The sequence below is a fragment of the Streptomyces sp. NPDC097619 genome (genome assembly GCF_040302735.1).
Taxonomy (GTDB): domain Bacteria; phylum Actinomycetota; class Actinomycetes; order Streptomycetales; family Streptomycetaceae; genus Streptomyces.
The window spans coordinates 57,672-99,221 of record NZ_JBEOSD010000009.1 but is presented as its reverse complement, the minus strand read 5'-3'; the positions used below and the strand labels follow the sequence as shown (position 1 = coordinate 99,221).

At 72.6% G+C, this 41,550-nt stretch carries 30 protein-coding genes, 1 tRNA gene, 2 rRNA genes and 1 pseudogene (1 of these 34 cut by a window edge); 19 read left to right on the top strand and 15 right to left on the bottom strand.

The features are described 5' to 3' along the window. The 3 genes from ABTZ17_RS04645 to ABTZ17_RS04635 all read left to right on the top strand — a co-directional run. Positions 1-993: ribosomal RNA gene (locus ABTZ17_RS04645) — 23S ribosomal RNA — on the top strand; the annotation flags it as partial. A 77-nt stretch (positions 994-1,070) separates the two neighbouring features. Next, positions 1,071-1,187 (top strand): 5S ribosomal RNA (gene rrf / locus ABTZ17_RS04640). A gap of 5 nt (positions 1,188-1,192) precedes the next feature. Further along, positions 1,193-1,265, top strand: a tRNA-Thr gene (locus ABTZ17_RS04635). A gap of 123 nt (positions 1,266-1,388) precedes the next feature. Here the strand turns inward: ABTZ17_RS04635 and ABTZ17_RS04630 are convergent. Then, entirely contained in the window at positions 1,389-4,025 is a 2,637-nt protein-coding gene (locus ABTZ17_RS04630; protein ID WP_352194016.1) for a SpoIIE family protein phosphatase, read from the bottom strand. Positions 4,026-4,279: 254 nt separating this feature from the next. Here ABTZ17_RS04630 and ABTZ17_RS04625 point away from each other — a divergent pair, with 254 nt between their 5' ends. The 8 genes from ABTZ17_RS04625 (at position 4,280) to ABTZ17_RS04590 (ending at position 18,081) form a co-directional block, all read left to right on the top strand. Further along, complete coding sequence (locus ABTZ17_RS04625; protein ID WP_352194015.1) at positions 4,280-9,799, top strand: HAMP domain-containing protein; 5,520 nt, start codon at positions 4,280-4,282, stop codon at positions 9,797-9,799. Between the two features lie 207 nt (positions 9,800-10,006). Next, on the top strand, positions 10,007-10,687 hold the full coding sequence (locus ABTZ17_RS04620) for a response regulator (protein ID WP_352194014.1): 681 nt from the start codon (positions 10,007-10,009) through the stop codon (positions 10,685-10,687). Between the two features lie 153 nt (positions 10,688-10,840). After that, the gene (locus ABTZ17_RS04615) at positions 10,841-13,609 is read left to right on the top strand and encodes a DNA translocase FtsK (protein ID WP_352194013.1); all 2,769 of its coding nucleotides are present in this window, start codon (positions 10,841-10,843) and stop codon (positions 13,607-13,609) included. Between the two features lie 282 nt (positions 13,610-13,891). Continuing rightward, on the top strand, positions 13,892-14,746 hold the full coding sequence (locus ABTZ17_RS04610; protein ID WP_352194012.1) for a helix-turn-helix domain-containing protein: 855 nt from the start codon (positions 13,892-13,894) through the stop codon (positions 14,744-14,746). Between the two features lie 124 nt (positions 14,747-14,870). Further along, positions 14,871-16,355, top strand: coding sequence for a 30S ribosomal protein S12 methylthiotransferase RimO (rimO, locus tag ABTZ17_RS04605; protein ID WP_352194011.1), 1,485 nt, complete (start codon positions 14,871-14,873; stop codon positions 16,353-16,355). After that, positions 16,352-17,020: a CDP-diacylglycerol--glycerol-3-phosphate 3-phosphatidyltransferase gene (gene pgsA, locus ABTZ17_RS04600; RefSeq protein WP_352194010.1), complete on the top strand. Its 669-nt coding sequence runs from the start codon at positions 16,352-16,354 to the stop codon at positions 17,018-17,020. Before rimO ends, pgsA begins: the two co-directional genes overlap by 4 nt. A gap of 94 nt (positions 17,021-17,114) precedes the next feature. Continuing rightward, on the top strand, positions 17,115-17,594 hold the full coding sequence (locus ABTZ17_RS04595; RefSeq protein ID WP_352194009.1) for a CinA family protein: 480 nt from the start codon (positions 17,115-17,117) through the stop codon (positions 17,592-17,594). Between the two features lie 109 nt (positions 17,595-17,703). Beyond that, on the top strand, positions 17,704-18,081 hold the full coding sequence (locus ABTZ17_RS04590; RefSeq protein WP_352194008.1) for a helix-turn-helix domain-containing protein: 378 nt from the start codon (positions 17,704-17,706) through the stop codon (positions 18,079-18,081). Positions 18,082-18,624: 543 nt separating this feature from the next. Here the strand turns inward: ABTZ17_RS04590 and ABTZ17_RS04585 are convergent. From ABTZ17_RS04585 to ABTZ17_RS04570, 4 genes are all read right to left on the bottom strand, one after another. Then, positions 18,625-19,419: an SDR family NAD(P)-dependent oxidoreductase gene (locus ABTZ17_RS04585; protein WP_352194007.1), complete on the bottom strand. Its 795-nt coding sequence runs from the start codon at positions 19,417-19,419 to the stop codon at positions 18,625-18,627. Positions 19,420-19,454: 35 nt separating this feature from the next. Beyond that, positions 19,455-20,246: an Fpg/Nei family DNA glycosylase gene (locus ABTZ17_RS04580; RefSeq protein ID WP_352194006.1), complete on the bottom strand. Its 792-nt coding sequence runs from the start codon at positions 20,244-20,246 to the stop codon at positions 19,455-19,457. A 306-nt stretch (positions 20,247-20,552) separates the two neighbouring features. Then, positions 20,553-25,190 (bottom strand): ATP-dependent helicase, encoded by a 4,638-nt coding sequence (locus tag ABTZ17_RS04575; RefSeq protein ID WP_352194005.1) that lies wholly within the window; start codon positions 25,188-25,190, stop codon positions 20,553-20,555. 36 nt (positions 25,191-25,226) lie between these two features. Further along, complete coding sequence (locus ABTZ17_RS04570) at positions 25,227-26,105, bottom strand: AraC family transcriptional regulator (protein ID WP_352194004.1); 879 nt, start codon at positions 26,103-26,105, stop codon at positions 25,227-25,229. 115 nt (positions 26,106-26,220) lie between these two features. On the opposite strand from ABTZ17_RS04570, the gene ABTZ17_RS04565 reads away from it, so the two are divergent. Both ABTZ17_RS04565 and ABTZ17_RS04560 read left to right on the top strand, forming a co-directional pair. Beyond that, a complete protein-coding gene (locus ABTZ17_RS04565) occupies positions 26,221-27,048 on the top strand; it encodes an AzlC family ABC transporter permease (protein ID WP_352194003.1) in 828 nt (275 codons plus the stop codon). Next, positions 27,045-27,353 (top strand): AzlD domain-containing protein, encoded by a 309-nt coding sequence (locus ABTZ17_RS04560; RefSeq protein WP_352194002.1) that lies wholly within the window; start codon positions 27,045-27,047, stop codon positions 27,351-27,353. The genes ABTZ17_RS04565 and ABTZ17_RS04560 overlap by 4 nt, the downstream gene beginning before the upstream one ends. Here the strand turns inward: ABTZ17_RS04560 and ABTZ17_RS04555 are convergent. Then, complete coding sequence (locus tag ABTZ17_RS04555) at positions 27,322-28,254, bottom strand: amino acid adenylation domain-containing protein (protein WP_352194001.1); 933 nt, start codon at positions 28,252-28,254, stop codon at positions 27,322-27,324. The two genes, ABTZ17_RS04560 and ABTZ17_RS04555, sit on opposite strands and share 32 nt — an antisense overlap. A 194-nt stretch (positions 28,255-28,448) precedes the next feature. Here ABTZ17_RS04555 and ABTZ17_RS04550 point away from each other — a divergent pair, with 194 nt between their 5' ends. Together ABTZ17_RS04550 and ABTZ17_RS04545 are read left to right on the top strand one after the other, a co-directional pair. Further along, complete coding sequence (locus ABTZ17_RS04550) at positions 28,449-28,643, top strand: DUF3046 domain-containing protein (RefSeq protein WP_352194000.1); 195 nt, start codon at positions 28,449-28,451, stop codon at positions 28,641-28,643. Between the two features lie 367 nt (positions 28,644-29,010). Further along, positions 29,011-30,102 (top strand): AI-2E family transporter, encoded by a 1,092-nt coding sequence (locus tag ABTZ17_RS04545; protein ID WP_352194020.1) that lies wholly within the window; start codon positions 29,011-29,013, stop codon positions 30,100-30,102. On the opposite strand, the gene ABTZ17_RS04540 is transcribed toward ABTZ17_RS04545, so the two are convergent. Next, positions 30,053-30,805, bottom strand: a complete 753-nt coding sequence (locus ABTZ17_RS04540) for a Clp protease N-terminal domain-containing protein (RefSeq protein WP_352193999.1) — start codon at positions 30,803-30,805, stop codon at positions 30,053-30,055. The genes ABTZ17_RS04545 and ABTZ17_RS04540 overlap by 50 nt on opposite strands. 226 nt (positions 30,806-31,031) lie before the next feature. Between ABTZ17_RS04540 and recA the strand changes: the two genes are divergently transcribed. Together recA and recX are read left to right on the top strand one after the other, a co-directional pair. Beyond that, entirely contained in the window at positions 31,032-32,156 is a 1,125-nt protein-coding gene (recA, locus tag ABTZ17_RS04535; protein WP_352193998.1) for a recombinase RecA, read from the top strand. After that, positions 32,045-32,719, top strand: a pseudogene (recX, locus tag ABTZ17_RS04530) (recombination regulator RecX); the annotation flags it as partial. The gene recA and the pseudogene recX, both read left to right, overlap by 112 nt. A 41-nt stretch (positions 32,720-32,760) precedes the next feature. On the opposite strand, the gene ABTZ17_RS04525 reads toward recX, so the two are convergent. From ABTZ17_RS04525 to ABTZ17_RS04490, 8 genes are all read right to left on the bottom strand, one after another. Further along, positions 32,761-33,174, bottom strand: coding sequence for a rhodanese-like domain-containing protein (locus tag ABTZ17_RS04525; protein WP_352193997.1), 414 nt, complete (start codon positions 33,172-33,174; stop codon positions 32,761-32,763). Further along, positions 33,171-33,731 carry a cupin domain-containing protein gene (locus tag ABTZ17_RS04520; protein WP_352193996.1) on the bottom strand — a complete coding sequence of 187 codons (561 nt, stop codon included), beginning with the start codon at positions 33,729-33,731 and terminating at the stop codon, positions 33,171-33,173. Before ABTZ17_RS04520 ends, ABTZ17_RS04525 begins: the two co-directional genes overlap by 4 nt. Positions 33,732-33,816: 85 nt before the next feature. Further along, entirely contained in the window at positions 33,817-33,903 is an 87-nt protein-coding gene (locus tag ABTZ17_RS04515; protein ID WP_352194019.1) for a putative leader peptide, read from the bottom strand. Between the two features lie 40 nt (positions 33,904-33,943). Further along, the gene (locus ABTZ17_RS04510; RefSeq protein WP_352193995.1) at positions 33,944-35,614 is read right to left on the bottom strand and encodes an FAD-dependent monooxygenase; all 1,671 of its coding nucleotides are present in this window, start codon (positions 35,612-35,614) and stop codon (positions 33,944-33,946) included. A gap of 189 nt (positions 35,615-35,803) precedes the next feature. After that, positions 35,804-36,694: an amino acid ABC transporter permease gene (locus ABTZ17_RS04505; RefSeq protein ID WP_352193994.1), complete on the bottom strand. Its 891-nt coding sequence runs from the start codon at positions 36,692-36,694 to the stop codon at positions 35,804-35,806. Continuing rightward, positions 36,691-37,365, bottom strand: coding sequence for an amino acid ABC transporter permease (locus ABTZ17_RS04500; protein WP_352193993.1), 675 nt, complete (start codon positions 37,363-37,365; stop codon positions 36,691-36,693). Before ABTZ17_RS04500 ends, ABTZ17_RS04505 begins: the two co-directional genes overlap by 4 nt. Positions 37,366-37,443: 78 nt before the next feature. Beyond that, positions 37,444-38,265 carry a glutamate ABC transporter substrate-binding protein gene (locus ABTZ17_RS04495; RefSeq protein WP_352193992.1) on the bottom strand — a complete coding sequence of 274 codons (822 nt, stop codon included), beginning with the start codon at positions 38,263-38,265 and terminating at the stop codon, positions 37,444-37,446. Between the two features lie 68 nt (positions 38,266-38,333). Continuing rightward, the gene (locus ABTZ17_RS04490; protein ID WP_352193991.1) at positions 38,334-39,119 is read right to left on the bottom strand and encodes an amino acid ABC transporter ATP-binding protein; all 786 of its coding nucleotides are present in this window, start codon (positions 39,117-39,119) and stop codon (positions 38,334-38,336) included. A 396-nt stretch (positions 39,120-39,515) separates the two neighbouring features. On the opposite strand from ABTZ17_RS04490, the gene ABTZ17_RS04485 reads away from it, so the two are divergent. Continuing rightward, positions 39,516-40,208 (top strand): response regulator transcription factor, encoded by a 693-nt coding sequence (locus ABTZ17_RS04485; protein WP_352193990.1) that lies wholly within the window; start codon positions 39,516-39,518, stop codon positions 40,206-40,208. Positions 40,209-40,220: 12 nt separating this feature from the next. Then, positions 40,221-41,550: the 5' portion of a sensor histidine kinase gene (locus ABTZ17_RS04480; protein WP_352193989.1), read on the top strand. Its footprint extends 107 nt past the window's final position; only the first 1,330 of its 1,437 coding nucleotides appear in the window; the start codon lies at positions 40,221-40,223; its stop codon lies off the right edge, out of view.

Genomic DNA, 41,550 nt, shown 5'->3' with positions numbered 1-41,550 from the left:
GTGGTAACTATAACCATCCTAAGGTAGCGAAATTCCTTGTCGGGTAAGTTCCGACCTGCACGAATGGCGTAACGACTTCTCGACTGTCTCAACCATAGGCCCGGTGAAATTGCACTACGAGTAAAGATGCTCGTTTCGCGCAGCAGGACGGAAAGACCCCGGGACCTTTACTACAGTTTGATATTGGTGTTCGGTTCGGCTTGTGTAGGATAGGTGGGAGACTTTGAAGCGGCCACGCCAGTGGTTGTGGAGTCGTCGTTGAAATACCACTCTGGTCGTGCTGGATGTCTAACCTCGGTCCGTGATCCGGATCAGGGACAGTGTCTGATGGGTAGTTTAACTGGGGCGGTTGCCTCCCAAAGGGTAACGGAGGCGCCCAAAGGTTCCCTCAGCCTGGTTGGCAATCAGGTGTTGAGTGTAAGTGCACAAGGGAGCTTGACTGTGAGACCGACGGGTCGAGCAGGGACGAAAGTCGGGACTAGTGATCCGGCGGTGGCTTGTGGAAGCGCCGTCGCTCAACGGATAAAAGGTACCCCGGGGATAACAGGCTGATCTTCCCCAAGAGTCCATATCGACGGGATGGTTTGGCACCTCGATGTCGGCTCGTCGCATCCTGGGGCTGGAGTCGGTCCCAAGGGTTGGGCTGTTCGCCCATTAAAGCGGTACGCGAGCTGGGTTTAGAACGTCGTGAGACAGTTCGGTCCCTATCCGCTGTGCGCGTAGGAATATTGAGAAGGGCTGTCCCTAGTACGAGAGGACCGGGACGGACGAACCTCTGGTGTGCCAGTTGTCCTGCCAAGGGCATGGCTGGTTGGCTACGTTCGGGAGGGATAACCGCTGAAAGCATCTAAGCGGGAAGCCTGCTTCGAGATGAGTATTCCCACCTCCTTGAGAGGGTAAGGCTCCCAGTAGACGACTGGGTTGATAGGCCAGATGTGGAAGCCCGGTAACGGGTGGAGCTGACTGGTACTAATAGGCCGAGGGCTTGTCCTCAGTTGCTCGCGTCCACTGTGTTAGTTCTGAAGTAACGAACTCGCCTGTTCCGGCTTGAGTTCACATCTTCATAGTGTTTCGGTGGTCATAGCGTTAGGGAAACGCCCGGTTACATTTCGAACCCGGAAGCTAAGCCTTTCAGCGCCGATGGTACTGCAGGGGGGACCCTGTGGGAGAGTAGGACGCCGCCGAACAACCCGCCCTTTTAGCTCAGTCGGTAGAGCGTCTCCATGGTAAGGAGAAGGTCAACGGTTCGATTCCGTTAAAGGGCTCAGAGAAAAGGCCCCCACCATTCGGTGGGGGCCTTTTTGCGTTTCCGGACCGGTTTCAGGACCACGTGACGGCGGCCGGGAACGGGTCCCGCCTCGCGGCGAGGACCCGTTCCCGGTGGGCTGTCAGTCCCCGGAGCGGGGCTCCGGAATACGGAAGGCCAGGATGGCCATGTCGTCGGAGGCCGGCTCCGCCGCGAAACGCTCCACGGCACGCAGCACGCGGGCCGCCACCGCACCCGCCGTCAGGCCCGTACAGCCCGCCAGGACCTCCGCGAGGCCGTCGTCGCCCAGCATGCGGGTGCCCTCGCGGCGCTCGGTGATCCCGTCCGTCACGCACAACAGGACGTCGCCCGGATCCAGGGTGAGAGTCTGCTCGTGCAGTTCCAGCTCGTCCAGGACGCCCAGCAGCGGCTGCGGGTCCGCTGCGGGTTCCACCCGGCCGTCCGGCCGCAGGCGGAGCGGCAGCGGATGGCCGGCGCACACCACCTTCAGGTCCGCCCCGCCATCGGCACGGCGGCGGAGCTCGCCGTACAGGAGGGTCAGGAAACGGCTGCGTTCGCCCTCGTCGAGGATGGCGGCGTTCAGGCGCTCCAGGACCGCCGGGCCGCCGAAGCCCTCCCGGGCCAGCAGGCGCAGCGCGTGCCGGGCCAGCCCGGTGACGGCCGCGGCCTCCGGGCCCGTACCGCACACGTCGCCGATGGCGAAGCCGTACGAGCCGTCACCGATCGGGAAGACGTCGTAGAAGTCGCCACCGACCTCGTTGCCCTCGCCGGCGGCGCGGTAGATCACCTCGACCTCGACGCCGGGGATCGCGGGCGCGCTCGGCGGCAGCAGGCTGCGCTGGAGCGAGCGGCTGATGGACATGCGCTCCGAATACAGCCGGGCGTTGTCCAGGGCCAGGGCGGCCCGGCGGGACAGGTCCTCGGCCAGCTCCACGATCTCCTGGCGGAAGTGCTCCTCGGCGGGCTTGCCGAGGGTCAGCATGCCGATCACCCGGTTCCGGGCCATCAGGGGCAGCACCACGGTCTCCCCGGCCACCGCGGCGGCCGTGGCCGCCGAAGCGGTCAGGGAGGCGCCCGCGGGCATCTGACCCGGCGGGGTCGTCCTCCGGGCCTCCAGCGCCGGAGCGGGCCACGGGCGGGCGCCCATCGTGTGGAGCGGCTCCGGCGGGCTGATCCGGTTCAGGAGGGCCTTCAGGCCGTCGATGCGGTCCTCGTCCTCGTGGAGGACGTACGCCAGGTGCGGTTCGGAGGTCGGATCGGCGATCGTGTACACCGCGCACCAGGTGGCGAGCGTCGGAACGGTCATCTGGGCCATCAGCGCCAGGGTCTGGTCCCGGTCCAGCGTGCCGGCCAGCAGGTCGGAAGCCTCCACCAGGAAGGACAGGGAGCCGCGGCGGAGCCGTTCCAACTCGCCGAGGCGGGCCGATTCCACGGCCAGCGCGATCCGGTCGGCGGCGAACTGCAGGCGCAGGGCCTCCTCGTTGGAATAGCGGTCCGGCAACTCCGCGGCGATGCCCAGGGAGCCCGTCAGGCGGCCCTCCACCTTCAGGGGGACCGTCACCGCCGAGCGCATGCCCGTACCGTCCAGGAGCGGCACCGCGCCGGGAACGGCCGTCAGGTCCTCGTGGACGGCGGGCATCCGGGCCGAGCCGTAGCGGCCGGTCGCGGCTTCCACCGGGACCCGGGCGAAACGCTGCCGGGTGAAGGGCAGGCCGGTCGTGGCGCGGACCTCCAACTCGGTCTCGTCGTCCGTGGCCAGCAGCAGGAAGGCGGCGTCCGCGTCCAACATGTCGCGGGCCCGTTCCACGGTCCGCTGGAGGAGGCCGTCCAGGTCCTCCGGGGGCGGGGAACCGATGAACACCTCGAAGGGGTCCACGGCCCGGGCCTCCGCGCCGGGCCCGACCTCGGCGCCCGTCGCCCGCACCGGGGACTGGAGCACGGCCCGCTCGCTCTCGTGGACGAGCAGACAGACGGTGGAGGCGGCCCCGAGGGCATCGCGGACCCGTAGGTGGGAGCCGTACACGGGGACGACGCGGCCGTCGGCGCAGCGGATGCCGTAACTGCCCTCCCAGCGGGACAGCAGCAGGGCCTCGGCCAGGCCGGTCCCGGTGCCCGGGGTCTGGGGCCAGGCCGCGATGTCCGCGAGGGGCCTCCCGATCACCTTGCCCGGCGGATAGCCGAACATGTGCTCGGCGTCGTCGTTCCAGGAGGCGAGGGTGCCGTCGGCGTCGGCCTGGAGGACCGCGACGCGGACCCGGGTGTCGGCCGCGGGGAGCTGCTGCTCGGGGACGGCCGGCCCGGCGAAGCGGGTGCCCACCGGGCGGGCCGGTAGGTCCAGCTGGAACCAGACGTGCTTGCGGGCCGCGGCGTAGTCCACGCCCCAGCGGGTGGCGAGGGCCGCGCAGAGCATCAGCCCGCGGCCGCTCTCCTGCTCCGCGGGCGGATAGGACGGCTCGGGCCGTTGGAGAGGGATCTCACGTTCGGGGTAGCGGTCGGCGACCTCGACGCGGACGCGGTCCGCGGAGCGCAGGCACAGGACCTCGGCGGCGGTGCCCGCGTGGATCACCGCGTTGGTGACGAGTTCGCTGGTCAGGACCACGGCGTCGTCGACGACATCGGAGAATCCCCAGCCGTGGAGCGTGTCGCGCACGAAGGCGCGGGCATGGGCGACCGAGCGCGGTACTGGTTCGAAACTGGCAGCCGCCCGGGCCGTGATCACAGGACTCCTCGGTCGTGTTCCGTCGCCCGGCTCCGCCATGGGACCGCCCTTCCGGTGCCCGGGGGTGGCTCGCGGCCGCCCCTGCCGGGCGGACGGGGCGGGTGGACACTCGGAGGCCAGGTTACTTACCTTCACGGTCGGCGCGGGCCCGGTCGCCGGGGATTCCACTCAGGGGAGCGGGTCGTTGTAGGAAGGTGCCGAAGTGTTATGGCCGGGTTCGGTCATGGTGAAACACTGGGAAGGCTTGGCGGATGAGCCCGGGCAGAGCGGTCGACCCTTTCGGGAGGGACACGGTGGAGGCTGGCGTGGCGGCGCGGCGGGCAGGTGCGCGCGCGAAGGGCGGACGGCCCCGGCGGAACGGGACCACGGAGGTGGACACGGCCGCCCTGGACCGGCTGCTGACGGCGCTGGTCTCCATGCGGGACGGGAACTTCCGCAAGCGGCTGACGGTGTCCGGCGACGGGGTGATGGCGGAGATCGCCGCCGTCTACAACGAGGTCGCCGACCGCAACCTGCACCTGACGGGTGAGCTGTCCCGGGTGCGGCGGATGGTCGGGCGGGAGGGCAAGCTCAGCGAGCGGCTGGAGACGGCGGCCTGCGAGGGCTCCTGGGCGGCCGCCATCGACGCGTCGAACGCGTTGGTGGAGGACCTGACGCGGCCGGTGTCCGAGGTGGGTCGGGTGCTGTCGGCGGTGGCCGAGGGCGATCTGGACCAGCGGATGGACCTGCGGACGCAGACCGCGGACGGGGTGGGGCACCCGCTGCGCGGGGAGTTCCTGAGGGTCGGGCGCACCGTCAACAACCTCGTGGACCAGCTGTCCGCGTTCACCGACGAGGTGACGCGGGTGGCGCTGGAGGTCGGCACCGAGGGCAAGCTCGGCGGTCAGGCGCAGGTCCGGGGGATGTCCGGGTCCTGGAAGGACCTGACCGACTCCGTGAACACCATGGCGTACCGGCTGACGGCGCAGGTGCGCGACATCGCGCTGGTGACGACGGCGGTGGCCAAGGGGGACCTGTCCCGCAAGGTCACGGTGCACGTGGCGGGCGAGATGCTCCAGCTGAAGAACACCGTGAACACCATGGTGGACCAGCTGTCCTCGTTCTCCTCCGAGGTGACCCGGGTGGCCCGCGAGGTGGGCACCGAGGGCGAGCTCGGCGGTCAGGCGCAGGTGCCCGGAGTGGCGGGGGTGTGGAAGGACCTCACCGACTCCGTGAACACCATGGCCGGCAACCTGACGGCCCAGGTGCGGGGGATCGCGCAGGTCACGACGGCCGTGGCCAACGGTGACCTGTCGCAGAAGGTGCGGGTCAGCGCGCGCGGCGAGGTCGCGCAGCTGGCCGAGACGATCAACCAGATGACCGAGACCCTGCGGACCTTCGCCGACGAGGTCACCCGGGTGGCGAGCGAGGTCGGGGCCAAGGGCCTGCTGGGTGGTCAGGCGCAGGTGCCGGGCGCGGCGGGCACGTGGAAGGACCTCACCGACTCGGTGAACACGGTGTTCCGGAACCTGACCACGCAGGTACGGGACATCGCGCAGGTGACGACGGCGGTGGCCAACGGCGACCTGTCGCAGAAGGTCACCGTGGACGTGGCCGGCGAGATGCTGGAGCTGAAGAACACCGTCAACACGATGGTGGACCAGCTCCAGTCCTTCGGTGCCGAGGTCACGCGGGTGGCCCGGGAGATCGGTGTCGAGGGCGAGCTGGGTGGTCAGGCGCAGGTGCCGGGCGCGGCGGGGACCTGGAAGGACCTCACCGACTCGGTGAACACGGCCTTCCGGAACCTGACGGGTCAGGTACGGAACATCGCGCAGGTGACGACGGCGGTGGCCAACGGCGACCTGTCGCAGAAGGTCACCGTGGACGTGTCCGGTGAGATGCTCCAGCTGAAGATCACCGTGAACACGATGGTGGACCAGCTGTCGAGCTTCGCGGACCAGGTCACGCGGATGGCGCGGGACGTGGGCACCGAGGGCCGGCTGGGCGGTCAGGCCCGGGTGGAGGGCGTCTCGGGCACCTGGAAGGAACTGACGGACTCCGTCAATTTCATGGCGGGGAACCTGACCTCGCAGGTGCGGCAGATCGCGCAGGTGACCACGGCGGTGGCGCGGGGCGACCTGTCGCAGAAGATCGACGTGGACGCGCGCGGGGAGATCCTGGAGCTGAAGAACACCATCAACACGATGGTGGACCAGCTCTCGGCCTTCGCGGACCAGGTGACCCGGGTGGCCCGTGAGGTGGGCACCGACGGTCGGCTGGGCGGTCAGGCGCAGGTGCCGGGCGTGGCCGGGGTGTGGCGGGACCTGACGGACTCGGTGAACGGCATGGCCGGGAACCTGACCTCGCAGGTCCGCAACATCGCGCAGGTGGCGACGGCGGTGGCGCGCGGTGACCTGTCGCAGAAGATCGACGTGGACGCGCGGGGCGAGATCCTGGAGCTGAAGAACACCCTCAACACGATGGTGGACCAGCTGTCCTCGTTCGCGGAGCAGGTGACGCGGGTGGCCCGTGAGGTGGGTACCGAGGGCATCCTGGGCGGTCAGGCCGAGGTGAAGGGGGTCTCCGGTACCTGGAAGGACCTCACCCAGTCCGTCAACTTCATGGCGAACAACCTGACCTCGCAGGTGCGCAACATCGCGGAGGTCACCACGGCGGTGGCCATGGGCGACCTGTCGAAGAAGATCACGGTGGACGCCAAGGGCGAGATCCTCGAACTGGTCACCACCGTGAACACGATGGTGGACCAGCTGTCGAGCTTCGCCGAGCAGGTGACGCGGGTGGCCCGCGAGGTGGGCACCGAGGGCATCCTCGGCGGTCAGGCCCGGGTGCGCGGGGTCACCGGCATCTGGAAGGACCTCAGCGACAACGTCAACCTGATGGCGAACAACCTGACGGTGCAGGTGCGGAACATCTCGCAGGTCTCGGCCGCGGTCGCCAACGGTGATCTGACCAAGAAGGTCACGGTGGAGGCGCGCGGGGAGGTCGCGCAGCTCGCGGAGACCGTGAACACCATGGTGACCACGCTGTCCTCGTTCGCGGACGAGGTGACGCGGGTGGCCCGCGAGGTGGGCACCGAGGGCCGGCTGGGCGGGCAGGCGCACGTGCCCGGGGTCTCCGGGACCTGGAAGGACCTCACGGAGTCCGTGAACGGCATGGCCTCCAACCTGACCGGTCAGGTGCGGCAGATCGCCATGGTCACCACCGCCATCGCCAAGGGCGACATGACCAAGAAGATCGACATCGACGCCCGGGGCGAGATCCTGGAGCTGAAGACGACCATCAACACGATGGTGGACCAGCTGTCGAGCTTCGCGGAGCAGGTGACCCGGGTGGCCCGGGAGGTGGGCACCGAGGGGATCCTCGGCGGTCAGGCCCGGGTGCGGGACGTGGACGGCACCTGGCGGGACCTGACCGAGTCCGTGAACGAGATGGCCGGGAACCTGACCCGGCAGGTCCGCGCGATCGCCGCGGTGGCCACCGCGGTGACCCGCGGTGACCTGAGCCTGAAGGTGGACGTGGACGCCGCGGGCGAGATCCAGGTCCTCCAGGACAACATCAACACGATGATCGTGAACCTGCGCGACACGACCCTCGCCAACAAGGAGCAGGACTGGCTCAAGGGCAACCTCGCCCGGATCTCGGGCCTGATGCAGGGCCGCCGCGACCTCGACGACGTGGCCGGGCTGATCATGAGCGAGCTGACGCCGGTGGTGTCCGCCCAGCACGGGGCCTTCTACCTGGCGCAGCCGCCGGGCGGGGCCGGGGACATCGGCACCGAGCCTGGCGGTCCGGGGGGCTCGTACGAGCTGCGGATGCGCGGGAGCTACGCCTACGCGGGCAGCGCCATGCCGACGGTCTTCCGGCCGGGCGAGGGGCTGATCGGGACGGTGGCGGAGGAGAAGCGCACGATCCTGGTGGAGAACACTCCGCCGGGGTACCTGAAGATCTCCTCCGGGCTGGGGGAGGCCCCGCCCGCGCACGTGATCGTGCTGCCGGTGCTGTTCGAGGGCAAGCTCCTCGGGGTGATCGAGCTGGCCTCCTTCCAGCCGTTCACGCAGATCCAGAAGGACTTCCTGAACCAGATCGCCGAGATGATCGGCACCAGCGTCAACACCATCAGCGTCAACTCCCGGACCGAGGTGCTGCTCAAGCAGTCCCAGGAGATGACGGAGCAGCTGCGGGAGCGGTCCGACGAGCTGGAGAACCGGCAGAAGGCGCTCCAGGCGGCCAACGCCGAGCTGGAGGACAAGGCCGAACTGCTGGCCCGGCAGAACCGCGACATCGAGGTGAAGAACACCGAGATCGAGGAGGCCCGGCAGGTGCTGGAGGAGCGGGCCGAGCAGCTCGCGGTCTCCATGCGGTACAAGTCGGAGTTCCTGGCGAACATGTCGCACGAGCTGCGGACCCCGCTCAACTCGCTGCTGATCCTCGCCAAGCTGCTCGCCGACAACGCCGACAGCAACCTCTCGCCGAAGCAGGTGGAGTTCGCCGAGACCATCCACGGGGCCGGCTCGGACCTGCTCCAGCTGATCAACGACATCCTGGACCTGTCGAAGGTCGAGGCGGGGAAGATGGACGTCTCCCCGACGCGGATCGCGCTGGTGCAGCTCGTGGACTACGTGGAGGCCACCTTCCGCCCGCTGACGGCGGAGAAGGGGCTGGACTTCTCGGTGCGGGTCTCGCCCGAGCTGCCCGCCACCCTGCACACCGACGAGCAGCGGCTCCTCCAGGTGCTGCGGAACCTGCTCTCCAACGCGGTCAAGTTCACCGACACGGGGGCCGTGGAGCTGGTGATCCGACCGGCCGCGGCGGACGTGCCGGTGGCGATCCGGCAGCAACTGCTGGAGGCGGGGTCGCTGCGGGCCCCGGACGCCGAGCTGATCGCCTTCTCGGTCACCGACACCGGCATCGGCATCGCCGCCGGGAAGATGCTCGTGATCTTCGAGGCGTTCAAGCAGGCGGACGGCACCACGAGCCGCAAGTACGGCGGCACCGGTCTGGGGTTGTCCATCAGCCGGGAGATCGCCCGGCTCCTCGGCGGTGAGATCCACGCCGCGAGCGAGCCCGGGCGGGGCTCCACCTTCACCCTGTACCTGCCGCTGCACCCCAGCGAGCTGCCGCCCCAGGGGTACGCGCAGCCGCAGCCGGGCGGTCGGGCCGAGTCGCCCCGGCAGCTGCCCGCGGCCGGGACGGCCCCGCAGCTGCCCCGGGGAGCCGGGTCGGCGGCCGAGCTGCCGCCGGCGGGCGGATGGGAGGAGGAGCCCGTGGCGGCCCCGCAGGCCCCGGAGCCCTCGCTGTTCCGGCGCCGCCGCAAGCAGCAGCAGGCCGAGTCGGGGCCGCGGACCGCGCTGCCGGAGCAGCCGGTCGGTTCCGCGCCGGAGCAGGACCAGGGGGAGCAGGCCCTGACGGAGCCCACGCAGCCGCGGACCTACGACTTCCGCGGGGAGAAGGTGCTCATCGTCGACGACGACGTCCGCAACGTCTTCGCGCTGACGAGCGTGCTGGAGCAGCACGGGCTGAACGTGCTCTACGCCGAGAACGGGCGGGAGGGCATCGAGGTCCTGGAGCAGAACGACAACGTGACCGTCGTGCTGATGGACATCATGATGCCGGAGATGGACGGCTACGCCACGACCTCCGCGATCCGGCGGATGCCGCAGTTCTCGGGGCTGCCGATCATCGCGCTCACCGCGAAGGCGATGAAGGGGGACGAGGAGAAGGCCCGGGAGTCGGGGGCCTCCGACTACGTCACCAAGCCGGTGGACCCGGACTTCCTGCTCGGCGTGATGGAACAGTGGATGCGGGCCCGGTGACGCGCTGACCCGCCCCGCCGCGGCCCCCGGAAAACGGGGGCCGCGGCGGGGAACCTTCCGCGGCGGCGGTGCGTTTCCGGTCTGTGCACAGTGACATCTTGGTGACAGGGTGTGGCGATCTCGGGAGTGGGGCTACCATGACCGGCACGAGGACGGGCGGTTTCTGCCAGTCGGGGAGGCCCCGAACCGGGGCAAGGAGGACAGGGCATGGTGCAGAAGGCCAAGATCCTCCTGGTCGACGACCGGCCGGAGAATCTGCTGGCGCTGGAGGCCATCCTCTCCGCGCTCGATCAGACCCTGGTCCGGGCGGCTTCCGGGGAGGAAGCGCTCAAGGCGCTGCTGACGGACGATTTCGCGGTGATCCTGCTCGACGTGCAGATGCCGGGCATGGACGGTTTCGAGACCGCGGCGCACATCAAGCGCCGTGAGCGGACCAGGGACATCCCGATCATCTTCCTGACCGCGATCAACCACGGACCCCACCACACCTTCCGCGGGTACGCGGCCGGCGCGGTGGACTACATCTCCAAGCCCTTCGACCCGTGGGTGCTGCGGGCCAAGGTCTCGGTGTTCGTGGACCTGTACATGAAGAACTGCCAGCTGCGCGAGCAGGCGGCGCTGCTGCGGCTCCAGCTGGAGGGCGGCCAGTCCGCCAACGGCGGGGCGAAGGAGGCCGCGGGGCTGCTGGCGGAGCTGTCGGCGCGACTGGCCGCCGTCGAGGAGCAGGCCGAGGCGCTGACCAAGCAGCTCGACGAGGACTCCGCCGACGCCGCGGCCGTGGCCACCGCCGCCCACCTGGAGCGCAAACTCACCGGTCTCCGCAGGGCCCTGGACGCCCTGGAGCCCGGTACCGGCGGCAAGCCCGCCGCGCTGCCCGCGCAGACCTGACCCCGGCACGGCCCGGACCGCCCCGCCCGGGGCGGACACTGAGGCCGGGTCAGGGATGTCGGTACGTCAAACTGCCGACGCGCAGGCCGACACGAACGGGTGAAGCGGTGGGCACACGTGTCCCCCGGGTCCCGCACCGGTACCCTCGCCCCCATGTCCTCACGTACGTCCGGCAAGGGTTCCCAGAGCAGCGAGGGCACCGCGAAGGCCCGCACCGGCCGTACGACGCCGGCGGCGAAGAAGGCTCCCGCGCGCAAGCCCCCCGCCAAGAAGGCGGCCGCCCCGGTCCGGCGCGCCCCCGCGAAGAAGGCGCCGCCCAAGAAGGCCCCGTCACCCTCCTCGGGAGTGGTGCGCCTGGTCCGTGCCGTCTGGCTGGGCGCCGCCCACGCCGTCGGAGCCGTCTTCCGCGGGCTCGGACAGGGCGCGAAGAACCTCGACCCCGCCCACCGCAAGGACGGGCTGGCGCTCCTCCTCCTCGCCCTGTCGCTGATCGTCGCCGCCGGCACCTGGTCGAACCTCCAGGGGCCCGTCGGCGAACTCGTCACCATGCTCGTCACCGGCGCCTTCGGGCGGCTCGACCTGCTGGTGCCCCTGCTCCTCGGCTTCATGGCGGTCCGCTTCATCCGGCACCCGGAACAGAAGGACGCCAACGGCCGCATCGGCATCGGGCTCACCGCCCTGGTCGTCGGGGTGCTCGGGCAGGTGCACATCGCCTGCGGGGCCCCCGGCCGCGACGCGGGCACCGAGGCCATGCGGGACGCCGGCGGCCTGGTCGGCTGGGCGGCCTCCCAACCACTGATCTTCACGATGGGCGCCCCGCTGGCCGTGCCCATGCTGGTGCTCCTCACCGTCTTCGGGCTGCTCGTGGTCACCGCCACTCCCGTCAACGCCATCCCCCAACGGCTCCGGCAGCTCGGGATCCGGCTGGGCATCGTGGCCGTGGACGAGGAGGACGCGTACGGGACCGACGGCGCGGCCGTCGGGCACGACCCCGAGCAGTGGCAGGCCCGCAGCCGCCGCGACGGGCCCGCGAGCGCCGCGGACCTCGCCGAGGAGGCCGCGCTGACCAAGCGGCGCCGGCCCCGCCGGGCCGGCTCCTCCCTGGAACGCCCCATGGACGCCGTGGACGTGGCCGCGGCCGCCGCGGCCGCCCTCGACGGTGCGGTGCTCAACGGCCTGCCGCCGTCCCCGGTCGTCGCCGACCTCACCCAGGGGGTGAGCCCCGCCGGACCCGTGGAGATCACCACGCCCGTCCCGGCCGCCCGGCCGCCCGCGGCGACACCCGAACCGGCCGAGGAGCCCGAGGCCCCGGCCCGCCCCGCCGCCCCACCGCGCCCGACCCCCGGATCCCGACTGCGGTCCGGCCCCGTACCGGACCTGACCAAGGCCCCGCCGGAGCCCGGCGAGGGACTTCCCGCCCGCGCCGAGCAGCTCCGGCTCAGCGGGGACATCACCTACTCGCTGCCCTCCCTGGACCTGCTGGAGCGCGGCGGGCCGGGCAAGACCCGCAGCGCCGCCAACGACGCCGTGGTCGCCTCCCTGACCAACGTGTTCATGGAGTTCAAGGTGGACGCCGCCGTCACCGGCTTCACCCGGGGCCCGACGGTCACCCGCTACGAGGTCGAGCTCGGCCCCGCCGTGAAGGTGGAGCGGATCACCGCCCTGACCAAGAACATCGCGTACGCCGTGGCCAGCCCCGACGTGCGGATCATCAGCCCGATCCCCGGCAAGTCCGCCGTCGGCATCGAGATCCCGAACACCGACCGCGAGATGGTCAACCTCGGCGACGTGCTGCGCCTCGCGGACGCCGCCGAGGACGACCACCCGATGCTCGTCGCGCTCGGCAAGGACGTCGAGGGCGGCTACGTGATGGCCAACCTCGCGAAGATGCCCCACGTGCTCGTCGCCGGCGCCACCGGCTCCGGAAAGTCCTCCTGCATCAACTGCCTCATCACCTCGATCATGGTGCGGGCCACCCCGGAGGACGTCCGCATGGTGCTCGTGGACCCCAAGCGGGTCGAGCTGACCGCCTACGAGGGCATCCCGCACCTGATCACGCCGATCATCACCAACCCCAAGCGGGCCGCCGAAGCCCTCCAGTGGGTCGTCCGCGAGATGGACCTGCGCTACGACGACCTGGCCGCCTTCGGCTTCCGGCACATCGACGACTTCAACCGCGCCATCCGCGAGGGCAAGGTCAAGCTGCCGCCGGGCAGCGAACGCGAGCTCCAGCCCTACCCGTACCTGCTGGTCATCGTCGACGAGCTCGCCGACCTGATGATGGTCGCCCCCCGGGACGTCGAGGACGCCATCGTCCGCATCACCCAGTTGGCCCGCGCCGCGGGCATCCACCTGGTGCTCGCCACCCAGCGGCCCTCCGTGGACGTGGTCACCGGCCTGATCAAGGCGAACGTGCCCTCCCGACTGGCCTTCGCCACCTCCTCGCTCGCCGACAGCCGCGTCATCCTCGACCAGCCGGGCGCCGAGAAGCTCATCGGCAAGGGTGACGGACTGTTCCTCCCGATGGGCGCGAACAAACCGGTCCGGCTCCAGGGGGCCTTCGTCACCGAGGACGAGATCGCCGCGGTGGTCGGGCACTGCAAGGACCAGATGACCCCGGTGTTCCGGGACGACGTGACGGTCGGGCAGAAGCAGAAGAAGGAGATCGACGAGGAGATCGGCGACGACCTGGACCTGCTGTGCCAGGCCGCCGAGCTGGTCGTCTCCACCCAGTTCGGCTCCACCTCCATGCTCCAGCGCAAGCTCCGGGTCGGCTTCGCCAAGGCCGGACGCCTGATGGACCTCATGGAGTCGCGCGGAGTGGTCGGCCCCAGCGAGGGGTCCAAGGCCCGCGACGTCCTGGTCAAGCCCGACGAACTGGACGGCGTGCTCGCCGTCATCCGCGGAGAGACCGAGGCCTAGGCCGTGTCCGGGCCGGGGCGCGGAGGAGCCTCACCCGTAAGGGAACGGGGGACGGCCGTTTCCCCGGGGGCCGCGCGCAGTTGAGAGAGGGGACGGACCCGTGCCACGGGCCGTCCCGGGGCCCGATCAGCGGATCGCCCCGCCATCGGGCCCGTCCGGCCCCCGCCGGACACGAAGCCATACCGATGGCGTAAGGAGTCCACTCTCCCGGTTGCTCCACCCTTTCGTCACCCCCCTAGACTGGACCTCCAGCAGGTGGCTACACGCTCGAAAGGCGCCCTCGTGTCCATCGGCAACTCCAACTCCCCAGAAGACGACCGGCCTTCTACCGATGACCGGCCCTCCATCGGGCGTGCGCTCAAGCAGGCCAGGATCCGGGCCGGACTCACCGTCGACGAGGTCAGCGGATCCACCCGCGTACGCATCCCGATCGTCCACGCGATCGAGGAGGACGATTTCACCCGCTGCGGTGGAGACGTCTACGCCCGTGGCCACATCCGTACCCTCGCCCGTGCCGTGGGCCTCGATCCGGAACCCCTGGTCGAGCGCTACGACGCGGACCACGGAGGCCGACCCGCCCCCACCCCGGCCGCCCCGCTGTTCGAAGCGGAGCGGATCCGGCCCGAACGGCAGCGGCCCAACTGGACCGCCGCCATGGTCGCGGCGATCGTCGCCGTGATCGGCTTCGTCGGGTTCACCATGTTCGGCGGCTCCGACGACGCCGAGAAGCGACCGGTCGCGGACGGTTCCGTGGCCCCGCAGCCCGCCCCCAAGCAGACCGCCGCCGTCAAACCGGCCCAGCCGACCCCGGCGCGACTCACCCCCGAGCCCTCGGACAGCGCCATCGCGGCCGCCCCGAAGGACATGGTCACCGTGGTCCTCTCGGCCGTGGACGGCCAGAGCTGGATCTCGGCGAAGGACCACAACGGCCGACTCCTGTTCGACGGCATGCTCGAACGGGGCGACTCCAAGACCTTCACCGACAAGGAATCCGTGGACCTGGTCCTCGGCGACGCCGGAGCCGTCACGCTCTTCGTGAACGGCAAGGAGATCAAGGACGAGTTCCAACCGGGTCAGGTGGAACGCCTCACCTACACCAAGGACGACCCGCGCGAGGCCCCCGTACCCGAGGGCTGAGCGGCCACCCACCCGAGCAGGACCCACCCCCACGGATCCCCGGTACGCCGCGCCGCGTACCGGGGATCCGTGCCGGTGGGACACCCGGCGGGGGGCGGTGGTCGGACGAAGTACTCTTGAGCCCATGCCCGAACGCCGTACCGTCGCCCTTGTCACTCTTGGCTGCGCCCGTAACGAGGTGGACTCGGAGGAGCTCGCAGGCCGCTTGGCGGCGGATGGCTGGGAGCTCGTCCAGGACGCCGCCGACGCGGACGTAGCCGTCGTCAACACCTGTGGCTTCGTCGAAGCCGCCAAGAAGGACTCCGTAGACGCCCTGCTGGAGGCCAACGATCTCAAGGATCACGGCCGCACCCAGGCCGTCGTCGCCGTCGGCTGCATGGCCGAGCGCTACGGCAAGGAGCTCGCCGAAGCCCTTCCCGAAGCCGACGGCGTGCTCGGCTTCGACGACTACGCCGACATCTCCGGCCGCCTCCAGCTGATCCTCAACGGCGGCAGCGTCGAAGCGCACACCCCGCGCGACCGCCGCAAGCTCCTCCCGATCAGCCCGGCCGAGCGCCAGAACGCCGCCGCCCCCGCCCTGCCCGGCCACGCCCAGGAGCCCGAGGCGGCCCCCGCCGACCTCCCCGAGGGCCTGGCCCCGGCCTCCGGCCCGCGCGCGCCGCTGCGCCGCCGTCTGGACACCAGCCCGGTGGCCTCGGTGAAGCTGGCCTCCGGCTGCGACCGCCGATGTTCCTTCTGCGCCATCCCGTCCTTCCGCGGCTCCTTCATCTCCCGCCGTCCGAGCGACGTGCTCGGCGAGACCCGCTGGCTGGCCGAGCAGGGGGTGAAGGAGGTCATGCTGGTCTCCGAGAACAACACCTCCTACGGCAAGGACCTCGGCGACATCCGCCTCCTGGAAACGCTGCTGCCCGAGCTGGCGGCGGTCGACGGGATCGAGCGGATCCGCGTGAGCTACCTCCAGCCCGCGGAGATGCGCCCCGGTCTGATCGACGTGCTGACCTCCACCCCGAAGGTCGCCCCCTACTTCGACCTCTCCTTCCAGCACTCCGCGCCGGACGTGCTGCGCGCCATGCGCCGCTTCGGCGACACGGACCGCTTCCTGGAACTGCTGGACACCATCCGCTCCAAGGCCCCGCAGGCCGGCGTCCGGTCCAACTTCATCGTGGGCTTCCCCGGTGAGACCGAGGCCGACTTCGCCGAGCTGGAGCGCTTCCTCACGCACGCGCGGCTCGACGCCATCGGCATCTTCGGCTACTCCGACGAGGAGGGCACCGAGGCCGTCACGTACGAGAACAAGCTCGGCGAGGACGTGATCGCCGAGCGCCTGGCCCACATGCAGCGCCTCGCCGAGGAGCTGACCTCCCAGCGGGCCGAGGAGCGCGTCGGCGAGACCCTGGAGGTGCTCGTCGAGGCCGTGGGCGAGGAGGCCGGGGACGAGGACGGGGCCACCGGCCGCGCCGCCCACCAGGCCCCCGAGACCGACGGCCAGGTGGTCTTCACCACGAGCGAGGGACTGGTCCCCGGCCGTATGGTCATGGCAAAGGTGGTCGGCAGCCTGGGCGTGGACCTGGTCGCCGAGCCCCTGGACCTCGAGGAGGCGGCCGGATGACCGGAGTCCCGGCGTCAGCGGCGGGAGGGACGGGCCGTCGGCCCGCCCCCGGCGGAAAGCTGGGTGCGGCGGCCGTCAATCAGGCCAGCCTGTGGAACATCGCGAACATCCTCACGATGATCCGGCTCGCACTGGTGCCGGGATTCGTCCTGCTGCTCCTGGCCGACGGCGGGTACGACCCGGCCTGGCGCTCGCTGGCCTGGGCCGCCTTCGCCGTCGCCATGATCACGGACCTGTTCGACGGGCACCTGGCCCGGACGTACGACCTGGTCACGGACTTCGGGAAGATCGCCGACCCGATCGCCGACAAGGCGATCATGGGCGCGGCCCTCGTCTGCCTGTCCTCGCTGGGCGATCTGCCCTGGTGGGTGACGGCGGTGATCCTCGGACGCGAGCTGGGTATCACCCTGTTGCGCTTCTGGGTGATCAGATACGGAGTCATTCCGGCCAGTCGTGGTGGAAAGATGAAGACCCTGGCCCAGGGCACCGCGGTCGGCATGTACGTTCTGGCCCTGACCGGGCCGCTCGCGACGCTCCGCTTCTGGGTGATGGCCGTCGCGGTGGTCCTGACGGTGGTCACCGGTCTGGACTACGTGCGCCAGGCGGTCGTCCTCCGGCGCAAGGGACTCGCGGCGGAACGCGCCGCGAGCGGCGGGCAGGGCTGAGCGACAGGACTGAGTGGCGGGTACGGTCATGACAGAGGCGGTCGGGACTTCCGGGGCGGTCGGTGCGGACGGGTCCGCGGCCGACGTCCTGAGGATGCTCGCTGAGCGTGACGAGACCGTCGCGGTGGCGGAATCCCTGACCGGCGGCCTCGTGGCGGCCGAGTTGACCTCGATCCCCGGAGCCTCGCGTTCCGTTCGTGGCTCCGTCACCGCCTACGCCACCGAGGTCAAGCAGCGGGTGCTCGGTGTGGACGGCCCCCTCCTCGCCGCGCACGGCGCGGTGAACGCGCAGGTCGCGGAGGAGATGGCGGCCGGGGTCCGGCGGGTGCTGGACGCGGACTGGGGGATCGCGACCACGGGGGTGGCCGGTCCCGACCCGCAGGACGGACAGCCGGTGGGGACGGTCTTCGTCGCCGTGGCCGGTCCGCGGGGCGGGAAATCCGCCCGGTTGCGATTGAACGGCGGCCGTTCGGAAATCCGTAGGGAGAGTGTACGGAGGGTGCTCGAACTGCTGCTGGGCGAACTGCGCGGAACGGCGCGGTCACAGGGTTCGGAACAGAACGGGGGGATTTGATGTTTGCAGCCCTGAGTGAACACGACATCGCTCCCCGCACGGCCGCGGCGCGAGGCGGTACGGTGGGGCAAGAAGGATGCCGCTACACGGTCAGAGGAGGGAGCCACCGATGATTCTGCTCCGTCGCCTGCTGGGTGACGTGCTGCGTCGGCAGCGCCAGCGCCAGGGCCGTACTCTGCGCGAAGTCTCCTCGTCCGCCCGAGTTTCGCTCGGCTATCTCTCCGAGGTGGAGCGGGGGCAGAAGGAAGCATCGTCCGAACTGCTCTCCGCGATCTGTGACGCGCTGGACGTACGGATGTCCGAGCTGATGCGCGAGGTCAGCGACGAGCTTTCGCTCGCGGAGCTGGCCCAGTCGGCCGCGGCCGACACCGTGCCCGCGCCGGTCCGCCCGATGCTCAATTCGGTCTCGGTGGCCTCGGTCACCGTGCCGACGGAGCGGGTGACCATCAAGGCGCCGGCGGAAGCGGTGAACGTCGTAGCCGCTTGATGTGAAGCGTGGGGCGGGGCCCCGGTGAGGTGCGTACACGGCACCTGACCGGGGCCCCGCGCCGTTTCCGGGGCCTTTCGCGGACCGTGAAGCGGACGCGTTCCGTGGTCTTCTGGATGCGGAGCGTGCTGGGGTGCGGGAGGATGGGCGGGGTTCCGGTCCGCCGGAACCCGGTTTCGCCCACTGGACGGTAATCGGCGGGCGAGTCGATCCCGGCCGGAGGAGGCGGTCCGTTGCGGCGCTCGTGCATACCGGGGCGACGGGAGTGGTCCCGGAGCACTGTGGTGGTCATGGCGCTCGCCGTGGCCGGGGGGCTCCTGTGGTGGGGGTCCGTGCTCCGCCTCGTCCTGGATCCCGGGCGGGCCGGAGCGGTCGAGGGGGCGGTCGCGGTGTTCGGGTGGAGTCTGAGCCTGTTGCCGGTGCACTGCGTTCCGCTGGCCCGGGCGCCGGGGGTGTCGGAGCGGCTGCGCCGCGGCGACGGCCCGGTGGGGCGGACCGCGCGGCGGTTCGCGGAACGGGTCCGCGGGGGAGCTCCGGGCGGGATCACCAGGGCATGGCGACGCCGCCGTTCGGGCGGAGGACCTGGCCGGTCATGAAGGACGAGGCGTCCGAGGCGAGGAAGAGCACCGTCCGGGCCACGTCCTCGGCCTCCCCGACCCGCCGCAGTGGGGACATGCGGACCATCGCCGCCTCGGTCTGCGCCTGGGTCCGGGGATCGTGGCGGCTGGTCATGGGGGTGCGGATCCAGCCCGGGGCCACGGCGTTCACGCGGATCCCGAGCGGCCCGGCCTCGGTGGCGAGGGTTTTGGTGAGCTGCACCACGGCGGCCTTCGCGGCGCTGTAGCAGAGCAGTCCCGGCTGTGCGGCGTCCACGGCTCCCGAGGCCATGGTGACGATGCTGCCGGGCGTGCCCGAGGCGGTCATGGCGGCCACCGCCTCCTGGCAGGTGTGGAGCACGCCCTTGAAGTTGACGGCGAGGATCCGGTCCAGGTCCTCCTCGCGGGTCTCCGCCACGCTGCTGGTGTGCATGATCCCGGCGATGGCGGCGGCGATGTCCAAGGTCCCGCCGTCCGCGGTGGCCGCGGCGACCGCGGCGCGCAGGGCGGCCCGGTCGGTGACGTCCAACGGGTGGGCGTGGGCCTTCCCGCCCTCGCCGGTGACCAGGTCCACGGTCTCCGCCAGGCCGGCGGTGTCCCGGTCGGCGCAGTGGACGGCGGCTCCGGCGCGGGCGAGGAGCAGGGCCGTGGCCCGGCCGATGCCGGCGGCGGCACCGGTGACCAGGGCGGTGCGGCCGTGCAGCTCGTACGGGGCCGAGGAGGTGCTCGGTGTCAGGGACATGCGGGGACGGTACGACCGAGCTGACGGGGCGTCAACTACGCGGTGGGGCCCGACTGGCAGCGCGGGCACCAGTAGGTGGGACGGTCGTCCTGGGGGGCTCGGCGCACGGGCGTGCCGCACCGCAGGCAGGGGCGGTGCTCGCGGCCGTACACGAAGTAGTCCTGGCCGGGGCGACGGCTGCCGGTGGTGTTGCGGCGGCGGTCCTTGTTCGCCTCCAGCAGGCGGTGCGCGGTGGCGGTGAGGCGGGGGAACAGGGACTCGGGGTCGGGCAGGTCGCCGACCGGGGTCCAGGGGGTGACCCGGGCCAGGAAGCAGAGCTCGCACTTGTAGATGTTGCCGATGCCCGCGAGGTTCCGCTGATCCAGCAGCGCCTCGCCGAGCGGCCGACCGGGGTCGGCGAGGAGCCGGGCCGCGGCCTCGGCGGCGTCCCAGTCGGGGCCGAGCAGGTCCGGGCCGAGATGACCCACGACGCGGTCCTCCTCCGCGGTGCGGAGCAGTTCGAGGACGGGCAGGCGGTAGCCGACGGCCGTCCGGTCCGCGTTCGCGAGGACCGCGCGGATCTGGTGCTCGGGGCCGCCGCGCCACCGCTCGCCCGGGGCGTAGACGAGCCAGGCCCCGTCCATGCGGAGATGGCTGTGCAGGGTGAGGCCGCCCTCCAGGCGGGTGAGCAGGTGTTTGCCGCGGGGGGTGACGTCCAGGACGGTGCGGGGGGCGAGCTCGGCGGTGGCGAAGCGGGGGACGCGGAGGTCCGCGTGCGTGAGGGGGCGGCCGGCGAGGGCCTCGTGCAGCCGGGTCGCGGTGCGGCGGACGGAGTCTCCTTCGGGCATGGAGCCATTCTCCGCCGAGGTGGGGCGGAGCGGGTGGGCACGACGGGATCTCCGGGTGGGGGCTCCGGGCGGGGGTCCGGGTCCGGCTGAGGCTCCTGTCCCGGTGTGGTGCGGTCGGGGTGGCCGCTGCGTGCGGCCGACCCCTCCCCGCCCCTCCCCGGAACCGGGGATGTCGGGATGCCGGAGGGGCGTGGCCGGTGGCCTGCGGTGGGGTGGAGGGGGAGCGGACAGAGCCGGGGAAGGACGTCCGCTGTCCGCCCTCGGCCTTCCGGCCCCCCGTCCCCACGGCTCCGGCTCCGGCTCCGCTCAGGGACGCAGCCGGAGCCCCTTGGGGGTGGGGTGGAAGCCGGTGGCCTCCAGGTGGCCGGCGTAGGGCGAGGTGAGGGCGGGGGAGGTGTTGATCCGTTCCACCGTGAGGGAGGGGACGGTGCCGCGGGTCGTGGCCTCGGCCAGGGCGCGGGCCGCGGCCGGGAAGCGGGGGTCGTCCGGGTCCGGCCAGGACAGCAGGGTGCGGCCGCCGCGCTCCAGGTACAGGACGAGGTCGCCGTCGGCGAGGACCACCAGGGAGCCCGCCTTCCGGCCGGGCTTGTGGGTGACGCCGGGCGGGGGCTCCGGCCAGGGGAGGGCCGCGCCGTAGGCGTTGGCCGGGTCGGCGGCGGCCAGTACCAGGGTGCGGGCGGACAGGTCGCGCTCCTCGCGGTCGCGGGTGGCCGCCGCCGCGCGGAGCCGGTCCACGGCCCCGTCCATGGCGAACTGGGCCGCCCCCAGACCCTCGACGACGTAGCCGCGGCGGGCCTGCCCGCTGTCCTCGAAGGCCGACAGGACGCGGTACACCGCGGAGAACCCGCCCTCGACGCCCTCCGCGGCCACCGCGCCGCGGGTGACCACGCCGTGCCGGTCCAGGAGGGTCCGGGCCAGGGCGTGCGCCCGGTGGGTGGCCTCCGGCTCGGCCGCCGGGAGCAGGGACCAGCGGCCGGAGACCGTCGGCGGCCCGGACCGCGAGACCGTGGCCCCGGGGGTGCCGTACCGGCCGCGCGGCACCGTCCGCCGGGCCCGGTGCGCGGTGGCCCCGGCCGTGCGGCCCGAGCCGAGCAGGGCGCGCAGCGGGGCCAGGGTGTCGTTGGTGAGCCTTCCGGACCAGGCCAGGTCCCATACGGCGTCGGCCAGTTGCAGATCCGTCACCTCGGGCAGCTCCACCCGCACCGCCTGGGCGATCTGACGGAAGAAGAGGCCGTACCCGCCCGACAGGGCCGCCAGCACCGCCGCGTGCAGCGGGCTCGGCTCCAGGGGGTGCGGCGGGGGCAGCAACAGCGGAGCCGAGTCGGCCGGGTACAGGGACACCCAGCCGTCCTTGCCCGGCAGGGCGCCCGCGCCGGCCCACAGGACCTCGCCGGTGGTGGTCAGCTCGTCCAGGAGCGCCGGGTGGTAGCCCGTCACCCGGGAGGGCAGCACCAGCCGTTCCAGGGCCGAGGCGGGCACCGGGGCGCCCTGGAGCTGTTCCACGGCCCGCGCCAGGCCGTCGATCCCGCGCAGCCCGCCGCCCAGGTGCTGCCACTGCGGCAGGAAGGAGGCCAGCGCGGCCGGCGGCACCGGCTCCAGCTCCTGGCGGAGGGCCGCCAGGGAGCGCCGCCGCAGCCGGCGCAGCACCGTGGCGTCGCACCACTCCTGGCCGATGCCCGCCGGATGGAACTCGCCCTGCACCACCCGGCCCGCCGCCGCGAGCCGCTGGAGGGCCCCCTCCGTGACGGCCGCGCCCAGACCGAACCGGGCCGCGGCGCCCGCCGAGGTGAACGGGCCGTGGGTGCGGGCGTACCGGGCCAGGAGATCGCCCAGCGGATCCTTCACCGGCTCGGTGAACGCCTCGGGGACCCCCACCGGCAGGGCCGTGCCCAGGGCGTCCCGCAGCCGGCCGGAGTCCTCCACGGCCGCCCAGTGCTCCCGGCCGCCGATCCGCACCCGGATCGCCCGCCGGGCCGCGCCCAGAGCCTCCGCCCAGGCCGGCTCGGCCCCCCGCTCCGTCAGCTCGGTGTCGGTCAACGGGCCCAGCAGGCGCAGCAGGTCCGCCACGCCCTCGGCGTCCTTGATCCGGCGCTCCTCCGTGCGCCACTGGAGCTCCGCCTCCAGCTCCGCCAGCACCTCGGGGTCGAGCAGCTCCCGCAGCTCGGCCTGGCCCAACAGCTCCGCCAACAGCCGCGAGTCCAGGGACAGCGCCGCAGCCCGCCGCTCGGCCAGCGGGGAGTCCCCCTCGTACAGGAACTGGGCCACGTAGCCGAAGAGCAGGGACCGGGCGAAGGGGGAGGGCTCCGGGGTGGTCACCTCCACCAGGCGCACCCGCCGGGCCTCGACGTCCCCCATCAGCTCGGTCAGGCCCGGTACGTCGAACACGTCCTGCAGGCACTCCCGGACGGCCTCCAGCACGATCGGGAAGGAACCGAACTCCGACGCGACCTGGAGCAGTTGTGAGGCGCGCTGGCGCTGCTGCCACAGCGGGGTCCGGCGGCCGGGGCTGCGTCGCGGCAGCAGCAGGGCGCGGGCCGCGCACTCCCGGAACCGGGAGGCGAACAGGGCCGAGCCGCCCACCTGGTCGGTGACGATCCGGTCCACCTCGCCGCGGTCGAAGGCCACGTCGGCCGCGCCCAACGGGGCCTGCTCGGAGTCGAACTCGAAGCCGGGCGCCGCCGGGTCCGCGTCGAGCAGGTCCAGGCCGAGGAGGTCGGCGTCGGGCAGCCGCAGCACGATCCCGTCGTCGGCGTGCATGACCTGGGCGTCCATGCCGTACCGCTCGGACAGCCGGGCGCCCAGGGCCAGTGCCCACGGCGCGTGCACCTGCGCCCCGAAGGGGGAGTGGACCACCACGCGCCAGTCGCCCAGCTCGTCCCGGAACCGCTCCACGACGATCGTGCGGTCGTCGGGCACGTGCCCGCAGGCCTCGCGCTGTTCCGTGAGGTAGGCGAGGACGTTGTCCGCGGCCCAGGCGTCCAGCCCGGCCGCGAGCAGCCGCAGCCGGGCGTCCTCCTCCGACAGGCCGCCCAGCTCCCGCAGGAAGGCGCCCACCGCGCGGCCCAGTTCCAGGGGCCGGCCGAGCTGGTCGCCCTTCCAGAACGGCAGCCGCCCCGGCACCCCGGGCGCCGGGGTCACCAGCACGCGGTCCCGGGTGATGTCCTCGATCCGCCAGGAGGTGGTGCCCAGGGTGAAGACGTCCCCCACCCGGGACTCGTACACCATCTCCTCGTCGAGCTCGCCGACCCGGCCCCCGCCCCGACCCGTCTTGCCCTCGGCGGCCGCCGACCCCGCCAGGAACACCCCGAACAGGCCGCGGTCGGGGATGGTGCCGCCCGAGGTCACCGCCAGCCGCTGAGCGCCCGGCCGGCCGGTGACCGTACCGGCCACGCGGTCCCACACCACCCGCGGGCGCAGCTCCGCGAAGGCGTCCGAGGGGTAGCGGCCCGCCAGCATGTCCAGTACGGCCGTGAACGCCGATTCCGGCAGTGCCGCGAAGGGCGCGGCCCGGCGCACCATCGCCAACAGCTCGTCCACCTGCCAGGTGTCCATGGCCGTCATCGCGACCACCTGCTGGGCCAGGACGTCCAGCGGGTTCGACGGGATCCGCAGGGACTCGATGGCCCCCGAGCGCATCCGCTCCGTGACCACCGCGGCCTGCACCAGGTCGCCCCGGTACTTCGGGAAGACCACGCCCGTGGAGACGGCCCCCACCTGGTGCCCGGCCCGGCCCACCCGCTGGAGCCCCGAGGCCACCGACGGCGGGGACTCCACCTGCACGACCAGGTCCACCGCGCCCATGTCGATGCCCAGTTCCAGACTGGACGTGGCCACCACCGCGGGCAGCCGACCGGCCTTCAGGTCCTCCTCGACCTGGGCCCGCTGCTCCTTCGACACCGAGCCGTGGTGGGCGCGGGCCAGCAGCGGGGGTGCCCCCTGCGCCGCCCCGGACTGGGCCATGACCTGCGCGGGCGGGGCCCCTTCGGGCAGCGGGGCGCCGGTGGCCCGCTCGTACGCGATCTCGTTGAGGCGGTTGCACAGCCGCTCCGCGAGGCGGCGGGAGTTGGCGAACACGATGGTGGAGCGGTGCGCCTGGACGAGGTCGGCGATCCGCTCCTCCACGTGCGGCCAGATCGACGGCCGGTCACCGCCGTCCTCGCCCTCCCCGGTCTTGCGGTCGCCCCGCGGCGGGGCCGTCCCCACCTCGCCCATGTCCGCCACCGGCACCACCACCGACAGGTCGAACTCCTTGCCCGAGGGCGGCTGCACCACCTCCACCGCCCGGCCCGGCGACAGGTACCGGGCCACTTCGTCCACCGGCCGGACCGTGGCCGACAGGCCGATCCGCCGGGCCGGCCGCGGCAGCAGGCCGTCCAGGCGCTCCAGGGACAGCGCCAGGTGCGCCCCGCGCTTGGTGCCCGCCACCGCGTGCACCTCGTCGAGGATGACCGTCTCCACCCCCGCCAGGGCCTCCCGGGCGGCGGAGGTCAGCATCAGGAACAATGACTCCGGGGTGGTGATGAGGATGTCCGGCGGCCGCGTGGACAGCGCCCGCCGCTCCGCCGCCGGAGTGTCCCCGGAGCGGATCCCCACCCGGATCTCCGGCTCCGGCAGCCCCTGCCGGGCCGCCTCCTGCCGGATCCCGGTCAGCGGGGACCGCAGATTGCGCTCCACGTCCACCGCGAGGGCCTTCAGCGGGGACACGTACAACACCCGGCAGCGCTTCTTCGGCTCGGCCGGCGGTGGCTCGCTCGCCAGCCGGTCCAGCGAGGCCAGGAAGGCCGCCAGCGTCTTCCCGGAGCCCGTGGGCGCCACCACCAGTACGTCCGACCCCGCGCCGATCGCCCGCCAGGCCCCCTCCTGGGCGGCCGTCGGCGAGGCGAAGGCCCCGGTGAACCAGGAGCGGGTCGCCGGGGAGAAGGATGCGAGCGCGGAGCCGGTCATGCCCCCCATCGTGCACCCGGCCACCGACAACGGGCCTCAGGCCGCGTCCTCCGGGCCGCGCCCGCCCCGCGACACGCCGCGCTCCCGTCGGTAGGCCCCCGGCGGCACCCCCACGATCCGAGTGAAGTGCCGGTTCAGGTGAGGCTGGTCGGTGAAGCCCACCGCCACGGCCGCCTCCGCGGGCGCGGTGCCCGCCTCCAGCAGCCGGCGGGCCCGCCGCACCCGGGCGTCCGTCAGCCAGGTGTGCGGGGGCATGCCGTACGCCGCCCGGAAGGCCCGCAGCAGCGCGAACGGGCTCGTTCCCAGCGAGGCGGCCAGCTCGTCCAGCGAGGGCGGGTCCCCGAGCCGCTCCAGGAGGACCTCCCGGGCCCGCGCCGCGGTCCCCGCCCCGGCGCCCCTCGGCATCCGCGCGGGCAGCGGGCCCCCGTGCCGCCGCAGCGCCCGGGCCACCGCCGTCCGCAGCAGCCCGTCCGCGGCCAGAGCGTTGCCCTCCTCGGCGGCCCGGTGCACCCCCCGGATCAGCCGCGCCGTCTCCGGGTCCGCGACGGTGGTCTCCGTGAACCCGGGCGTCCCCCGCAGCCCCGACAGCTCGGCCGCGACCTCCGCGACGATCCCCCGGGACGGGTAGAGCGTGGCGTAGGCCCAGCCGTCCGGTTCACCGGCCCGCGAGGAGTGCGGCACCTCCGGGTTGATCAGCACGACGCTGCCGGGACCGGCCCGGTCGGTGCCGCCGGGGAGCCCTATCTCCTGGATCCCGCCGGTCACCGCCGCGAGCACGTAGCCGTCGTGGGCGTGGCGCGGGAAGGTGTGCCGCACGTAGTGGGCCCGCAGCAGGTCCAGCCCCGGCAGCCGCTCGTACCGCCAGTGCCGGGCCCATTCCCCGGACCCTCCGCGCTCCGATTCCATGCGCCCCATGGGCCCATTCTGCGCGCGCCCGACCCCCGCGCGCAGCCGCGTCCGGGGCGTGGACGTGCGGGAACGCGCAAGAACGTACAAGACGGCGGCCGGCCCCGACTGCTTGGCTTCGGACATGGCAGAACAGACAGCAGCGCACCGGGAGGCCGCCGGCGCGGACGGCCGGACCGGCCCGGACCCCGGCCCGCCCCCGGCGCCCGGCACCCCCGCCGCGGCCCCGGACCCGCACACGGGCACGGAGGCGGGCACGGACACCCGGGCCGTGGTCCGCGACGCCCTCGGCGTCGGCGTGGCCGTGGGACTCTCCGGCTTCGCCTTCGGCGTGACCGCCGCCGGCTCCGGCCTCAGCACCCTCCAGGCGCTCGCCCTGAGCCTGCTCGTCTTCACCGGGGCCTCCCAGTTCGCGCTGGTCGGAGCCCTCGCCGCGGGCGGCAACCCGTTCACCGCGGCCGCCGGCGCCTTCTTCCTCGGCACCCGCAACGCCTTCTACGGGCTGCGCCTGTCCCAGCTGCTCGCCCTGCCCCGGGCCGTCCGACCGCTGGCCGCGCACTGGGTCATCGACGAGACCACCGCCGTCGCCCTGGCCCAGAAGGGCCGCCGCGCCGCCCGGCTGGGCTTCACCGTGACCGGTCTCAGCCTCTACCTGCTGTGGAACCTGACCACCCTGCTCGGCGCCCTCGGCGCCGAGGCCATCGGGGACACCGCCGCCTGGGGGCTGGACGCCGCCGGCCCCGCCGTGTTCCTCGCCCTGCTGGCCCCGATGCTGCGCACCACCACCGAGCGGGCGGTGGCCGTGCTGGCCCTGGTGCCCGCCCTCGGTCTGCTGCCGGTGCTGCCCGCCGGGGTGCCCGTCCTGGTGGCCGCGCTCGCCGCGCCCGCCGTCCTGTTCCTCCAGGGTCGCCGCCGCGGCCCCGGCGCCCCCGGGAAGGGGTCCCGCTCGTGAACGTCTGGATCGCCATCGCGGCCACCGCGATCGGCTGCTACCTGCTCAAGCTCGGCGGGCTGCTGGTCCCCGCCGGGGTCCTGGAACGCCCGTTGGTGCGGAGGCTCGCCGGGCTCCTGCCGGTGGCCCTGCTCGCCGCGCTGACCGCGCAGCAGACCTTCGGCACCGGCCAGGCCCTGGCCGTCGACGCCCGGGCCGCCGGACTGGTCGCCGCCGGGGTCGCCCTGCTGCTGCGTGCGCCCTTCCTGGTGGTCGTCGCGGCCGCGGTGGCCGTCACCGCGGGGGTACGGGCCCTGGGCGGTTGAGTGCGGGGAGCCGGCCGTACGCGCGCAGGGTCAGCAGGGCCTCGACGGTCGCGGCGGCCCGCCCCTCCAGGGCGCCGGCCGGGGACCAGGCGCGGTGCTCGGCGGGCCAGCCGCCGTCCGCGTCCTGGGCGGCGGCGAGGAAGTCCAGCGAACGGGACATCTCCTCGTCCGTGAACCAGGTGCGGGCCAGGGACTCCGGTCGGCGGGCGAACTCGTGCGGCGGCAGCCGCTCGGCCCGACCGGGCCGGGGCGGTCCGGGCGCCCACGGGTCCAGGGCCGCGTGCCCCTCCTCTCGGGCCAGCCGGCCCAGCCGGTCCCCGGCGGCCAGCGCGCGCGGCCGGTCCGGGACCCCGTCCAGGAAGGCCACCGCCGCCCGCAGCTCCTCCGGCCGGGTGCGGCGCAGGTTCTCGATCCGGTCCCAGCACCACTCGGTGGCCCGGAACAGCCAGGCGTGCCAGACCCGGTTCCGGTGCAGCAGGCCCACCACCGGACCGGTGGTCAGCAGCTCGCCCGGCGGATCGTCGAGCAGGTGGTGGTGCGGGGCGACGGGATAGGGGCGCGGGCCCGGCACCAGCAGCGGCAGCGCCCCGTCCGGGGTGGAGATCCGGCTGAGGTGACCGCAGAGCCGCTCGACGCGCTGCCCGCCGCAGCGGCCCAGCGCGTCGAGGACGGCCAGGGCCCGGGCGGTGTGCGGGGGCTGGCTGAGCGGGCCGCGCAGGTCCGGGTCGAGGGCGTGCCCGTACCCCCCGTCGGCGTTGAGGTACGCGCCAAGGGCGGTGTCCACCGGGTCGGCGCCGCCGCCGAGGAAGTGGAAGGCGAACCGGTGCTGGTCCAGGACCCGCGCGGTGAGCCAGACGAACCGCTCGGCGCGGGCCAGCGGTGATCCTTCTTCTGGGGCCATGGCGGAACCGTAGGGCGGTCGGCCCCGGAGGCGCGGGGGAAGCGCCCGCCGGCCACCCTCCCGGGCGGGCGACCCGGGGCGCGAGGTTGACGCGTCGCCCGGTCCGCCCCGCGCGCGGAGGGTGCGGGGGAGGCCGGCGACGTCCGGGTCGCGGGGCCGGTCCGCGGTCCGGCGCGGCTCCCTACACTCGACGTATGCGTCTGACGATTTTCCGGGAGCGGATGGCCGAGCACTTCGGGGCGGCGTACGCCGACTCCTTCTCCCGCGACCACGTGATGAGCCAGCTGGGCGGGCGGACGGTGAACGAGGCCCTCGAAGCGGGCTGGGAGGTGAAGGACGTGTGGCGCGCGGTGTGCGCGGCCATGGACGTGCCCGCCGAGCGCCGCTGAGCCGGTCCGGCCACGGGCCACGGCGGCCGCGGAGACCACGGGCTGACACCCGCGAGGGCGGTGACGGCCGGACCCCCGTCGGGTAGGCGAGACTGGCAGCGTGCCAGCGACGTATGAGACCGACGAGCCGGGCGGCGGCCTCCCTGCCCCCGGCTCGGCCCAGCCGAGCGGCCCGGTGGCGGGCGGGACCGTCCCCGGTCCGGCGCCGCGGCCCGGGGCGGAGACCCGGGTGCCCCCGGAGGCCGCGGACCGGGCGGGTCCGGCGGGCGGGGGAGCGGCCTCCGGTCCCGCGGCGCCGGAACCGGCGGGGGTGGGCTCCGGCGGCGGCGCGGGCGGCGGGCGCCGGCTCGCGGCCGGCTCGGAGCGGATGCCGCGCTGGTTGCCCCGGGCCGTGGTGCTCGTCCTGGCCCTCTACGCCTGCTTCCAGCTCGGCAGCTGGGCCTTCCACCAGCTGATCGGACTGCTCGTCAACATCCTCATCGCCTTCTTCCTGGCGCTGGCGGTCGAACCGGCCGTGGCCCGGATGGCGGCCCGCGGCATGCGCCGGGGGTTGGCCACCTTCCTGGTGTTCCTCGGGGTGTTCGTCGCGGGGGCCGGGTTCGTGGTGCTGCTCGGCTCGATACTGGCCGAGCAGATCCTCCAGATGGTCGAGGACTTCCCCCGCTACCTGGACTCGGTCATCGACTCCATCAACACCACGTTCCACACGGAGCTGTCCCGGCTGGAGATCCAGGAGAGCATGCTCCACTCCGACTGGCTGCAGAAGTACGTGCAGAACAGCGCGAGCGGGGTGCTGGACGTGTCCGCCACCGTCATCGGCGGCCTGTTCCGGCTGCTGACGATCGGTCTGTTCTCCTTCTACTTCGCCGCCGACGGGCCCCGACTGCGCCGCGCGCTGTGCTCGGTGCTGCCGCCCGCGAAGCAGGCCGAGGTGCTGCGCGCGTGGGAGATCGCCGTGACCAAGACCGGCGGATACCTGTACTCGCGCGGGCTGATGGCCCTGATCTCGGGCGTCGCGCACTACGTGGTGCTGGCCGTGCTCGGAGTGCCGTACGCGCCGGCCCTGGCGGTGTGGGTCGGTCTGGTCTCGCAGTTCATCCCGACCATCGGCACCTACCTGGCGGGCGCGCTGCCGATGCTGATCGCCTTCACGGTCAACCCCTGGTACGCGCTGTACGTGCTCGGTTTCGTGGTGGTGTACCAGCAGTTCGAGAACTACGTGCTCCAGCCGAAGCTGACCGCGAGGACGGTGGACATCCACCCGGCCGTGGCCTTCGGCTCGGTGATCGCCGGGACCGCGCTGCTGGGCGCGGTCGGCGCCCTCATCGCGATCCCGGCCGTGGCCACGCTCCAGGCCTTCCTCGGCACGTACGTGAAGCGGTACGCGCTGACCGAGGGGGCCGACGTGCCTACGCCTCCGGCGCGGCGCCGCCGAGTACGGCTGCCAGGGCGTCGTTGACGGCGGCCTCGGTGGCGGCCTTGGTGAGACCGGTGCCGCTGAGGAGGCCCTCGCCGTTCTCGAGTTCGAGGAGGGCGAGCAGGACGTGCTCGGTGCCCACGTAGTCGTGGCCGAGCCGGAGCGCCTCGCGGAAGGTGAGCTCCAGGGCCTTCTTGGAGGAGGCGTCGAAGGGGATCAGCTCGGGCACCGGCCCGTCGGCGGCGGCGGGGAGCGCGGCGGTGGCCGCGGCGCGCACGGTCTCCGGGGCCACCTGCTGGGTGTGCAGGGTGAGCACGGCCAGCCCCTCCGGCTCGGAGAGCAGGCCGAGGACCAGGTGGGCGGTGCCGATCTCGGTGTTCCCGGCGGCCCGTGCGGCGGCCTGGGAGGCCACGACCACCTGGCGGGCCCGGGGGGTGAAGCGGCCGAAGCCCTGGGCGGCCTGGGGGTCCTCCTTGCCGGCCTTGGGCACGAAACGCTTCTGCGCGGCCTGGCGGGTGACGCCCATGCTCCTGCCGATGTCGGTCCAGGAGGCGCCGGAGCGGCGGGCCTGGTCGACGAAGTGTCCGATCAGGTGGTCGGCCACGTCCCCGAGGTGTTCGGCGGCCACCACGGCGCCGCTGAGCTGCTCCAGGGCGTCGGTGTGGGCCTGCTTGATGGCCTCGATCAGGTCGTCGAGGCGGACGGGAATGCTGCTGCGGACGGGTTCCACGGAAGGGTTCGTCATGAGTGCAACCCTAGGTTGACACTCGGGGAAGTGTCAACGGCGGGTTGACAAGGGCTGAGGTTCCGTCGCCCCCGGCGTGGGCGTGGTGCGCTTGACATGAAAATCGAACATCTATTCAGATGGGGGAGTTATCCACAGCCGGACCGGGCGTGGAGGCGCATTGTCAGTGGCAGGCGTTAGCGTCTTTGACGTGAAGCGATCGACTCAAGCAACCCGGGTGGAACCCATGGCAGGCACCGACCGCGAGAAGGCGCTCGACGCCGCGCTCGCACAGATTGAACGACAATTCGGCAAGGGCGCCGTGATGCGCCTGGGCGACCGGCCGAACGACCCCATCGAGGTCATCCCCACCGGGTCCACCGCCCTGGACGTCGCCCTCGGCGTGGGCGGTCTGCCCCGCGGTCGCGTGGTCGAGATCTACGGCCCGGAGTCCTCCGGCAAGACCACGCTGACCCTGCACGCGGTGGCCAACGCCCAGCGCGCGGGCGGCACGGTCGCCTTCGTGGACGCCGAGCACGCCCTCGACCCCGAGTACGCCAAGGCCCTCGGCGTCGACACGGACAACCTGATCCTGTCCCAGCCGGACACCGGCGAGCAGGCGCTGGAGATCGTGGACATGCTCGTCCGCTCCGGCGCCCTCGACCTCATCGTCATCGACTCCGTCGCGGCCCTCGTGCCCCGCGCCGAGATCGAGGGCGAGATGGGCGACTCCCACGTGGGTCTCCAGGCCCGCCTGATGAGCCAGGCCCTCCGGAAGATCACCAGCGCCCTGAACCAGTCCAAGACCACCGCGATCTTCATCAACCAGCTCCGCGAGAAGATCGGCGTCATGTTCGGCTCCCCCGAGACCACCACCGGTGGTCGGGCGCTGAAGTTCTACGCCTCCGTGCGCATCGACATCCGTCGCATCGAGACCCTGAAGGACGGCACCGAGGCGGTCGGCAACCGCACCCGCTGCAAGGTCGTCAAGAACAAGGTCGCCCCGCCGTTCAAGCAGGCCGAGTTCGACATCCTCTACGGCCACGGCATCAGCCGCGAGGGCGGTCTGATCGACATGGGCGTGGAGCACGGCTTCGTCCGCAAGGCCGGCGCCTGGTACACGTACGAGGGCGACCAGCTGGGCCAGGGCAAGGAGAACGCCCGCAACTTCCTCAAGGACAACCCCGACCTCGCCGACGAGATCGAGAAGAAGATCAAGGACAAGCTGGGCGTGGGTGTCCGCAAGGGCGCCGAGGCCGAGCCCGAGGCCGAGCCCGCCGCCGTCACCGGGGAGGACGCCGCCAAGGCCGTGCCCGCCCCGGCCGCCGCCAAGACCGCGAAGACGGCCAAGACCGCCACGGCCAAGAGCTGACCGTGGTGTCTGCGGAGCAGGGCGGTACCGGCTCGTCGAGGGCCGAGCGGGAACTGCCCCCGCAGAGTCCCGAGGAGCAGGCGCGGGCGATCTGCCTGCGCCTGCTCACCGGGACCCCGCGTACCCGCCGCCAGCTCGCGGACGCCCTGCACAAGCGGGGCATCCCCGAGGAGGTGGCGGAGGAGGTCCTCTCCCGCTTCGAGGAGGTGGGCCTCATCGACGACGCCGCCTTCGCCGGGGCCTGGGTGGAGTCCCGGCACCACTCCCGGGGGCTGGCCCGCCGGGCCCTGGCCCGGGAGCTACGGACCAAGGGGGTGCACAGCACCCTCATCGAGGACGCCATGGAGCGGCTGGACTCCGAGCAGGAGGAGGAGACCGCCCGGGAACTCGTCGACCGCAAGCTGCGGGCCACGCGCGGACTGGACCGCGAGAAGCGGATCCGGCGGCTGGCCGGGATGCTCGCCCGCAAGGGGTATCCGGAGGGCATGGCCCTGCGGGTGGTCCGACGGGCCCTGGAGGAAGAGGGCGAGGACACCGAGGACCTCGGGTACGGGTCCTTCTGAGGCGCGCCCGTCGTCGGGGCGCGCCTCGGCGCGTGGCCGCGTCAGGCGGGGACGACCGGAAGGCCGGCGGCCTTCCACGCCTGGAAGCCGCCCACCAGATCGGTGGCCCGGTGCAGCCCCAGCCGGTGCAGGGAGTCCACGGCCAGGCTGGAGGCGTAGCCCTCGTTGCAGAGCACCACGATCGTCAGGTCGTGGCCGGTGGCCTCGGGCAGTCGGTGGCTGCCCTGCGGGTCCAGGCGCCACTCCAGTTCGTTGCGTTCCACGACCACGGCCCCGGGGATCAGCCCGTCCCGTTCCCGGAGGGCCTGGTAGCGGGTGTCCACCAGCAGGGCCCCGCCCTGCCAGGCCGCGTACGCCTCGGCCGCACCGATCCGCTCGTACCCCGACCGCACCCGCTCCAGCAGCGCGTCGATGCCCTCGGGGACCGCCGGGACCGCCGGCTCCGCGCCGCTCACAGCCAGTCCGCCGGACGCTCGACCTGCTCCAGGCGCAGGACCCGCCCCGAGCGGCTGTAGCGCCGGATCTGCGGCAGCGGCGGGTAGTAGGCGTGCACCGAGATCGCGTGCTCCTCGGTCGACTCGTTGAGGACCTCGTGCACGTGGTACTCGCGGAAGGCCCGGCCCGTACCGGCCGGGAGGGAGCGGCTGCGGTCCACCTCGGGCGCCAGCTCCAGGCTCCGCCAGCCCTCCGAGGGCAGTCGGGCCGCCAGCGAGTGCTCGGTCAGTCGCCCGCCGGCCGTGACGAAGGCCCCGCGCGATTCGGCGTGGTCGTGCCAGCCGGTGCCGGTCCCCGGCGGCCAGCCGATGAGCCACGCCTCGCTGCCCCGCGGCCCCTCCAGGCGGACCCAGGTGCGGCCCTCCGGGTCCAGCGGCAGGGAGGCCACCAGCTCCGGGTCGGCGGCGGCGCGCAGGGCGAAGTCGAGGAGTTCGGCGGCGGAGGGACCGGCCGCGGGGGCCCCGCCGTCGGCGGGCGCGGGTACGGCGACGGGCGCGGTGGTGGAAGGGGAAGACACGGGAGACCGTCCTGGAGGTTCGCGGAAGGACGCGCGGGCCGGGCCTCGGAGGGCGGCGGCGCGGGGCGCGTGGGAAAGGGGCGAATCAGCAGGACGGTCGACACACGCAGCCCGCGAAGCGGAGCAGGTCCATGTGGACCCTCCGCCAGAGGCGTACGTCGGTGCCGGTCATGTTCCGGAGTACACCACGCACGCCCACGGGCGTCAATCGATCACGTGCGCGGCGTGGTGGACGGCACAATCACCGGCACCGGAGCGGCTGTTTCCGCTTCCTGGTGGTCGGTGCCCCCGCGCGGACCGGGCGCGGCGGGGCCCTCCTCCTCCGGGGCCCGCCCGAGCACCGACTCGGCGGCGGCGCGCAGTTCGGCGGGCCTGACTCCGGTGAAGGCGGCGGCCAGGTGTCCGTCCGGGCGCACCAGGAGCACGGTGTGGGCCACCGCTCCCGGGTAGTCGTCGGCCACCAGCAGCTCGGCGCGGACCGGCAGGGCCGTCACGGCTTCCGAGAGGCGGGGCATGAGACCGGCCTTGGCCCAGTGCCGGCGGTCCCAGACCCCGGTGCCGGGGGCTACCAGGACCACCAGCAGGCGGCCGCGGCCGAGCAGGTCGCGGAGTCGGACGGTGGCCCCGTCGGGGGCGGTGACCAGGACGTCGGCGGCTTGGTCCCCGGGCTCGGTGGCGGTGCCCGCGGCGCCCTCGGCGGGGGCGGGGGCCAGCGGGGAGCGGCCGTACCCGGGGGCGGAGCCCAGCCGGCCGCGCCCGAGGTGGCCGTCGGTCAGCAGGGCCTCCTGGCTGCGGGCGGCCCCGGGCAGGTACGTGCGCAGTCCGCCGCCGCGGAGCAGCGGAAGGGCCTGGTCGGCGGCGCGGAGCCGGGCCGCCACGGCGGTCCGGCGCTCGGCCTGATAGCTGTCCAGCAGGGTCTCGGAGGCGTCGTGGTGCCAGGTGGCGGCGAGCTTCCAGGCGAGGTTCTCGGCGTCCCGCAGGCCCTCGGCCACGCCCTGGGTGCCCAGGGCACCCAGCAGGTGGGCGGCGTCCCCGGCGAGGAAGGCGCGGCCGACCCGCCAGCGTCGGGCGAGCCGGTGGTGCACGGTGTGCACGCCGGTGTCGAGCAGCTCGTACGGGGGAGTGGTCCCCTCGCACCAGCCACCCAGGGTGTCCCGGATCCATCCGATCAGCAGGTCCGGGGTGACCAGCTCGCCGCGCGGCGGCAGCAGCCAGTCCAGCCGCCACACCCCGTCGGGCAGGGGGCGGGCGGTGACCTCGTCGGGGGCGCCGGAGCCGAGGGCGGGCGGCATGCGGTGCAGCATGCCCTCGTTGGGCCAGGGGAGTTCGGTGCGCAGGGCGGCGACGGCGTACCGCTCGACGGCGGTGCGGCCCGGGAAGCGGATGCCGAGGAGCTTGCGCACGGTGGAGCGGGCCCCGTCGCAGCCGACCACGTGGCTGCCGCGCCACCAGGTGGTCTCGGAGCCGCGGGTGTGCGCGGTGACCCCGCGGGCGTCCTGCTCCAGCGAGTCCAGCTTGCAGTCCGTGACCAGGCGCACCAGCGGGTGCGCGGCGGCCGCGGCCCGCAGCCCGCGGGTCAGGGCGTGCTGGGGGAGGTGGAGGGGGGCGGTTCCGGAGTCCTCGAAGGCGGTCCGGGTCGGTTCCTGGCGGCGGCGCGCGGTGTGCCAGCCGGACCAGCGGGCCCCCTCGTCGGGGAGGGTGGCGCAGCCCAGCCGCCGGACCATGGCGGCGGTGTCGGGGGGCAGCACCACGGTCCGCGCGGGGCGGGGCTCGTCCTTGCCGGGGCCCTCGTCGAGGAGGACGCAGGAGACTCCCTGTCCCGCGAGGGCAAGGGAGAGGGCGAGCCCGACCGGGCCCGCGCCGACGACGATCACCGGATCCATGCGGGGACTCCGGCGGTCGGATAATTGATCACAGAACGTATGCAACCCACTGCACGTGCGTGCGTCAAGTGACGGCCGCTCACCGGGGAGTCCCGGAAACGGAAGGTGGTGCGGCGGACCGGGTCCGCCGCACCACACGGGTCACTCCAGGATACTGATGACCGTTCAGATCTCCGTTCGGACCACCGGTCAGGAGGCGTCCGAATTGCGCCCCGTCGCCATGTCGTCCACCGTGCCGGGCGGGACCACCGCGTCGGAGGTCCGCTTCGAGGACCGCAGGCGGCGCTCCAGCCAGGAGGCGAAGCTCGTCAGGACGAAGTTCACCAGGATGTAGATCACCGCGAGGACCACCAGCGTGGCGATCGTGTTGGAGCCGTAGTTCGCGGGGATCGTCCGGTAGGTGGCCATCAGGTCGGCGATGCCGAGGACGGCGCCGCCGAGCGCGGTGTCCTTGAGGATCACCACCAGCTGGCTGACCAGGGCGGGCAGCATCGCGGTGACGGCCTGCGGCAGCAGCACGTACTGCATGACCTGGCTCTTGCGCATGCCGACCGCCTTGGCGGCGTCGGTCTGCCCGCGCGGCAGGGACTCGATGCCCGCCCGGAGGATCTCCGCGATCACCGAGGCGTTGTACAGCACCAGACCGGTGACCACGGCGTACAGCGGCCGGACGTCCGAGCTGACGTCGGTGAACTGCACGTACAGCGCGCTACCGAAGATCATGAGCATCAGGACCGGGATGGCCCGGAAGAACTCCACCACCGCGCCGGCCGGGATCCGCACCCAGGCGTGCTCCGAGAGGCGCCCGATGCCGAGCAGCGCGCCCACCGGAAGGGCGATCACGATGGCCAGGGCGGCTGCCTTCAGCGTCTCGCCGAGGCCGGGCAGCAGGTACGTCGTCCAGACCTGGGAGTCGGCGACGAACGGCTTCCACTTCGCCGCTTCGAGCTGACCCTTGTCGCCCATGACGGAGAGCACCCACCACAGGACCGCCACCGAGACGAGGGCGAAGACGACCGTGTACAGGGCGTTCCGCCGCCGGGCCTTGGGCCCGGGGGTGTCGTACAGCACGGAGCTCATCGCTTCACCGCCACTCGCTTGGCCACCCAGCCGAGGATCAGGCCGGTGGGGAGGGTGAGAACGATGAACCCGAAGGCGAAGACCGCGAAGACCGCGAAGAGCGAGTCGGCCTCGTTCTCGATCATTTCCTTCATCAGCAGCGCCGCCTCGGCCACGCCGATCGCCGCCGCCACCGTGGTGTTCTTGGTGAGTGCGATCAGGACGTTCGCCAGCGGCGCGACCACGGTGCGGAAGGCCTGCGGCAGCACGATGAGGGTGAGGACCTGCGTGAAGCCGAGCCCCAGGGCGCGGGCGGCCTCGGCCTGGCCCTGCGGGACGGTGTTGATGCCCGAGCGCAGCGCCTCGCAGACGAAGGTGCCCGTGTACGCGACGAAGCCGAGGACGGCCAGCCGGAAGCCGATCGTCTCGAAGTCGTTGCCGCCCATGTCGAAGCCCAGCGTCTGGCCGAGTCCCAGCGAGCAGGCGATGATCACCAGCGTCAGCGGGGTGTTGCGGACCACGTTCACGTAGGCGGTGCCGAAGGACCGCATCAGCGGGACGGGGCTGACCCGCATTCCGGCGAGGATCGTCCCCCAGATCAGCGAGCCGATGGCCGAGTAGACGGTGAGCTGCACCGTCACCCAGAAGGCGCCGATGACGTCGTACTGCGGATTGTCAAGAAAGTCGAACACGTTTGCCCTGCGCTCTCCCCAGGAGGGCGACGGGGCGCGCCGCCGCCGGCAGGCCGGCGGCGCGCCGCACCGCTACGGTCAGCTGCCCTCGGTGATCTGCGGGGCCGGCTCGTTCTTGTAGTTGGCCGGGCCGAAGTTGGCCTTCACGGCCTTCTCCCACTCGCCGCTGGAGACCATCTTCTTGAGCGCGGCGTTGATCTTGGTCTGGAGGTCCTTGTCGCCCTTCTTCAGACCGATGCCGTAGTTCTCGTCGCTCAGGGACAGGCCCGCGAGCTTGAACTTGCCCTGGTTGGCCGGCTGAGCGGCGTAACCGGCGAGGATCGAGGCGTCGGTGGTGAGCGCGTCCACCGACTTGTTCTCCAGGCTGGTCAGGCACTCGGAGTAGCCGCCCTGCTCCAGCAGGTCGGCCTTGGGGGCCAGCTTCTCCTTGACGTTCTGCGCGGAGGTGGAGCCCGCCACCGAGCAGAGCTTCTTGGAGTTCAGGTCCTCGGCCTTGGTGATCGAGTTGTCGTCCGCGCGCACCAGGAGGTCCTGGTGGGTCAGGAAGTACGGGCCCGCGAAGTCGACGACGGCCTTGCGCTTGTCGTTGATCGAGTAGCTCGCGACGACGAACTTGACGTCACCGTTCTTGATCAGGTTCTCGCGCTCGGCGGAGACGGCCTGCTTGAACTCGACCTTCTTGTAGCCGAGCTCCTTGGCCACGTAGTTGGCCACGTCCACGTCGAAACCGGTGAACTTGCCGTCCGGCGTCTTCAGGCCGAGGCCCGGCTGGTCGAACTTGATGCCCACGACGACGGTGTCGCCGGAGCCGCCCTTGTCGCTGCCGCCGCCACAGGCGGTCGCGGTCAGCGCCAGCGCGGCGGCGATGGCGAGCGCGGAGCCGGCCTTGGAAACCTTCATGAGAACTTCCCTCGGATGAGACGTTGTTGGAGTGCTGCTGCCGCCCGGATCACTACCAGGCGGGAGGGTCAGTGATGCAGGATCTTCGACAGGAAGTCCTTGGCACGGTCGCTGCGCGGGTTGCTGAAGAACTGCTCCGGCGCCGCCTCTTCGACGATCTTGCCGTCCGCCATGAAGACCACGCGGTTGGCCGCCGACCGGGCGAAGCCCATCTCGTGGGTGACGACGACCATGGTCATCCCCTCCCGGGCGAGCTGCTGCATGACCTCCAGCACCTCGTTGATCATCTCCGGGTCCAGGGCCGAGGTCGGCTCGTCGAAGAGCATCACCTTCGGGTCCATGGCCAGGGCGCGGGCGATCGCCACGCGCTGCTGCTGCCCACCGGACAGCTGCGCCGGGTACTTGTCGGCCTGGCTGCCCACGCCGACCCGGTCCAGCAGGGCCTTGGCCTTCTCGACGGCCTCGGCCGACCCGGTCTTGCGCACCTTCTGCTGCGCCAGGGTGACGTTCTCCAGGACCGTCTTGTGCGCGAACAGGTTGAACGACTGGAACACCATGCCCACGTCGGCGCGCAGCCGGGCCAGGGCCCGTCCCTCGGACGGCAGCTCCTCGCCGTCGATGGTGATGCTGCCGGAGTCGATGGTCTCCAGCCGGTTGATCGTCCGGCACAGCGTCGACTTGCCCGATCCGGACGGACCGATCACCACCACGACCTCGCCGCGGCCGATGCTCAGGTTGATGTCCTGGAGCACGTGCAGCGCGCCGAAATGCTTGTTGACGTCGCTCAGTACGACCAGGGGGTCCGCGGATTCCGCCGCGCCCTTCGTGCCCTTGTCCACTGATACTCCGCTCATCGGCCTCTAGCTCCGTCCACCTCGGTTGGGAGGACAGTAGTGAGAGCCTGAGCGCAGCGTCATCACATCTGAGCGAGAATTGAGGATAACGATACGGCTTCGGCCGGGTACGGTACGTGAACCCCGCACACGGGTGCGTACCGGGTCCATAACGGATGGCGCGCCACGACGGAACCCCCTTGACGTGGGGCGATCCATCCGCGTGGATGCATGGTGGCCATCACGGCGCCCCCGGCGGACCATCGGGGGAGGGGCCCCGCGCACCGCCGGACGACCGACCCGCTCCGGGACCGCCGCCCGGCCCCGGCCCGTACGGGGCGTGACCACGCGTGCGGCCCGCACACGACAGCGACAGATGCCCGCGGACCACGCGAGGGCACCGGAGAGGGGGACCCCGTGAGACTGCTCCTGGTCGAGGACGACGACCACGTGGCCGCGGCCCTGTCCGCGATCCTGGCCCGGCACGGCTTCCAGGTCGTGCACGCCCGCAGCGGCGAGGAGGCCCTGCAGGCCCTGCTCCCCGCGGACGCCCCGCCCTTCGGCGTGGTGCTGCTCGACCTGGGTCTGCCCGACCAGGACGGGTACGAGGTCTGCGGGAAGATCCGCAAGCGGACCTCCACGCCCGTGATCATGGTGACCGCCCGCGGGGACGTCCGCTCCCGCATCCACGGCCTCAACATGGGCGCCGACGACTACGTGGTCAAGCCGTACGACACCGGTGAGCTGCTGGCCCGGATCCACGCCGTCAGCCGGCGCACCACCACCGGCGAGGAACCCGCCCCGACCGGCGGCGGCACCGTCCTGCTCGGCCCCGTGGCCGTGGAGCTGGCCACCCGCCGGGTCACCGTGGACGGCACCGACGTGGCCCTCACCCGCAAGGAGTTCGACCTGCTGGCGCTGCTCGCGCAGCGGCCCGGGGTGGTCTTCCGCCGCGAGCAGATCATCAGCGAGGTCTGGCGCACCAGCTGGGAGGGGACCGGGCGCACCCTGGAGGTGCACGTGGCCTCGCTCCGCTCCAAGCTGCGGATGCCCGCCCTGATCGAGACCGTCCGCGGGGTCGGCTACCGGCTCGTGGCCCCGGCCGCCTGACGGCAACCGACCGTGCGCACCCGGCTCCTCCCGCTCCTCGTCGTCCTCATGGCCGGTGTGCTGCTCGCGCTCGGCTTCCCCCTGGGGTTGAGCCTCGCCGCCGCCGAACAGCAGCGGGTGGTCGTGGACCGGATCGACGACACCGCCCGGTTCGCCGCCCTCGCCCAGTTCGTCACCGACTCCGCCGCCAGCCACGCCGAGGGCGCCGACGAGCGCCGTGCCACCCTCCAGTTCGAACTGGCCCGCTACCAGGAGCTGTACGGGATCCGCGCCGGGGTCTTCAACCGCAACGACGACGCCATGGCACGGGCCCCCGGCTGGTGGGCCCTGCCCGAGGGCGGGCAGGGCCGGAACGCCTTCCGGGAGGCCCTCGCCGGCCGACGCAGCCACGACCCGCCCCAGGTCTGGCCCTGGCAGCAGCACGGGCGGCTGGTCGTGGCCTCCCCGGTCGTCCTCGACGGGGACGTGGTCGCGGTGGTCGTCACCGACTCGCCCACCGGTCAGCTGCGCTCCCGCATCCTCAACGGCTGGCTCCTGATCGCGGCCGGGCTCGCCGCGGCCATGCTCGTCGCCTTCGGCGCGGCGCTCCGCCTCACCAGCTGGGTGCTCCGGCCCGTCCGGATCCTCGACGCGGCCACCCACGACATCGCCACCGGCCAGTTCAACTCCCGGGTGGCGGCCTCGGGCGGCCCCCCGGAGCTCCAGCGGCTGGCCCTGTCCTTCAACGAGATGGCCGACCACGTCGAGGACTCCCTGGAGCAGCAGCGGGCCTTCGTCGCGGACGCCTCGCACCAGCTGCGCAATCCGCTCGCCGCGCTGCTGCTGCGGATCGAGCTGCTGGCCCTGGAGCTGCCCGAGGGGAACGAGGAGATCGCCTCGGTGCGGACCGAGGGCAAGCGTCTGGCCCAAGTCCTCGACGACCTCCTCAACCTGGCCCTGGCCGAGCACGCCTCCCCGGAGAGCTCCCTCGTGGACATCGGGGCGCTGGCCGAGGAGCGGGCCGCGGCCTGGCGCCCCTTCGCCGAGGAGAAGGGGGTCCGACTGACCGCGGCGGAGCCGTCCCCGGTGACCGGCTGGGCCGACCCCATCGCCCTGTCGAGCGCCCTCGACGCGATCATCGACAACGCGCTCAAGTTCACCCCCGCCGGCGAGGAGGTCACCGTCACCGCCGAGCGCGCGGGGGACACCGCCGCCGTGGTGGTCGCCGACCGCGGGCCCGGACTGACCGCGGAGGAACTGGAACGGGTCGGGGACCGGTTCTGGCGCAGCGGGCGCCACCAGAACGTCAAGGGCTCCGGGCTGGGCCTGTCCATCTCCCGGGCCCTGCTCGCCAAGAGCGGCG

Coding starts and splice junctions, on each gene's coding strand:
- pgsA (WP_352194010.1), top strand. CDS start 16,352: ATGACCGGAGTCCCGGCGTCAGCGGCGGGAGGGACGGGCCGTCGGCCC.
- ABTZ17_RS04545 (WP_352194020.1), top strand. CDS start 29,011: ATGCCGCGCTGGTTGCCCCGGGCCGTGGTGCTCGTCCTGGCCCTCTAC.
- ABTZ17_RS04495 (WP_352193992.1), bottom strand. CDS start 38,265: ATGAAGGTTTCCAAGGCCGGCTCCGCGCTCGCCATCGCCGCCGCGCTG.
- ABTZ17_RS04585 (WP_352194007.1), bottom strand. CDS start 19,419: ATGTCCCTGACACCGAGCACCTCCTCGGCCCCGTACGAGCTGCACGGC.
- ABTZ17_RS04505 (WP_352193994.1), bottom strand. CDS start 36,694: ATGAGCTCCGTGCTGTACGACACCCCCGGGCCCAAGGCCCGGCGGCGG.
- ABTZ17_RS04590 (WP_352194008.1), top strand. CDS start 17,704: ATGATTCTGCTCCGTCGCCTGCTGGGTGACGTGCTGCGTCGGCAGCGC.
- ABTZ17_RS04555 (WP_352194001.1), bottom strand. CDS start 28,254: ATGGCCCCAGAAGAAGGATCACCGCTGGCCCGCGCCGAGCGGTTCGTC.
- ABTZ17_RS04575 (WP_352194005.1), bottom strand. CDS start 25,190: ATGACCGGCTCCGCGCTCGCATCCTTCTCCCCGGCGACCCGCTCCTGG.
- ABTZ17_RS04540 (WP_352193999.1), bottom strand. CDS start 30,805: ATGACGAACCCTTCCGTGGAACCCGTCCGCAGCAGCATTCCCGTCCGC.
- rimO (WP_352194011.1), top strand. CDS start 14,871: ATGCCCGAACGCCGTACCGTCGCCCTTGTCACTCTTGGCTGCGCCCGT.
- ABTZ17_RS04615 (WP_352194013.1), top strand. CDS start 10,841: ATGTCCTCACGTACGTCCGGCAAGGGTTCCCAGAGCAGCGAGGGCACC.
- ABTZ17_RS04565 (WP_352194003.1), top strand. CDS start 26,221: ATGGCAGAACAGACAGCAGCGCACCGGGAGGCCGCCGGCGCGGACGGC.
- ABTZ17_RS04490 (WP_352193991.1), bottom strand. CDS start 39,119: ATGAGCGGAGTATCAGTGGACAAGGGCACGAAGGGCGCGGCGGAATCC.
- ABTZ17_RS04595 (WP_352194009.1), top strand. CDS start 17,115: ATGCTCGCTGAGCGTGACGAGACCGTCGCGGTGGCGGAATCCCTGACC.
- ABTZ17_RS04630 (WP_352194016.1), bottom strand. CDS start 4,025: ATGGCGGAGCCGGGCGACGGAACACGACCGAGGAGTCCTGTGATCACG.
- ABTZ17_RS04620 (WP_352194014.1), top strand. CDS start 10,007: ATGGTGCAGAAGGCCAAGATCCTCCTGGTCGACGACCGGCCGGAGAAT.
- ABTZ17_RS04515 (WP_352194019.1), bottom strand. CDS start 33,903: ATGACCGGCACCGACGTACGCCTCTGGCGGAGGGTCCACATGGACCTG.
- ABTZ17_RS04510 (WP_352193995.1), bottom strand. CDS start 35,614: ATGGATCCGGTGATCGTCGTCGGCGCGGGCCCGGTCGGGCTCGCCCTC.
- recA (WP_352193998.1), top strand. CDS start 31,032: ATGGCAGGCACCGACCGCGAGAAGGCGCTCGACGCCGCGCTCGCACAG.
- ABTZ17_RS04580 (WP_352194006.1), bottom strand. CDS start 20,246: ATGCCCGAAGGAGACTCCGTCCGCCGCACCGCGACCCGGCTGCACGAG.
- ABTZ17_RS04550 (WP_352194000.1), top strand. CDS start 28,449: ATGCGTCTGACGATTTTCCGGGAGCGGATGGCCGAGCACTTCGGGGCG.
- ABTZ17_RS04570 (WP_352194004.1), bottom strand. CDS start 26,105: ATGGGGCGCATGGAATCGGAGCGCGGAGGGTCCGGGGAATGGGCCCGG.